The sequence below is a fragment of the Streptomyces sp. NPDC050856 genome, assembly GCF_040653855.1.
In the GTDB taxonomy this organism is placed as follows: Bacteria; Actinomycetota; Actinomycetes; order Streptomycetales; family Streptomycetaceae; genus Streptomyces.
In genome coordinates, this window is sequence record NZ_JBFAGV010000012.1 from 57213 (window position 1) to 113003 (window position 55791).

Sequence of the window (55791 nt, forward strand, 5' to 3'; positions counted from 1 at the left end):
AGCCACTCGCGGATCGACAGCCCCGTCCGGGCGGCGCCGTTGACGACCTCCATGGGTGAGAAGGCGTGCACATGCATGCCGGGCACCCGGGCCTTGACCGCCCGCGCGATGTCGAAGTACGCCGTGCCGGGGAGGTCCGGGTGGATGCCGCCCTGCATGCACACCTCCACCGCGCCCACGTCCCACGCCTGCTGGGCGCGGTCGGCGACCTGGTCCAGGGAGAGGGTGTAGGCGTCGGCGTCGGTACGGCGCTGGGCGAAGGCGCAGAAACGGCAGCCGGTGTAACAGACGTTGGTGAAGTTGATGTTGCGGGTGACGATGTAGGTGACGTCGTCACCGACCGCCGAGCGGCGTACGTCGTCGGCGACCCGGGCCAGCGCGTCCAGGGCCGGGCCGTCCGCGTGCAGCAGGGCCAGCGCCTGGCCGTCGGTCAGCCGCGTCGGGTCGTCGGCGGCCACGGCGAGCGCCTCGCGTACGTCCGTGTCGATGCGCTGCGCCACCATGCCGGGCACGGCGGCCTCGCGCAGCGCGTCCCAGTCGCCGTACACCTCGTCGAAGTCGTCCCGCCGGTCGCTGGTACGGCCCTCGGTGTCGATGGTGCGGTGCAGGTCCGTACGGCCGGCCGGGGCGAACCCCTCGCCGGGCTCCTGCCAGGGCAGGCCGCGCGCCTGGGCGCCGGGGTCGGCGAGCCCGGTCTCCGGGTCGGCCAGCGCCCGCACGTGCGGCAGCAGCCGGGGGTCCAGCCAGGGCTCGCCGCGCCGGACGAACTCCGGGTACACGCAGAGGCGTTCGCGCAGCTCGAACCCGGCGGCGGCCGACTGCTCGGCGAGCGCGTCGATCTGCGGCCAGGGCCGCTCGGGGTTGACGTGGTCGGGGGTGAGGGGTGAGACACCGCCCCAGTCGTCGATCCCGGCGCCGATCAGCCGCCCGTACTCGCCGTCCACCAGGTTCGGCGGTGCCTGGAGGCACGCCGAGGGGCCCATGATGTGCCGGGCGACGGCGACCGTGGCGACGAGGTCGTCCAGCTCGGCGTCCGGCATCCCGCGCATGGCCGTGTCCGGCTTGGCGCGGAAGTTCTGGATGATCAGTTCCTGGATGCCGTGGTAGGCGCGTGCGACGCGGCGCAGCGCGAACAGCGAGTCGGCGCGCTCCTCGTACGTCTCGCCGATGCCGATGAGCAGCCCGCTGGTGAACGGCACGGAGGAGCGCCCCGCGTCCTCCAGCACCCGGAGCCGTACGGCGGGTTCCTTGTCGGGCGAGCCGTGGTGCGGCCCGCCCGGCTCGCTCCACAGCCGGGTGGCCGTGGTCTCCAGCATCATCCCCATGGAGGGCGCGACCGGCTTGAGGCGCTGGAGGTCGGTCCACGACATCACCCCGGGGTTGAGGTGCGGGAGCAGCCCGGTCTCCTCCAGCACGCGGATGGCCATGGCCCGTACGTACGCCAGGGTGTCGTCGTACCCGTGCGCGTCCAGCCACTCGCGTGCCTCGGGCCACCGGTCCTCCGGCTTGTCGCCCAGCGTGATGAGCGCTTCCTTGCAGCCCAGTCCGGCGCCGCGGCGGGCGATGTCGAGGACCTCGTCGGGGGACATGAACATCCCGTGCCCGGCCCGGCGCAGCTTGCCGGGGACGGTGGCGAAGGTGCAGTAGTGGCACTTGTCGCGGCACAGCCGGGTGAGCGGGATGAACACGCTCTTGGAGTACGTGATGACCCCCGGCCGCCCCGCCGCCGCGAGCCCCGCGTCCCGCAGCCGCGCGGCCGACGCGCACAGCTCCACCAGGTCCCCGCCGCGCGCCCGGAGCAGCACGGCGGCCTCGGTGACGTCCAGCGCCACCCCGTCTCTGGCCCGCTTGAGCGCACGGCGCATGGCGTTCTCGGTGGGGCGTCCCGGCTCGTGAGGGGTCATGCAGCGAGCATACGAGCCGCTCGGAGGCCGGGTGGAAGGGAGCGGGGGGACCGTCGGGACTGAGTAGGAGTACTCATTCCCGCGCGCGGGCCGCTGCCTAGGATGACCACCGGCAGGATGATCAAGTCTTCGGGGGCACACGGGTGGCGCTCAACGCCAAGTGGGACGAACTTTTCGGGACGGACGGTTCCTCGGCGCGCATGACCCTGGCGTCGGCGAAGTCGCCCAGCGGTGGGGGCGGCGAGGGCGGGCCCGACCTGAAGGCCGACCAGGGGCCGTGGACCAAGGCGGCGGGCGTGGCCGGTGAGCTGCGGACCTCCACGGCGTCCTCGCTGACCGACCTGACGCAGGCGTCCGAGGGCGTGGCGGGCGGCACCGCGGGCTTCACCGCCACCGGCACCCTCAACGAGGTGCTGGAGTCCTGGAAGACCCGGCTGACCGCCGTGCGGGACGAGTGCGGACGCCTCGAAGGGGCGCTGCGGAGCGCCGGCAAGGAGTTCGGCGAGCGGGAGACCGCCACCAGGAACAAGATGGCCGCGGCCGGCCCCTCCCAGCCCGCGAGGGGGAACTGAACCGATGCCCACTTGGCAGCAACTGCGCGACGTGAAGCTCTCCGAGTACTCGGACGCGGCCGACGGCTGGGGCAAGGTCTCCAGCCGGGCCAACGCCGACAAGGACCGCGTCGACAACCGGATGCTCGCGAACATCCGCGCGACGCAGAAGGGCGACACGGCGGACACGGCCACGAAGAGCCTGGAGCAACTGTCCCGCAACTACCAGTACCTGCACACCGAGTGCGGCCTCATCCGTACCGCCCTGAACGGCCTGGCCACGGAGCTGGCGGGCCCGCAGAAGAAGCTGAAGCAGGCCCTGGAGGACGCGGAGAACCTCAAGTTCACCGTCAACCCCGACGGCTCGGTCGAGTACCCGCCGGGCGGTGAGAACCTTCTCGACAACAAGCCGATTCCGGGCGGCAGCACGTCCGGTGCCCAGTTCCCCCTCAGCCCGCCGCTGCTCCAGCCCCAGGGCCCTCTGCTGACCCCACCCGGCACACCGCCGGGGCTCACCGGTGGCAACCCGAATCAGGCCAAGGCCCAGGCCATCGCCAACACCATCGCCGCCGCCGTCCGCGAGGCCGCCGAGATCGACGGCCGGTACTCCGACGTGCTCGGCAGGCTGAAGATGACGACGCCCGGCCTCAAGGTGGCCGCCGAGCAGCTCGCCGACGCGGCCGCGGACACCAAGGCGCTGCAGAAGGCGGCCGGGAAGTACGCCGGCGAGAGCGAGATCCCCAAGGGTAAGAGCGCCGACGAGAACGCCGCCTGGTGGAAGGGCCTCAGCCAGGAGCAGCGCGACGAGTACGCCACCCTGTACCCGGCGTCCGTCGGCGCACTCGACGGCATTCCCTCCACCGTCCGGGACGACGCCAACCGCATGGTGTTCGCCGAGACGAGGGCCCAGTACGAACTGGAGCTCAAGGCGATCCCGCCGGAGCCGAAGCCCAAGCTCGTCAGCCACGGCGCGCGCGGCGGCATGGTGTACAGCAAGGAATGGCTCGACTGGCACAACAAGTACGAGGACCGGAAGGCCAAGCTGGAGGGCCTCAAGCCGGGCCTGGACGCCATCGAGAGCCGCCTCAACCGGCCGCCGAGCAGCGGTCTTCCCGAGGCGTACCTGCTGAAGTTCGACCCGGAGAAGGACGACGGCCGGGTCATCCTCGCCAATGGCAATCCGGACACGGCGGATCACACATCGGTGTACGTGCCGGGGACGAAGACGAAGCTGCCGGAGATCAAGGACGACCTGACGCGCAGCGACCTCCTGTGGTCGGCGGCCAAGGCCCAGGATCCGGGAGCCGCGTTCTCCACCATCACCTGGTTCGACTACAACGCGCCGAACCAGATCCCGAACGCGACGCGAAATCACTACGCGGAGGACGGCGCCCCCACCCTGCGCCAGTTCATGAACGGGCTGGAGAACGCCCAGGGCGGGCCGGACAAGTCGCACACCACCGTCATGGGCCACAGCTACGGTTCCACGCTTGTCGGCATGGCCAGCCAGCACGACCGGAACGCGGGGCCCATCGCCGACGACATCATCGCGGTCGGCAGCCCTGGTATGCAGGTGGGTCACGCGCGGGAGCTGGGGGTGGACCCCGAGCACGTCTGGGCGATGGGCGGCGGAGGCGATGACAACTTCGTCCGTTACGGCGGCATGCTCGCGGGCCTCGGCGACTGGTGGACCATCCCCACCTCGGAGGACTTCGGAGCGAACATCATGAAGAGCGACGCTCCGGATCACGGCGGCTTCTGGAACGAGAACTCCGTCAGCCTCAACAACCAAGCGGCCGTCATCGCCGGCAAGGACGACAAGGTATCTCGTGATTAAGCGACTCGCACTGGCACTGCCCGCCCTGCTGGCATGCACGCTACTGACAGGATGCTCGACCATGGAGAAGAAGACCGCCGAGGTGCGCGACAGCGCCGCGATGCGGGAGGGGACGAGCAAGACCTCCAGCCGCATCCTCGACATGACCGGGCTGCAGGGCAAGGTGACCAAGTCGGGACCGGGGCCCATGAGCTGTTCTGGCTATGAGCCGGAGAACCAGGTGGTCCAGATGATCCATACCTGGAGCATCTACGACCTGCCGTTCGAGGACCTGAAGAAGGCCTACGACGGGATGCGCACCACACTGCCCAGGAACAACTGGAAGATCACTTCGGACGGTCCGGACGACAGTCCCGCGAAGACGCCCACGATGCGTGCCGACGCGCCGGACGGAGACTTCTCCGCGGAGCTACGGCTGATGGACAACCGGCGCGACCCCCAGGCCAAGACGAAGGCACTGATCTACGTCACCGTGGTGTCCCGCTGCTTCCAGGACGGCCCCGCGCCCTCCGGAGCGTCCTGACCCGCTCGGCGCCCCCGCGTTGCACGACGGGACGAAGGTTATGAGGCGACTCGCACTCGCCCTGTCCGGGTTGTCGCTCGGCGCGCTGCTGACCGGGTGCTCGGCCGTGCACGAGTACAGGGCCCCCGCCGGGGTGCGCGACGGCGCGCGGATGCAGACGGCGACCGAGAGGGCCTCCAGCCGCGTTCTGGAGATGATCGGCCTCAAGGGGAAGGTCACCAGGGGAAGAGCGACGCCCCTGGACTGCTCGGGGTACGAGCCGGAGGGGCGGGTGCGGCAGAACCGTCATCCCTGGAGCGTCTACGGCGTTCCGTTCGCGGAGTTGGAGAAGGCGTACCGGGGCCTGCGGACGGCACTCCCCGCACATGGCTGGGAGATCGTCGAGGACGGCCCCGACAGCAGCAGGGCCAGGACCCCCACGCTGGTCGCGAACTCCCGCGACGGGGAGTTCTCGGTGAGGGTGAGCCTGATGGACCGCCGGGCCAAGAAGGACTCGGAGTCGCTGATCCACGTCACCGTGGTGTCCCGCTGCTACGAGGTCCCCCCCTCCGCCGCGCCCTGACCCCTCAGAGGTACTGCGCGTACTCGTCCAGCGCGCGCAGCACTTCCGGTTCCTCCGCCGGGGGCAGTTGCAGCACGACCTCGGTGATGCCCAGCTCCGCGTAGTGCGCCAGCTTGCCCGCCGAGGGCCTGACCGCGTAGGGGACGATCCACAGCGCCTCGGGGTCGCGGCCCGCCCGCCGCCAGGCCTCGCGCAGTACCGGGATCGTCTCGGTCAGGCCCCGGCCGCCGATGGGGAGCCAGCCGTCGGCGAACTCGGCGATGTGGGCGAACAGCTTCGGGCCCGCCGCGCCGCCGATGAGGGTCCGGGGGGCGCCACCGCGCGGCTTGGGGTACGCGTAGGAGGCCCGGACGGAGCCGAAGTCGCCGGCGTACGGGGTGGGTTCCGCCGCCCACAGCGCGCGCATCAGGGCCATCCGGTCGCGGGTGCGTTCGCGGCGGGTCGACCAGGTCACCCCGTGGTCGGCGGCCTCCTCGCGGTTCCAGCCGTAGCCGACGCCCAGGGTGAACCGGCCGCCGGACAGGTGGTCCAGGGTGGCGACCTGCTTGGCCAGGTCGATGGGGTCGTGCTGGGCGACGAGGGTGATGCCGGTGCCGAGGGTGAGCCGTTCGGTGACGGCGGCGGCCTGTCCCAGGGCGATGAAGGGGTCGAGCGTACGGCCGTACTCGGGCGGCAGGTCACCGCCGGCCGGGTACGGGCTGGTCCGTTCGATCGGGATGTGGGTGTGCTCGGGAAGGTAGAGCCCGGCGAATCCGCGCTGCTCCAGTTCGCGTGCGAGCCGCACCGGCGTGATCGTCCGGTCCGTGAGGAAGATGGTGGTCGCGATGCGCATACGGCCAACGTATGGCGTACGGCGGGGAATTCCGAGACCGTCGCCCTGAGGTGTCGGCGCGTTCACCGGGGACCGGGAGGGTGGTCGCATGAGCGGATCGATCGGCAGGCGCGGCTTCATGGCGGGTGCGGCGGCGGGCACGGCGGGGGCGTTCACGCTGCCGGGGGTGAGCTTCGCGGCCGGGCGCTCCACGGCCGTCGTGCGCGGCACGCTGCCGCCCGGGTCGCCCGACCACGTGTACCTGCCGGTCGAGGTGGGGCGGGGGGTGCGGGAGATCCGGGTGGCGTACGCGTACGAACGGCCCGCCGTGCCGCCCGGTACGCGGGGCAACGCCCTGGACATCGGCGTCTTCGACGAGCGGGGCTTCCGGGGCTGGTCGGGCGGGGCGCGCAGCGAGTTCTTCCTGCGCGCGGACGACGCCACGCCCGGCTACCTGCCCGGCCCGGTGCGCGCCGGGACGTGGCACATCGTGCTGGCGCCGTACACGGTCGCCCCGGGCGGGCTGCCGTACACGGTCACCGTCACCCTGGCGTACGGCCCGTCCGCCCCGTCGCCCGTGCCCGTGTACCCGCCCGGCCGTGCCCGGGGACGGGGGCGGGCCTGGTACCGGGGCGACTGCCACCTGCACTCGGTCCACTCGGACGGCGGGCGCACCCCCGCCGAGATCGCCGCCGCCGCCCGCGCCGCCGGGCTTGACTTCATCAACTCCTCCGAGCACAACACCCATGCCGCGCACGCCGCGTGGGACGGCCTGTGGGGGGACGACCTGCTGATTCTCGTCGGTGAGGAGGTCACCACGCGGAACGGCCACTTCCTGGCCGTCGGCACCGACCCGGGCACCTTCGTCGACTGGCGCTACCGGGCCGGGGACGGCCGGTTCGCCCGCCAGGCCCGGGAGGTCCGGCGCGCCGGCGGCCTGGTCGTACCGGCGCATCCGCACGCCACCTGCGTCGGCTGCGGCTGGCGGTTCGGCTACGGCGAGGCGGACGCGGTGGAGGTGTGGAACGGCCCGTACACCCCGGAGGACGAGATGGCGCTGGCCGACTGGGACAGCGCGCTGGCCGGCGGGCGCGGCTGGGTCCCGGCGATCGGTGGCAGCGACGCGCACCGCGTGCCGCAAGCGGTGGGCGAACCGCAGACGGTGGTGCTCGCCGACGACCTGACGCGGGAGGCGATCCTGGCCGGGCTGCGCGCGGGGCGGTCGTACGTGGCGGAGTCGTCGGCCGTCTCGCTGACGTTCTCGGCGACGGGCGGCCGGGGCGCTCGCGCGGGCATCGGGGAGCGGCTGCCCGTCCCGGCGGACGCGCCGGTGACGGTACGGCTGGAGGTCACGGGGGCGCCCGGCTGCGCGGCCAGGTTCGTGACCGACCGGGGCGCCCTGCACACGGTGGCCCTGCCCGCCTCGGGCACGGGCACGGTGGAGTGGCGGACCACGGCCTCGTACGCCGCGTACGTGCGGGCGGAGGTCAGGCGGCCGGCGACGGTGCCGGGTCTGCCGGGCGCCCTGGCCGCCTTCACCAACCCGGTGTTCCTGGGGACGTAGGGTCGAACGCATGAGCACATCCCCCCAGTCCGTCGACCGTGCGCTGGAGATCCTGGACACCGTGGCCGACGCGGCGGAGCCGGTCGGCGCCAAGGAGCTGGCCCGGCGGCTGGGGTGCTCGCTGTCGACGGTCTACCACCTGCTGGGGCCGCTCACCGCGCGCGGGCACCTGGTCAGGACGGCCGACGGGTACGCGCCCGGGCCGCGCGTGGCCGCCCTGCACCGGTCGTTCCAGCGCCGTCTGGGGTTCGGGCCCGGGGTCGCCGAGGTGCTGCCCCGGCTGCGGCGGGCCACCGGGGCCGAGGCGTACTTCACGGCGTACCGGGACGGCCGTATCACCGTGGTCGACACCACCGCGCCGGTCACCGACACCGCGCACCCCTTCACGCCCGGGCCCGAGCCACGGGCGCACGCCACCGCCCACGGCAAGGCGCTGCTGGCCGCGCTGCCCCGTGCGGTGCGCCGACGGTACCTGGCCGACCACGGGATGGCCCGGCTGACCGACCGGACGATCACCAGCGCCGAGCGCTTCGAGGCGGAGCTCGCCAGGGTGCGTGGCCGGGGCTTCGCGGTGTCGGTGGGCGAGGCCGACCCGGCGTACACCTGCCTGGCGGTGCCGCTGCCGGGCGCCGGCGCCGACTTCCGAGCCGATGGTGTGGTGCGGGCGCTGTCGGTGTCGCTGCCCACCGGGGACTTCCGGCGCCGCCACGGTGAGCTGCGCGCGGCACTGGCGCGGGCGGCGGCGGGCCTGGCCGCGCGCCCGTGACCTGCGGGAGGGGCCGCGCACCCGTGGCCGGCGGAAGGGGCCGCGCACCCGTGACCGGCGGGGCCGGCGCCCGGGCGGAGGGGCGGCGGGGGCCGGGTGCGGGCCGATTTTCCGGCGGTGCCGGAATCGGGTGTGTCCCCGCTGGTCCGGCGGGACCGGCCTGCCCCACCGTGGACGGCATGATCTTCATCGCCGTCAAGTTCACCGTCCGGCCCGAGCACGCCGACACCTGGCCCTCCCTGGTCGCCGACTTCACCCGGGCCACCCGGCAGGAGCCGGGCAACCTGTTCTTCGAGTGGTCGCGCGGGGTCGAGGCCCCCCACCAGTACGTACTCCTGGAGGCCTTCGCCGACGCGGAGGCGGGCGCGGCGCACGTGGCGTCCGACCACTTCAGGGCGGGTCTGGAGACCATGGCGGGCGCCATCGCCCGTACTCCGGAGATCGTCAACGTCGAGGTGCCGGGTCAGGGCTGGAGCGAGATGGCCGAGCTGAGCCCCCGCGCCTGACCCGGGGCGGGCCCGCGCGTCAGTCGTTGACCGCGGTGAGCAGGACGGCGGCGTCCGTCACCGCCGTCAGGCCGTGCCGCTCCGGCGGCAACAGGTACAGGGAGCCCGAGGTCAGCTCGGTCTCCCCGGACTGGGCGGTCACCTTCACCACGCCGCGCAGCACCTGGAGGGACGCTGCGGGCGGTGTGTTGTGCTCGTCGAGCGAGGTTCCGGCGGTGAGCGCGATGACCGTCTGCCGCAGCGGCTGGTCCCGCAGGATCAGGTTGGCGCTGCGGCCGTGCTCGTTCTGGTGGGCGGCGGCCAGGTGTTCGTCGGCGAGGGCGTTGAGGTCATACATACGGTCCACCTTGCCCCGCGCCGGGATCCTACGCACACGGAGACGTACGAAGGGGCGGGCGGCGTACGAAGGGGCGGGCACCGTTCCGTCCAGCGGTGCCCGCCCCTCCGCGTCCGAGTGGACGCGGTGCCGTCAGTCCTCGACGGCCAGGGCGGGGGTCTCCTTCGTCAGGATCTCGCCCCGGAAGAACGCCGGGCTGCGGCGCTGCATCACCAGCATGATCACCACACCGAGCAGCAGCAGCCCCACGCCGATCACGAACACCGAGCCGACGCCGAAGACCGCCGAGCCGCTGCCGTAGGCCGGGTCCCACATGTCGTACAGCGTCTTGCCGAACACCGCCGCGAGCAGGATGCCGCCCAGGCCCGGCATCAGCCCCTTGAAGAACAGGTCGCGGGCGGAGCCGCGCAGCTCGCGGCGGAAGTACCAGACGCAGGCGAAGGCGGTCAGCGCGTAGTAGAAGCAGATCATCAGCCCGAGGGCGTAGATGGTGTCGACCAGGACGTGCTCGCTGACCAGGGTCATCACGGCGTAGAAGACACCGGTGGCGACACCGGCGACGACCGTGGCCCTGCCGGGCGTCCGGAAGCGGGGGTGGACCCGGGCGTACGAGGCGGGCAGTGCCTGGTACGCGGACATCGCCAGGACGGTGCGGGCGACCGGGATGAACGTGGTCTGGAGGCTGGCCGCCGCGGACGCGACGACGGCGACGAAGAGCAGGATGCCGAGGGCGGGGCCCATGACGGGGCCGGCCAGGGCGGCGAAGACGTTGTCGGAGGTCTCGGGGTTGGCCAGGCCCAGGCCGGTGTCGCCGGAGCCGACGGCCATCTGGGCGGCGACGCCGGTGGCGAGGTAGGAGCCGACGAGGACAACCATCGCGATGAGGGCGGCCCGGCCAGGGGTCCTCTCGCTGCCGGTGGTCTCCTCGTTGGCGGTCAGGCAGGCGTCCCATCCCCAGTAGATGAAGATCGCCAGGGAGAGGCCGGCGGTGAAGGCGGAGAAGGACTGCACGGCGAACGGGTTCAGCCAGGACCAGGAGAAGTCGACCGAGCCCGCGAACTCGCCGGCCTTGCCGAACGCCATGGTCACGAAGACGGCCAGGACGAGGAGCTGGAGTCCCACCAGCGCGTACTGCACGCCCTTGGTGGCGGTCATCCCCCGGTAGCTGATCGCCGTGGCGACGGCGATCATCAGCAGGCAGGTGCCGATGTGGACGGCCTTGTTGTCGTCCAGCGCGGCGATGTCCGGATTGCCGGTGAGCTCACCGGCCAGGAGCCAGAAGTAGGAGGTGGCCACGCCGGCGAGATTGGACAGGACGATGATCGTGGCGATCACCAGGCCCCAGCCGCACATCCAGCCGACGCGCGGCCCGAACGCCTTCACCGTCCAGGTGAAGGAGGTGCCGCAGTCCGGCATGGCCCGGTTCAGCTCCCGGTACGCGAAGGCGACCAGGAGCATCGGCAGGAAGCCGGCCAGGAAGACCGCGGGCATCTGGAGCCCGACCTCGCCGGCCGTGGCGCCGAGCGTGGAGGTCAGGCAGTAGACGGGGGCGACCGTCGAGACGCCGATGACGGCACTGCCCATCAGCCCGACGGAGTTCCCGCCGAGTCCCTTGCTGCGTACGCCACCGGTGTCGCCCATCGCGGTGACGCCCCTTACCGTGTCTCCGGCCTCGGGCCGCGGTTCCACCTGAGTCATGACCAGGACGTTAGGTGCTGCGGTTTCCACATCCGGAAGATGGAACTCCGCGATCTTTTCCTTGCATTGGGCGGGATGAAACGGTCAGGCGGCAAGGAAAGAAAGATCGGAAGGCGACCGCGCCGACCGATTGGTAGGTGAAAACCACGGCGTCCGATATGCGGGAACCGCAGCCGTGTCCGATTTGCCCGTTTCTAAATTTTCCCGCGCGATTTCCGTCCCGGCCAGACGAGCGCCCGCCCCTGGCCGTACACGTCCCGGGACGGGCGGGGCCGGACGCCGGGGTCAGCCGCCGTCGACGTAGGCGCGGGCGGCGACCATGACGTCCTTGAACCGCCCCTCGGCAATGCACTGCGCCGGCGCCTCGTCCTCCAGCTGGGGGTTCATACCGATCATCCAGGCGCGGGCGGTGTAGAGACTCTCGGCGTCCTGGATGAGCTGGAACACCTGCAGGGCGGCGCGCAGCCGCTCCTCCGACTCGTGCCGCGGGGTGATGTCGCCCGCGGCCCACTTGCCCACCTGCTTGGCATCGCTGATCTTCGCGATGCGCGCGGTGAGGCGCTGGCCCAGGTTGTCCTGGAGGAAGCGCGCGATCTCCGCGATGGGCATGCGCACCGTGGCGATGTGGGCCCGCTCGGCACTGGCGGCGCTGCGGGAGGTGACGGCGGGGTACAGGATGGTCGACGGCATGAGTGGTCTCCCTCGTGTCGCGTACTGCGCGCCTGATGGGGGCGGTCGCGTGTCGGACGACGGGTGATCGTGGGTGGAAGGCGCGCGGGGCCGGCTGTGGCACGCGGGTGCCGGGCCGCTGCGAGCCGTGCGCCCGCCGCGGGTGGTGAAGACGCTTCTGTGTCCTGCGCACTCGCGGGGAAGCGCGACCTCTGCGAGTGGTGGGGCTGCTGGGACGCCCGCGCTCAGTTCCGGTGCGTACCGGTCCCGGGGGATCCGGTGCACGGATGACTGCGGAGGCGTTGCCGGGGAGCCGACCCGGTGGACCATCTGTGGGGTGGTGGCACTGGAGGGGGAGGTACGGCGAAAGCAGCCCGTAACGCGGTGGAGTGCGTGTCCATCACCCTGATGCCCCCTCGGTTGGCCGATGTATTGAGCGTACCCATTTCCTATGCCCAACTCCACCTGTTTGCAGACAGGTTTACCGCCCCCGGAGGACCTCGGGAGTGGCACCGGGCCACGGAAACGGCTCTCATCTGCGGGTTCGGCGGGAACGGAGCGCGCGGTGAGGGGGATGGCACCCTGGGGAGACCGACGAGATTTCGCTCTTTGGGGCTAGACGAACGGGTGGGTTTTCCGGTGGACTTCACAGGGGCCCCGAGGGAGGCGGTGGGCGGGCGGCACCTTCGGTGAGGGTTGGTGGAGCGGGTGGGGCCGGTGGAGCGGATGGCGCCGGTGGGTCCGGTGGAGCGGGTGGGACCCGTCGGACCCGTGCGGAGGTCACCGCATGGTCAGGCGGTACTCGTCCGCGACCGTTCGCAGCGCCTCGTCCTCGGGGAAGATGAGGCTGGATTCGAGGGCGTCGACGGGCACGTCGCTGTAGACGGCCCAGCACTGCCTCATCCCGAACCGCGAGCGGTAGGCGATGCCGTGGATGAGGCGTCCCTGTTCGGGTGTCCGCTGGGCGATGGCCCAGGCCGAGATGCGGCGGGTGAGCCTGCGGTTGAAGCCCTGTATGTGCTCGGTGGTCAGCTTGTCCACGCCGAGTTCAGCGGAGAGGACCTCCAGGGTTCGCTCGTCGTCCACGTCCAGGAACCGGGCCTCCTTGGGCAGTTGTAACCGGACCAGTGTGTGGCGGGTGGTCCAGTCGGGCGGGAGCAGTCCGGGCGCGTTGGGACCCCGCCAGTCGTCGGCGACGACGTCCAGCATGTCGGGGTGGACCCGGAAGGGTGCCAGGGCCTCGGCGAAACAGCCGTCCCGCTCGGAGGCGCAGTACAGGGTGCCGTAGCCGACCAGGCTCCAGCGGTTTCCGGCGGAGCTGGTCGCGTCGTCCCGGCTGATCTGCTCGTACTTCAGCGGGTTGCTGAGTTTGCCCAGTCGCCACACGCCGCGCTCAGGAGCCGGGATGAGCCTGACGTCCGGCTGCTGTGCTGCTCTGGTCATGCGTGCGGCTCCTCCTCGCGGTGCGCTGCCGGGTGCGGCCCTGGCACATGCCGAACGATCATTTTTGTGTGTGCGACATGCACCGGGCGAGCCACTTGTGTGATGAACGAGGGGGCGCACAAGGGCTTTGAGGGGGCGCACATGGCTCTTCCACCGGCGAACACGGTCACATGTCGGTCAGATCCAGCTCCGTGACGACGACTCCCGCGTCCCCGGCCATGGTGAGCACCACGGCGGGACCGCCCCCGGACGCGGCCGGGTGGGCCGACAGGGTGTGCACGGGCGCGGCGGTGGCCAGTTGCAGGGCGCAACGCCCGCTCACCGCCTCCCAGACGCGGACGGTGCCGTCGCGCGAGGCGCTGGCGACGAAGGAGCCGAGCCCCTCGGTGGACCAGGCCGCGACGGCGTCGACGGACGCCGTGTGACCCGTGAGGGGCGCTCCCAGGGGCCGGCCGGTCAGCAGGTCCCAGAGTCGTACCGTCCCGTCGTCACCCGCGCTGGCCAGGTGCGGGGGCAGCCCGTCGGCGGGGCGGGCGTTGACGGCGATGGCGTTGACCAGCCCCTGGCGGCAGCGGATCGGCCGGCCGGCCGGGCCGCCCTCGATGTCCCAGAGGCGGACCGTACCGTCCGAACCGGCGGACGCCAGCCAGTCCCGCCGGTGGCCCGCCGCGGCCGCCACGGCGCGGATGCGCAGGTCGTGACCCCGCCAGTCGCGCAGCAGCGCCGGTTCGTCCAGGTCCCAGAGCCTGACCCGGTAGTCGTCCCCGCCGCTCAGGGCGACGGAACGGCCCTGGTGGGTGGTGCAGGCGGCGAGGGCGCGCACGGGCAGGTGGTGGCCTTCGAGGACGGCGGGCAGGTGCGTGCCGGTGGTGGCGTCCCAGCAGCGGATGGTGTGGTCGGGCCCGGCCCACAGCAGGAGGCGCCCCCGGCCCCGGGTGGCCCACGCCAGCGCGGTCACGGCATGGCCGTCGGTGGGCAGCGAGCCGGCGTGGCCGCCGCCGTCGATGTCGCGCAGTTCCAGGCCGGTGTCCGCGGTGCCCACGGCGAGCAGCGGCGGCCCGCCGTCACCGGTGGCGAGGGCGGCGGCGGTGACGGCCGCCACCGCCCCGGGCCCCGCCCCGGCGCGAGGGCGCGCCCGAGCGGCGGCGGGGTCCGCCTCGGGGTGCGGGTCCGCCCCGGTGCCGGTGTCCGTCGCGGGGGCGGGGGCCGTCGGCGGAGGGGTGGGGCGGGGCGCGGGCGGGTGGCCGGGCCCGGGCAGAGCCGCCGTCAGGGCCCGGTGGTCCCAGAGGCGTACGGTGTTGTCGGCTCCGGCCGACACCAGGGCGTCCCGGCCACCGGCCGGCACGCTCGTGAGGGCGGTGACGGTGCCGGTGTGGCCGGTGAGCCACCGGGCGGGCGCCTCCCGGTCCTCGACGTCCCACAGCGCGATCGCCCGGCCGGCGGCCGCCGCGAGTGCCGGGCGGCCGGCGATCGTGAGCGCCGCCAGGCACGTCACGGGCTCCGGGAGCCGGTGGGCGGCCCGCGGTCCTCCGGTGGTGTCCCAGACGGTGACCGTGCCGTCGTCGTGGCCCGAGGCGAACGTCCCGGCCGGGGCCAGGGCCGTCAGCGCCCGCACCGTCGTGGTCAGCGGCCAGCTCCGGTGGACCGCGCCGGTTTCCGGGTCCCGCACGCTCAGCGTGGTGGCGGCGGTCACCAGCAGGTGCTCGCCGTCCCGGCCCGTGACGGTGGTGACCGCCGCCTTGCTGACCGGCTCCAGGGCGGGCAGCGCCCGGGCGCCGCCGGAGTCGGTCCAATGGGTCAGCGCCCCCTCGCCGTTGACGCTCACCACCGTCAGGGAGCCGTCGTCGGCCAGGTGGCCGGTCACGTCGTCGGTCCAGACGGTGCCCGGCCGGGCGATCCGGTCGACACAGCTCCCCGTGGCGGTGTCCCAGATCCGTACCGTCCCGTCGGTGCTGCCGGAGACGAGCCGGCTGCCGCCCGCCGGGCGGTGCACCCCGGTCAGGCAGCGGACCGTGCCCTCGTGGGCGGCGATGCGGTCGCCCACCGGGGTTCCGGTGGAGACGTCGATCAGCTCGATGCCGCCCTCCTCGTCACCGGTGGCCAGCAGCGTGCCGCCGGGCCCGGTGCGGACGGCCGCCAGGGAGGTGACCCGGTGCGCGACGGTGGCCAGCACGTTGGCCGGTGGCCGCCACCACGACCACAGGACGGTCAGCCGGGACCCGGGCGGTGTCGCGTCCGCCGGGACGCGCGCCGCGGGCACCCGGGGGTACGTCAGGGCCGCGTGGGTCAGGTGCAGGCTGGACAGCCGGGACCGGGCGTCGGCCCCGCGCACGTACGGCTCTATCACCGCCCAGGCGTCCAGCCACGCGCGCGGCCCGTGACCGTCCTGGGCGGCCAGCAGGCCCCGGACGCCGCCGCTGGTGTCCCAGGGCAGCAGACCGCGCGGCACGTGGTCGTCGTCCAGTACCCCGCCGAGCCGGGCGTGCTGGGCGAGGTGCCGCCGTACGTAGGGGGGCGGCGGAGTGTCCGGGGTCGCCCCGGCCAGCCCCGCCAGCGCGGCGGTGACGGCCGCGTGCACGGCCCGCTCCTCCTCACGGGAGCCGTCGCACTCCCCGTACGGCTCCCCGTACGGGTCCCGGTACGGCTCCGCTCCCGTGGACGGGCCGGGCGTGCCGGATCCCCCGGGCGTGCCGGGCGTTTCCGTGCCGGTCATGTGGTCCCCCCGCGCGAGACGCCGGCCCCTGGCCAGCACCGCAGAACTCTTCCCAGTCGGTCATGAGCGGGCCGGTAGACGACCCGGTCGTCCTCGCTGTCGTGGGTGAGGTACCCCGACAGCGGTCCGGTCAGCAGCAGTTCGATCTTCTCGTCGGCGCGGTCGATCGGCGACCGGTGCACCGCGGCGGCCACCGCCGGCCAGACCTCCCCCCAGGGCATTCCGCGCCCCAGCGCGAACGCCGTCGCGCGCAGCAGCGCCAGCGCCTCGTCGGCGGGCAGACCCGTGCGCGCGCCGCGTTCCAGGTCCGTCTGGAGCAGCCCCACCGTTCCCCGGTCGAGCTGGGCGCTCCACGCCGGGTCGGCCGGCAGGCCGGGTCCGCCGGCCCGCAACTGCTCGGCGGCGAGCCGCGCGTCGAGGAAGGACCGGTCGACCCGGGCCGCGACGTCGGTGGCGACCCGCGACACCTCCTGCTCGCTCCACCCGTCCGCGCCCTCCAGCAGCGCGCGCACGTACCCGGCGATGTCCTCCCGCACGCCCGGGCCGTCCGTGCGGACCTCGCGGGCGCCGGGGAACGCGGCACGGAGGAGGGCCGGCAGGTCCCGGTGCGCCACGCCGGCGGACACCGTGCCCACCCCGGCCCCACTGGCCGCCCTGGCCGCCCTGGCCGCAGTGGCCGTGGCCGCCGTCGCCCCCGCGTCCGTCCCGTCCGTCGCGTCCGTCGGGGGCGCCGGGTCGGTCGTGGACGAGGGCGTGGCACTGCGGACACCCAGCAGGAGCCGCAGTCCGCGTCCGCGCAGCTCCGCCTCCGGGTGGCTGGTGTGGACCGCCAGCGGCGCGAGGACGTCCGTCACACAGCGGGCCGGGTCCGTGGCCTCGTCCAGCGCGTCGACCACGACCGTGACCATGGGGCCCGGGACCTCGAAGAAGGCCCGCAGGGCCGCCTGCCGGCCGCGCACGTCGTCCTCGGCGGACGGGTCGGGTGCCGCGCCCAGGCCGCCACCCAGGGCCCGCAGCAGGTCGAGCGAGTCACGGTTGCGCGCGGTGACCGCCACGGTCACCGCGCCCTCGGCGGGGACGGTGGCCGGCGGGGAGTGCCGCACCGCCGCGGCGTAGCGCTCCGACGTCCGGAAGGCCGGGTCGCTCAGGGTGACCGCCCGCCCGAGCACGGCGGACTTCCCGCTCGCCGCGCCACCGGTGACGATCAGCGCGCCGCACGGCCCGTGCAGGAATCCGGTCACCTCCTGGTTCAGGGCCTGCCGGCCGGAGAAGTACCAGCCGGGGTCGTCGGGGCCGGTCCGCCCGCTCGCCTTGTCGAGCCAGTACTCCAGCTCCTCGTAGGTGGCGGCGACCTCCTGGCGGCTGCGGGCGACGACCGGCGGCCGGGGCCGGTAGCCCGGATTGGGCAGGGTGGTGGTCGGCTCGTGCAGCTTCCCGGTCAGCACCGGCCGGGGGCCCTCCAGCCGCCGTCGGTGGCGCTCGTTGAGCGTTCTGGTCGCGTGGTCGAGCGCTTCGACGAACTCCGCCATCGTCAGGTACGGCCGGGTGATGCCGCCGGCCGACCGCAGCCAGGCGTGCGCCTCCTGGAGGATCAGCGCGAACTCCCGCCCCAGTACGGCGGTACGGTCGCCGGTGGTGGCCAGCACGTTCAGCGTGGCGGCGGTCAGCCGGCTGTGGGCCAGGTCGCGTTGCAGGTCCCACAGCTCCCGGCCCACGCTGGCGGCCTCGCACATGTTGACGACGACCAGGACGTCCTGGGCGCAGGAGTCGAGTGCCGCCGTGACGATCTCGCTGGTGGGCAGCGCGGTGGCCAGCAACCTGTCCCGCTCGGTGTCCGGCAGCAGGAGGTAGTGCCGGGCGCCGGCCAGGCCGTGGCCGGTGAGGAAGAGCACCAGCGGGACGTCGGGTTCGACGTCCCGCAACTGCGCCTGGTCGAGGAAGCGTTCCACGTCGTGCCGGTTGCGCGGGGCGCGGGTGTGCACCTGGACGAAGCCGGGCCCGTGCGGCGCCTTGGCGTGCCACCAGGCGGTGACGGCCTCCAGTTGCTCGTCGATGGCCTCGCTGAACGGGGTGGTGCCGTCCTCGACGGCCAGGGTGACCAGCAGGCCCGGCTGGGGGTCCGCCGCCCCGGACCACGGGCCGGCGGCGGGTGGTGGTTCGGCGGTGGTGTCCGGATGACGGTCGTCCACCTCGATGTGTGCCCAATCCCCGTTCATCTTCCCTATTGTTCACAGCCATGGACCCGCAGCCACGACGTTCGCGAACCCCGCAGCCCGCCCCGCCCGGACCGCTGCCCGCCCATGTCACCCAGGACGCCGTCGTGGTCGTCCCGGGCATCATGGGCAGCGAGTTGAAGGACACGACCACCGGCAGGCACCTGTGGGGCCTGCACCGGGCGTCGTGGTACGTCAACGCCTGGACCCGTCCCGGCGGGCTCGACGCGTTACGCCTGACCGAGGACGAACTGGAGGGCAGGACCGGCCGGATCGTGGCCACCGGGCTGCTCTCGCACTCCGCCTGGACGCCCTACCTGCGCGGTGTGGAGCCGTACACCGATCTGCTGGCGCTCGTGCGGAGCTGTGTGGCCGACGACGCCGCGATCCTGCCCTTCGCCTACGACTGGCGGCTCCCCGTCGCCACCAACGCCCGGCTCCTGGCCGACCGGGCCCGCCGGCACCTGACCACCTGGCGGCGGCACCCCGCCCAGCACCTGGCCCGGGAGCACCGGGTCGACCAGCGGCCCGCGCGGCTGGTGTTCGTGGCCCACTCCATGGGCGGACTGGTCGCCCGCGCCGCCCTGGACGGCGGCTACGACAGCGAGCTGGCCACGGACACCCGGGGTGTCATCACCCTGGGCACGCCCTTCCACGGCGCGGTCAAGGCCGCCGTCATCCTCAACACGGGCCGGGGGGCGCCCGTGCCGCTGCCCCACCGCAAGCTGCGCGCGATCTGCGCGACCATGCCCGGACTGCACGACCTGCTGCCCCAGTACCGCAGCGTCCGCGACGGCGGGTCCGTCCGCCACCTCACGCCCGGGGACGTGGCCGCGCTCGGCGGGGACGCGGACCTGGCACGGGAGTCGGCGGCCTTCCACCTGGCCCAGCGCCAGGTGAAGCTGCCCGACCACCGGGCCGTCGTCGGCACCAACCAGCCCACCTGGCAGAGCCTGACCCTGCGCGACGGGCGGGTCGAGGCGCACCTGGACGGGGCCCGGCAGAACACCGACGGCACCTTCGTCAGCGACCGCCGGGGCCGGGTGCGGTACTTCCAGGTCCATGGCGACGGGACCGTCTACAAGGAGTCGGCCGCGCTCGGCCCGGCGGTGACCACGCTGCCGCTCCAGCACGGGGCCGTGGCCAAGGACCGCTCGGCGCTGGAGGCGGTCGCCGAGATCCTGCGGGAGGACGTCCACCTCGGGCCGCCGCAGGGCGACCCCGGCTGTGGGCTGTCCACCCCCGACCTGGTGGAGGCCGGCCGGCCCTGGACCCTGTCGCTGCACCAGGTGGACTCGCTGGCCGGCCTGACCTGCCGGATCACCGATGTGGAGGACTCCCGCGAGGTGCCGGCGCCGCTGCTGGGCTGGCTGGACGGCGGCATCGGCGCCCGGGTCACCCTGGACAGGCCGGGTCTGTACCGGGTGGGCGTGCGCACCCTGGACGGCTTCACGGTCACCCAGCTCGTGCTGGCCACCGAGCCGGGGCAGCGCCTGGAGGAGAGCGCCTAGGCGCCGGGGGCGGGCCCCGCCCGCCGCCCGGCCCCGCGGCCCGCCCGGCCCCGCGCGCCGGACCCGCGGCGCGCCCGGTCATGCCACCCGGTAGCCGAGCGCCGTCGCCAGGACCGCCGCCTGCTCCAGGTCGATCCTCGCGCCGGCCGCGTCGACCGTCCGGGGGTCCAGTGACGACAGGTCGCTGCCCCGCAGGTCGGCACCGGTCAGCCGGGCGCTGTGGAGCGCCGCGCCCGCCAGGTCGCAGCCGCTCAGGGTCGCGCCCTCCAGGCGGGCGCCGGTGAGGTCGGCCTCCCGCATCCGCACGCCGTCGAAGACCGCCTTGCGCAGGTCGGCGCCGGGCAGGCCGGTGAAGGACCAGTCCCCGCCGGTCACCCGCAGCAGCCCGAACGTCGACCCCTGGAACCGGCTGCCGACGACCTTGCACCGCTCGAAGCGCGCGTCGAAGAAGCCGCACGCGCGGAAGACGCAGTTGGTGAAGGCGGCGTCCGTGTGCCGGGACGCGTTGAACCGGACGCCGGCGAAGACGCACTCGTCGAAGCGGGCGCCCTCGTTGAGCACCTCGGTCCAGTCGGTGTCGTAGAAGGTGAGGCGCTGGTGGGTCCGCCCGGCGCCGAGCTTCCGGCCGTACCAGTCCTCGCCCCGTACGACGGGCTCCCGGCCGGGCGTGGGGGCGTGTTCCGGTGTGTTCTCCATGCGGCCGATTGAACAGGCCGCCACCGACAGCGGCGGCCTCAGGCCGTGGCGTACCGCTGGAGTCCGGTCCTCACGTCCTCCGCGGTCATCACCGGGAACATCTCGATGCGGGCGCCGACTCTCGTCCGGGAGGGGCGGCTCCAGTCTTGGAGGAGGCCCCGCGGCGCGCACCCAGGGCCGCGCCGTTCGGGGGACGGATACGCGCCGGTAGCCCTTGCTGCCGGCGCGGGCCGCGAGGAGACTCGAATGAGGGTGGGAGCGCGGAGCGGACGCCGGGACCCGACCGCGCGCGTGCGAGGAGGCCGCCGCATGATCACCCATCGACTCGGACGTGATGTCACCGTCCTCAACGACCACCTGCCCGTGCCGGGGATGGGTTTCCTGACGGTGAACGCGTTCGTGCTGCACGCCGCGGAGCCCGTCGTCGTGGACACCGGGCTGAGCCTGCCCGACCGGGGTTTCATGGACGCGCTCGGTTCGGCCGTCGATGTCGCGGACGTGCGGTGGATCTGGCTGACGCACCCGGACCGGGACCACACCGGGGCGCTCTTCGAGCTGCTGGCCGCCGCCCCCAAGGCGCGGGTGGTGACCACCTTCCTGGGCGCGGGGATCATGTCGACGGAGCGCCCGCTGCCGATGGACCGGGTGTACCTGCTCAACCCCGGGCAGAGCCTGGACGTCGGCGACCGGACGCTGGTCGGGTTCCGGCCGCCGCTCTTCGACAACCCCGCCACCGTGGGGTTCGTCGACACCGGCTCACGGACCTGCTTCAGCTCCGACTGCTTCGGGGCGCCGCTGTCCAGCGAGGACCTGGCCTCCTGCGGTGACGTGGCGGAGGTCCCGTCGGACGAGCTGCGGGCCGGTCAGCTCCTGTGGGCGACCGTGGACAGCCCATGGGTGCACCTGGTGGACCCGGTGGCGTACCTGAGCACGGCCAGGCCGCTGCGGGCGATGGAGCCCGAGCTCATCCTCAGCACCCACCTGCCGCCGTCGGCGGGCCGGCTGCCGGAGTTCCTGGACATGCTGGCCGCCGCGCCCGGGGCCGACCCGTTCGTCGGCCCGGACCAGCGCGGCCTGGAGGAGATGCTCGCCGGCTTCGAGCCCGCCCGACCGGTCGGCCGCCCCGTCGGCCGGCCCACCGTGGGGCCCACCGTGACGTGACGGTTCCCCACCGCGCGTCGCTGACTGCCCGTCAGGTGTGCTGATCGCAGATCCTGTCACGACCTTGTGCAGGGCGTCGTCCAGTGCTGACGCGTACGTTGTTGACAAGGCAGACTGTCGGGGGCGGAACCAGCGGTACGGGCAGGGGGAGCTATGGACCGTGTAGACGGGCCACGAGTGCCGGAGCAGCGCGCTCCGCGGCCTGGTCGCGAGGGCGGCCTGCGCTTCGGTGTGCTCGGCCCGGTACGCGCGTGGCTCGGGGGCGACCCGCTGCCGTCGGGGTCGCCGCAGCAGCGGGCGCTGCTGGCCGCGCTGCTGCTGCGGGACGGGCGGACGGCCACGGCGGCCGAGCTGATCGACGCCATCTGGGGCGACGAGCCGCCCTCGCAGGCGCTCGCCGCGGTACGGACGTACGCCTCCCGGCTGCGCAAGGTGCTGCCGCCGGGCGTGCTCGTCAGCGAGTCGGGCGGGTACGCGATCCGTGGCCGCCCCGAGGCGCTGGACCTCAGCGTCGCCCAGGAGCTGGCCGCCGCGGCGGAGAAGGCGCGGGCCGCCGGCGACCGGGCCCAGGCGCGCGCGCTGCTCGGCAGGTCGCTGGGCCTGTGGGACGGCGAGGCGCTCGCCTCCGTACCCGGCCCGTACGCCGAGGCGCAGCGCGTCCGCCTGGAGGAGTGGCGGCTCCAGCTCGTCGAGACCCGGCTCGACCTGGATCTGGAGGTGGGCTGCCACGCGGAGGCGGTCTCCGAGCTGACCGCCCTGACCGCCGCCCACCCGCTGCGGGAACGGCTGCGGGAGCTGCTGATGCTGGCGCTGTACCGCAGCGGACGGCAGGCCGAGGCGCTGGCGGTGTACGCCGACACCCGCCGGCTGCTCGCCGACGAGCTGGGCGTGGACCCGCGCCCGGAGCTGTCCCGGCTCCAGGAGCGCATCCTGCGGGCCGACGCCGAGCTGGCCCGCCCGGTGGAGGAGGCGGCGCCGGCGCCCGCGGTGTCGCGGCCCGCGCAACTGCCGGCGACGGTTCCGGACTTCACCGGCCGGGGCCCCTTCGTACGGGAGCTGAGCGACCGGCTCGCCGGCGCCGAGGGGTCGGTCATGGCCGTCTCGGCGCTCGCCGGCATCGGCGGGGTGGGCAAGACGACGCTCGCCGTCCATGTCGCGCACGCCGCCCGGCCGTACTTCCCGGACGGGCAGCTCTACGTCGACCTCCAGGGCGCGGGCGCCCGCGCCGCCGAGCCGGAGACGGTGCTCGGCGCGTTCCTGCGGGCGCTGGGCACGCCCGACTCGGCCATCCCCGACACCCTCGACGAGCGGGCCGCGCTGTACCGCTCCACGCTGGCCGGGCGCCGGGTGCTGCTCCTGCTGGACAACGCCCGGGACGCCGCCCAGGTCCGGCCGCTGCTGCCGGGCACGGAGGGCTGCGCGGCCCTGGTGACCAGCCGGGTCCGCATGGTGGACCTGGCGGGCGCGCACCTGGTGGACCTGGACGTGATGTCGCCCGAGGAGGCGCTCCAGCTCTTCACCAAGATCGTCGGGGCGGAGCGGGTGTCCGCCGAGCGGGAAGCGGCGCTCGACGTGGTCGCCTCGTGCGGCTTCCTGCCGCTGGCCATCCGTATCGCCGCCTCCCGGCTGGCCTCCCGCCGCACCTGGACGGTGTCGGTGCTGGCGGCCAAGCTCGCCGACGAGCGGCGCCGGCTGGACGAGCTCCAGGCGGGCGACCTCGCGGTGAAGGCCACCTTCGAGCTGGGCTACGGCCAGTTGGAGCCGGCCCAGGCGCGGGCGTTCCGCCTGCTGGGCCTGGCCGACGGCCCGGACATCTCGCTGGCCGCCGCCGCGGCCGTGCTGGACCTGCCGACGCACGAGGCGGAGGATCTGCTGGAGTCCCTGGTCGACACCTCCCTCCTGGAGTCGGCGGCCCCCGGCCGCTACCGCTTCCACGACCTGGTCCGCCTCTACGCGCGTGCGTGCGCCGAGCGCGACGAACAGCCGCCGGCGGAGCGGGAGTCGGCCATGTCCCGGCTGCTGGACTTCTACCTGGCGACGGCGGCGCGGGTGTACGCGATAGAGCGCCCGGGCGACCGGACCGTCCACCACCTGGAGCCCACCGGCTACCCGGGCAAGGTGTTCACCGACGACGAGGAGGCGCTGGACTGGCTGCACGCGGAGGCCGGCTGCATCCTGGCCTGCGTGCAGCAGTCGCTCGGCCCCGGCACCCTGCGGCGCGCCGTCGACCTGCTCCTGAGCTCCAAGGACCTGGCGGAGTCCGGCTCCAGCTCGCGCCGCTACAAGGCGGCCACGCTCGCCGCGCGGGACGCCGCGGCGCGGGCGGCCGACACCCACGCCGAGGCCCGGGCGCGGGTGACGCTCGCCCAGGTGCACAGCACCGCCGGACTGTTCGACCAGGCGGCCGTCGAGGCCGAGCGGGCGGCGGAGCTCGGGGAGCGCACCAACGACCCCTGGACGCTCAGCAACGCCCCGAACGAGCTGGGCATCATCGCCAACTGCACCAACCGGTACGCCGACGGCGAGACCTACCTGCTGCGGGCGGTGACGGCCTTCCGCGAGGACGGCAACCGGCCGGGTGAGGCGAGCGCGCTGTGCAACCTCTCCCGGGTGGTGGCCTCCATGGGCCGGACGGCCGACGCCGTGGACCTGGCCCGGCAGGGCGTCGCCGTCTACGACGAACTGGGCCTGACCCTCCGACTCGCCAACGCGCGCTACGCCCTGGGTATCGTGCTCACCCAGGCGGGTCGGTTCGTGGACGCCCTGGGCGAGCTGTCCCAGGCGCTGTCCATCTTCCAGGAGAACCGGCAGCGCCTGTGGGAGGGCACCACGCACTTCCGCATCGCGCAGGTCCACCTGGCCTCCCGGCGCCCGGCCAACGCCGCGCAGCACGCCGAGCAGGCGCTCGCGACCGGCTGCATCGGCGGTGACTGGATGCAGGCCAACGCGTTGACGCTGCTCGGCAGGGCGCTGCACAGTCTCGGCCAGGCGGGACGCGCGCAGGCCTGCTGGCGGGAGGCGCTGGCCGTGTACGAGCAGTCCGGCGCCGAGGAGGCCGTCGAGGTACGGCGCCTGCTCTCCCCGCTCCAGGCGGCCTGACCAGCGGTTTCGGGGGCGTTCATCGAACGTTTATGACGGTCTGGGACCTTCATTACGTCGGTTCGTCGCGTCGGGGGGCAGACGAGTCGCCGCGGACCTCACCGTTAAGGTGAGCGTCCCTGGAACGCCCGTTCGGCGGCCCTCGGGGGAGTTGCCGAGCGGGCGTTCACCACTCACTACGCCATCACTCAGGGGAGAAGACGATGAGCGACATCACGAAGAACGAGGACCTGGTGACGTTGGACAGCCACTCGCCCGTCCCGCCGGCCCTCAAGGACCCGGAGATCACCACACTGGACAGCCACTCGCCCGTGCCGCCGGCCCTCAAGGAGCCGGAGCTGAAGCCGCTGGACAGCCACTCGCCGGCGCCGGCACCCAAGTAGACCAGCACCGACGGGGGTGCGGTCGCGGCGGTGGCCGGGGGGAGCCGCCGCGCCGCGGCACACGGGGGACAGGGGCCCGGACCGTACTGGTCCGGGCCCCTGCTTCGGTCTGCCTCAGGCCATGTCGCGGAAGACGTTGATGACGGCGCACCTGGTGTACTCGGAGCCGTCGCCGCTGCCGGTGTACGGGGTGCTGGCCGTGGCCGTCCGCGAGCCCGAGCCGCGGACGAGGAGGTCGTCCACCTCGGCGACCGCCCGGTGGACGTTCGGGTCGCCGGTGGCGCCCTTGAACTGGAGGGTGACGTCGTACGTGTAGTCCAGCGAGCCGCTGTTGGTGACGGTGATCCGCGCGGTGAGGTTCCTGCCCGAGGCGTCCATCCGGCACTCGTCGATCTTGACGTCCCGCATGGCCCGGTGGGAGCTGGAGCTGCCCGGGACGGTTACGCCGGACGAGCCGCCGGAGCCGGAGCTGTCGCTGTGCGACCCGCTGGTCCCGCCGCTGGAGGTCGAGCCGTCGTAACCGCCGCTGGTGCCGGAGCCGGAGGAGCTGTCGTACCCCCCGGTGCTGGAGCTGCCGCCGCTCGTGCCGCCGCTGTCGCCGCTGCCGCTGTGGCTGCTGCCGCCGCCACAACCGCCACCCCCGGAGCCACGGGCGCCGGTGAGCGCGATCATTACGACGCCGAGGACGGCAACCGAGCGGACATGGCGAAGCTTCACGTTCAACCCCCGTTGACATGTGGATGCGGGCCCAAAATTGACGGGCGCACGTCACCCTAGCAGCGCTCCCGAGGCCCTCCGGCAACGCTTCGGGCGGCTCCCGTGCCCGGTCCGCGCCACCGCCGGCGCCACCGTTCAGGGTCCCCAACCACCGCGTTCCCGGCGTCCGTCCTGTGGCAGCCCGTCCCCACCGGGCGTAGCGTCGTGATCGAGAGCCGCACCCCAGGGAGGCCCATGATGATCCGCAACGTCATCGGAGCCGTCCTCGCTCTCGTGGGAGCGGCGGCCGCCGTCCTCAGTCCCTTCCGTGCCTGGTACGACGGCCGTCACGGCCGCGACTACCGCGTCGCCGACCTGTTCGGCGGCATCACCGCCTGGCGGGCCGACCTGACCACCTCGCTCCTGCTGCCGTTCGCGTTCGCCGCGCTGCTGACACTGGTCGGGCTGCTGCTGCTCTCCCGGCCGCTGGTCGCGCTGGCCGCCCTCGTCGTCCTGGGCTTCACCGTCCTGTGGATGATCCGGCAGGGGCAGGCGGCGGACGGGCTCACCGTGGACCCCGACGGTTCGGGGCTCGGCTGGGGAGTGGCCCTGGCCGGAGCCGGCGGGTTGCTCCTGGTGCTGGCCGCCCTCCTGATGCGCGGCCGGACGCGCCGCCACGGACGGGTGAACGGTGATCGCGGGCGCGGCGACGGTCACGGGCGCGGCCCGTTCCGCCGCGGCCGCCGGGTGGACCGGGAACCGGAGGACCGGGCGTACGGGCGTGACGACGGCTACGACGCCGGGTACGGGCCCGGACCGGGCCACGGGCACGACCCGGACGGGCGGCGGGCCGGTGGCTTCGGCCACGGCGGCGGGGCGGACCCCTACCCCGCCCAGGACCAGCACGACCCCTACCCGTCGCGGGACCAGCACGACCCGTACCCGCCCCGGGACGCGCACGACCCGCGCCGGCACCCGGACGCCTAGCGCGCCGGCGCGCTCCTTCCGGTGGCCGTGCCCTTCACCGCGTCCAGCGCGTACACGCAGCGGTCCTTGCTGCACGCGTACACCACGCCGGCCCGCGCCACCAGCGAACCGGTGATCTCACCGCCCGTCGTCAGCTTCCAGCGGAGCTGGCCGCCGCTCGCGTCCAGGGTGTACAGCACATGGTCCGCCGAGCCGAAGTGCAGGCGGCCGTCCGCGACCACCGGGGAGCCGATGATCCCGCCGCCCGCCGCGAACCGCCACTTCGGGGTGCCCGTGACGGCGTCCAGCGTGTACACGGCGCTGCCGCTGCCGACGTGGACGTTGCCGTCCGCGACGAGCACCGGATCGGTGGACTGGCGGGACTCGGTGGCGATCCGCCAGCGGTCCTTGCCGGTCGCCGCGTCCAGCGCGTACACCGTGCCCAGGTAGTCCGCCAGGTAGATCCCGCCGCCGGTCACCGCGGGCCCGGGCGCGAAGGCGGGCGGCGAGAGGAAGACCGCCGGGGCCTCGAAGTGCCACCGCACCCGGCCGGACAGGATGTCGAACGACAGCACCCGGGTGCCGGCGGCGACGTACACATGGCCGTCCTCGGCCGGGGTGACCCGCACCGGCACCCCGCCGCAGGAAGCCGCGTCGCCGATGGGGTACGACCAGCGCTCGGTGCCGGTACGGGCGTCCAGCGCGCGCAGCCGGGCGTCCTGCCACACGTACACCGTGTCGCCGTGGACGGCCGGTCCGGCCTCCGGGGTCTCGAAGTCGGTCTGGGCGCCGGTGATCTCCCAGAGCTTGGCGCCGTTGGCGGCCTCCCAGCCCTGGACGCCGCCGCCGCGCGTACCGGTGACCACGGTGCCGCGGTCCACCTGGAGGGAGTACACCCAGGCGTCGGTCCGCAGCCGCCACCGCTCGCTGCCGTCCACCGCGTCGAGGGCGTACAGCGACGGCCCGTCCGAGGCGTGGATACGTCCCCCCGCGACCGCCATGGACCAGGCCACGTCCCGGGTCTTGAACTGGCGCCGGCCACTGGCCACGTCCAGGGCGTGCACCTCGAAGGACGTGACGTACAGCAGGTCGCCGTCGACCACGGGGGTGCCCCACACGTCGTTGGACATCCGGAACCGCCAAGGGCGCCAGTGTCCGGGCGCCGCCGCGCCCTCCGGCGGGGCCGGGGGCGCCGACAGCGGCGGTCCGGTGGGCGGCGGCGGAACCGGCGCCGCCGGGCGGGCGGCGGGGCCCGCGCCGTGCGGCGCGCCGCCGTCCAGGCCGGCGGGGGCCGGGCCGGTGGCACCGGCCGGCGGGCGGATCCAGCCGGTCGTGGGCCCGGCGTCGGCCGTGAAGACGCCCCGGGTGTCCGCGACCCGGGGGCCGGGGCCGATCGGCACCTTGGCGCCGGGCAGCCGTACCGGGTCCCCCGCCGGCGCGGGGCCGTGGGCCTGTCCGGTACGGGGGTCGCCGCCGCGCCGGACCGGCTCCCAGTCCCGGCCGGGCCCGGCGGCCGGGGCGCCGGCGTGCGCTCCGGCGGATCCCGCGGCCGACGGGCCCGGGCGGGGCGGGGCGGGCGGCGCCGGGGGCACGGGCGGGGCCGAGGGCGGCGGCGGGGCGGGGCGACCGCCCCGGCGCTCCTCGATCATCGCCGTGGCCCGCGCGGGCAGCCACGCCGAGGCGGTACCGCTGTCGTCGCTGCCCGCGCCGAACAGGTGCGGGGCGAGCATGGCCTGGAGGTCGGCGGGTGAGGGCCGCAGGCCGGCCTCCATCTGCATGCAGGACTCGATCAGCGGTCGCAGCTCGTCCGGCAGCCCTGTCACGTCGGGGCCCTCGCGCAGCAGCATGAAGACGGTCTCCACCGGGTTCGCCCCGTGGAAGGGCGGGTGCCCGGTCGCCGCGAAGACCAGGGTGGAGCCGAGCGAGAAGACGTCACTGGCGCCGGTCACGCTGCGCGAGTCGCGCGCCTGCTCGGGCGACATGTAGGCGGGGGTGCCCACGGCGACGTTGGTCATGGTCAGCCGGGTGTTGGAGACGCCGGAGGCGATACCGAAGTCGATGACGCGCGGCCCGTCCTCCACCACCAGCACGTTGGACGGTTTGAGGTCGCGGTGGACCAGGCCGGCTCCGTGGATGGACTGGAGGGCCTCGGCGATACCGGCGGCGAGCCAGCGCACCGCGGGGGCGGGCAGCGGCCCGCACTCATTCACTATCTCTTCGAGGGAGGGGGCCGGGACGTACGCGGTGGCCAGCCACGGCACCGCGGCCCTGGGGTCGGCGTCCACCACCGCCGCCGTGTAGAAGCCGGACACCGCCCGGGCGGCCTCCACCTCACGCGTGAAGCGGACGCGGAACAGCTGGTCCTCGGCGAGTTCGGTCCGCACCGTCTTGATCGCCACGCGCCTGCCCGACGCGGACCGCGCGAGATAGACCAGCCCCATGCCGCCGGCACCGAGCCGGCCCAGTACCTCGAACGGGCCGATCCGCCGCGGGTCGTGCTGCGTCAGCTGCTCCACCTTGCCTGCCACCTCCCCGTCGGGGCCATGAGGGTACGGCCCCGTGCCCCCTGATTCTTCCTGTCCTGGGCGGTGGTTGCGAACCCGGGGGCGGATCGGGGTGTCTCACCCTGATCCGGACACCTCCGGCGGTGGCCCGGCCGGCCGTGCCCGTCAGGCCGCCATCGGTTCCGCGAGGACCGCGAACACCGCGCCCTGGTTGTCGGCGATCACCGCGATCCTGCCGTACGGGGTGTCGAACGGCGGCTCGGTGACCCTGCCGCCCAGGCGGGTGGCCAGGGCGGCGGTGTCGTCGCAGTCCGCCACCGCGAAGTAGCTGAGGAAGTGCGCGGGCATCTCGGCCGGGAAGGTGTTCGTGATGACACCTCGGCCACCGATCGCCGTCTCGTCACCGGCCCGGGTACCGGCCGGGGACCACACCCGGAAGTCCATCGAGGCGTCGTCCAGGTCCCGCACCTGGAAGCCGAACACCGACTCGTAGAAGGCGTCGACGGCGTCCTTCTTCCTGGTGTAGACCTCGGTCCAGCAGAAGGACCCCGGCTCGCCCTGCTTCTCGAACCCGGTGTGGTCACCGGCCTCCCACAGCCCGAAGACGGCCCCGTCCGGGTCGGCGGCGAGGGCCGTGACGGCGAAGCCGTCCAGCGGCAGGGGCTCGGTCACCATCCGGCCGCCGGCGTCCCTGATCCGCGCGCCGAGGGCGACGATGCCGGGGGTGGCGAAGTAGACGCCCCACACGGTGGGCATGCGGCCGTCCCGTTTGGGCGCGAGCGCGGCGACCCGGAGCCCTTCGCTGTACGCGTGGGTGTACTCGGCGCCGCCGTCGAACGTCCACCCGAACAGCTCCCCGTAGAAGCGCTTGCCCGCTTCGACGTCCGGGAGCAGCGCGTCCACCCAGCACGGCGTGCCCTCTGTCAATGCGGCCATGGGCCTGGTTCCTTCCTGGGTACGGGTGTGTGGTGCCCGTCACAGTCACGCTACTGGGGTGGCGCGCGACCCGCAGCCAAAGAAACCGAACACGCATACGACCTGACCGCCCGGATGGCTTGTCCACCGAGTTTGTCCACAGGCTGTTGATAAGTTTTCCGGATGAGCCGACCGGCGCGACGGGCCGCAGCGGCACACCGCCCCGGACCGGTTCCCGACGTGGCTGAAAACCGCCCACCGGCACGACCCCGGCAGGAACCCCGGAAACCGTCCGGCAACAGGTCCGGGACGGGCGCGCGACCGGCCCTGGAGCGGGGCGCACCCCATTTGCAGTCGGCCGAATCGCGCCCCGATCACCCCTCGGTAAGCTGACGACATGACAGGACAAGTACGCACCGTCGACGGCCGTGTGGCCGGCCGACGCGGGCAGGCGACGCGGCAGAAGCTGCTCGATTGCCTCAGCGAGATGCTCAGCTCCTCGCCGTACCGGGACGTCAAAGTCATCGACGTGGCCCGGAAGGCGGGCACTTCACCCGCGACTTTCTACCAGTACTTTCCGGACGTCGAGGGCGCGGTCCTCGAAATCGCGGAGGAAATGGCCAAGGAGGGCGCCGGGCTGACCGAACTGGTCTCCGGCCGTAGCTGGGTCGGCAAGGCCGGCTGGCAGGCGTCGGAGGAACTGGTCGAGGGATTCCTCGACTTCTGGCGCAGGAACGACGCCATCCTGCGCGTGGTCGACCTGGGCGCCGCCGAGGGCGACAAACGGTTCTACAAGATCCGCATGAAGGTCCTCAACTCGGTCACCAACTCCCTCACGGACGCGGTGAAGGAGCTCCAGGGCAAGGGCAAGGTCGACAAGGACGTCAGCCCGGCGGCCGTCGCCGGCGCGCTCGTCACCATGCTGTCGGCGGTCGCCTCGCACCAGAAGGGCTTCACCGCCTGGGGCGTCAAGCAGGCCGAACTCCGCCCCAATCTGGCCCTGTTGGTCCACCTCGGCATCACGGGCAAGAGGCCGTCCAGGTAACCGGCCCGCCCTCTTCCTCTCCCCCGGTACGTCCTGTCGCGCCGGCGGTGGTCAGTTCCGGCCACCGCCGGCGTTTTCCGTTCCCCCGGGCGGCCCAAGCCCCGCACGGCGGCCGGAACCGGGGACCGGGCCGCGGGGGCAGGATGGGGCCATGACTCAGGACCGCTTCCGTGAGACCCTCCGCTCGCTGCGGGTGTGGGACACCGCCCTGCCCGGTTTCGACCCGCGCACCGCGCCCGACGCTCCCCTGCCGCTGTTTTGGAGCTGGTTCGTCGACGCCGCCGGTGCCGGGCAGAGCGAGCCGCACACCATGTCGCTGGCCACCGTCGACGCCGACGGCCGCCCCGACGTGCGTACGGTGATGCTGCACGACGCCGACGAGCGCGGCTGGCACTTCGCCTCCCACGCCACCAGCGCCAAGGGCCGCCAACTGGCCGCCCGGCCGGACGCGGCGCTCGGCTTCTACTGGCCGGCGCGGGGCCGCCAGGTGCGCGTGCGGGGGCGGGTGGTGACCGGTACGCCCGAGGAGGCGTACGACGACCTGCACGCCCGGTCGGCCGGCGCCCTCGCCTCGGCGCTGGTGGGGCGCCAGAGCGAGGTCCTGGACTCGCCGGAATCCCTGGCGCGGGCGAGCGAGGCGGCCTGGGAGCGGGCCACCGCGGAGCCGGACGCGCACGCCGAGACGTGGACGCTGTACGTCCTCGACCCGTACGAGGCCGAGTTCTTCCAGGGTGACGAGCGGCGCCGGCACGTACGCCTGCGCTACCGCCGCACCGGCGGGAGCACCGGCGGCGGGGAGTGGGAGCGGGAGCTGTTGTGGCCGTAGGCCCCCCGCCGGCCCCGGATGGCGGGGGCGGCGGAGGGCCGGGGCGGTGCTCCGGGGCCGGTCAGGCGCCGATGCGGACCGGGGCGGTCTGGCGGGCGGCGCCGTGCACGTAGGCGCCAAGGGTCCCGTTCGCGTTCAGGACGACCATCGCGTTGCCCTCCTGCACCAGCAGGGACTTGCCCTTGGCGTAGTACGTGGTCGGGCCCCAGGTGCCCTTGGGGGTGGTCACGCGGATGCCGTAGAGGCCGTTGTCCCTGGTCAGCTTGATGAGCGTGCCGTTGGACAGCTTGTAGCGGCCGGGCGTGGCGCTCGTGGTGGTGGTGCCGGTCCAGGTCAGGCTGTAGCCCATGCGGTCCAGCGTGACGTAGCGGTTTCCGACGCGCCGGACGTCCTCGTAGCTGCCGGCGGCGGGGCGGAGGTGGCCGACCAGGTACGCGCCCTGGAAGAGACGGGCCTGGTAGTCGTGCTTGGCGACCTTGTACGTCTTCTGCGTCAGCCCGCCCGGCAGGGAGGTGGTGCCGACCAGGGTGCCGCTGACGTTGCAGGCGGCGGGCAGCTTCGGGAACGCCGTCGGCGTCCAGGGCATGTCGCCGCCCTGGCTGCGCTGGTGGAAGACCGGCGCGGAGGAGATCACGCCGGTGACCTTCAGGCCGACCGAGGTGTCCACCGTCCGGTACTGGTCCACCTTCGCGACGGACCGGCCCTTCTCGTCCCTGAGCTGTGCCGTGGCACCGGTGTGCGCGCTGTTGGTGAGCGTGACCTTCCAGCCGCCGAAGACCGAGGGCACGGTCTGGCTCACCACGCAGTTCTCCGCGATCACCACCCGCGCGGGAGTGGCGTTCCCCGTGGTGGTGGCGGAGGCGCCGGTGGCCGACGCGGTGACACCGACGAGGGCGGCGGCGGAGACGACGGTGGCACGGAGGGCGGTGGCGCGAAGGGCGGTACGCATGACGGCTCCTGAACGGATGGCGTGGGACGAGGAGGAGCAGCCGCCTGTCCGCTTGTTCGGTGATGTCCGTCGAGCCTGGCGGGCTGCACGGACAACGTTATGGATCTTGTGTTCTGGAGCCATCCGCTCCATGTCACAGCCGCGTGACGAGGACCTGGACCTTCGCGCACGACTCCAGGAACGCGCCCCAGGCGCCCGGGGTGACGGCGAGGGCGGGACCGTCGGGGACCTTGGAGTCACGGACGTGCACGGAGTGCGGGCAGGCGGCGACCTCGACGCACGCGTCGCCCTCGTTGGCGCTGTAGCTGGACTTGCGCCAGTCGTAGGCGACTTCGACGCACTCGCCGCCCGTGTTACCGCTGTAACTGCTCTTGAACCAGACCAGGCCGGGGTTCATAGCTTCGCCGCCATCCTCTCGATCAGTTCCACGGACTCCCAGGGCGTGAGCGCCTGGGCCCGCAGCGCGCCGAAGAGGTCGATGAGCTGGTTGACCTCTTCGGGTTTCGAGATCAACGTATCCCCGCCCTGGCCCTCCGTGTACCCCAGATTCCGCCCTTCCCGGGTACTCAGCAGTTTCAACGACCCCATGAGCCCCGCGTGCACCGACCGCTGCGTCGGCATGACCTGCACCGTCAGGTGGTTCCTGGCCCTGACCGACTCCAGCACATACAGGAGCTGTTCCTTGAGCACCGGCTCACCGCCGATCGGTCGCTGAAACGCCGACTCCTCGACCACGTAACTCACGATCGGCTTCGGCCTGCGGTCCAGCACCTCCTGTCGTTCGAGCCGCGCCTGCACATGCCGCTCGGTCTCGTCCGGCTCACACATCGGCACCCGGGTCTCGTACAGCGCCCGCACGTAGGCCGGGGTCTGCAGCAACCCCGGCACGACCATGCACTCGTACGCGCTGATGCTCGCCGCGTCCGCCTCCGTGCGCTTCCAGTTCAGGAACTTCGGCGAGTACTTCTCCTCCTCCATCAGCTCCACGCACGACCGCAGCACCCCCTGCGCGCCCAGCGCCGCGTCCGCGTCGACGAGGAACGCCGTCGTCGGGATGCGTTCCGCCCGCTCGTACGCGCCCACCAGCGACTCCGACATCAGCAGCCGGTCCGCGAGGTCCTTCTGCGTCAGGTCCGCCAGCGTGCGGAACTTCTTGACCAGCTCGCCCACGTGCCTGCGCGCCGGCGAGGGCTCACCACTCGATCCCACCACCGCCACCGTCCTTCCCACACCGCCCCGAAGTGGATCGTGTCCCTCTGGTGACGCTACGCATCCGGCCCGATCCTCGTAGCCATGACGAACGAAAGACTCCCCGATTGGGTACCGGCCAACGGTCTGCAACTCCGCCTCGCCGGCATCCACTTCGACGCCATCCGGGTACGCGGCGTCCGGGGCGAGGCCGTGCTGCACCACCTCGCCGACGCCACGGACGGGCGGCCGGGCCCCGTCGTGCGCGAGGTGGCCGGCGGGCGCTGGACGTACTTCCTGATTCCGCCCGGCAGCAGCAAGGAGCACACCTGGCCGCCCGGGGCGAGGTGCTTCGGACCGTGCGCGCGGGACCAGTACGTCGGCATCCCGGCCGCGCACGGCAACACCTATCCGCTGTCGTGGCGCTGCGGACCGCCCGTGGAGGGCGAGTTCGTGGACCCCGGACTGCTGCACGCGGTGGTCACCGCGCAGCTCTGCCGGCCTCCGGAGGAGTGAGGGGCGGACCGGGCGACGGGGTGTCGTGACCGATTCGCAACCGATTCCCTCCTTGACCGCGACCCATTAAGTGAGCATGTCATTACGCTCAGCACTCATGCCCGCATTCAGTGCTGACACCCCCCGCGAACCGGTTCTCCCCGTCTACGTCATCGGCGGCGGCCCCGGTGGTCTCGCCGTCGCCGCCGCCCTGCGCGAGCGTGGCGTGCGGACCGTCGTCCTGGAGAGGTCCGCCGCCGTCGGGGCCTCCTGGCGCGGCCACTACGACCGGCTCCACCTGCACACCACCCGGCGGCTGTCCGCGCTGCCGGGCCTCAGGATGCCGCGCTCCTTCGGGCGGTGGGTGGCGCGCGACGACGTCGTGCGGTACCTGGAGAAGTACGCCGAGGTGCACGACCTGGACGTCGTCACGGGCGTCGAGGTCACCCGGGTCGACGCGGTGGACGGCGGCGGCTGGCTGCTGCACGGCACGGGCGGGCGGCGGCTGACCGGGCGGGCGGTGGTCGTGGCCACGGGGCACAACCACACGCCGTACATACCCGACTGGCCGGGCCTCGCCGCGTACGGCGCCGCGTACGGCGGCGAGGTGCGGCACGCCGCCGAGTACCGGGACGCCGCCCCCTACGCGGGCAAGGACGTCCTGGTCGTGGGCACCGGCAACACGGGCGCCGAGATCGCGGTGGACCTGGCCGAGGGCGGTGCCGCCCGGGTGCGGCTGGCCGTCCGCACGGTGCCGCACATCGTGCGCCGCTCGACGGCGGGCTGGCCCGCGCAGGCCACCGGCATCCTGGTGCGCCGGCTGCCGGTGCGCCTGGTGGACGCCGTCGCCGCGGTGATGTGCCGGCTGTCGGTGCCCGACCTGTCGGCCCACGGCCTGCCGCGCCCGGACACCGGCCTGTACTCGCGGGTGCGCCAGGGCGCGATCCCGGTGCAGGACGTCGGACTGATCGACGCGGTCCGGCGCGGCCGGGTCGAGCCGGTGGCCGCGGTCGAGTCCTTCGAGGACGGCAAGGTCGTCCTGGCGGACGGCACCAGGCTCGCGCCGGACGCGGTGATCGCCGCGACGGGGTACCGGCGTGCGCTGGAGGGTCTGGTGGGGCACTTGGGCGTGCTGGACGACGCGGGCCGCCCGGTGGCCCACGGGCCCCGCACCCACGCGTGTGCGCCGGGTCTGTACTTCACCGGCTTCACCACCCCGATCAGCGGCACGCTCCGCGAACTAGCCATCGACGCCAGGAAGATCGCCAAGGCCGTGGCCTCCCGGCACCCTTCCTGACCCGCCTTCCGCTCGGTAACCTGACGCCGCGTCAATCTTGTTGGCGACGGGCAGGAGCGGCGGAACGATGCTTGGATCTACCCACGGCACCTTCACCACCGGTCCCGGCGCCCGGGTGGTGGCCTGCGGGCGGGCCCCCGGGAGCACCGTCCACGGCGTCACCGCGGCCGAGGGCGACCTCGACGTCAGCGGTCGCCCGCTGTACGCCCCCGTGCCCGAGCTGGACCGGCTCTTCCGGCCCGGGTCCGTCGCCGTGGTGGGGGCGTCCGACACCGAGGGCCACCCCGACGCGGCGCTCACCCGGTCGCTGCTGCGGTGGGCCGAGCGGGTCGGCGCCCGCCCGTACCCCGTGGGCCCGGCCCGCCCGTCGGTGTTCGGGGTGCCCTGCGTCCCCACCGTGGCGGACCTGCCCGAGCCGGTCGACGTGGCCGTGATCCTGGGTGGCGATCCGCTCACCGTCATCGGCGAACTGGCCGCCGCCAAGGCCGGTTTCGCCGTCGCCCTCGCGTCCGGGGCCACCGGGCCGGGCGAGGCGGGCGCCGCCGCCCGCGACGGGTCCGCGGCGGCCGCCGGGCGGCCCGGACCGCGACTGCTCGGCCCCGGTGGCGGCCTCGGCGTCTTCGCGGAGATCCGGGACGACCTCGACGGCCCCGCCATCGCGCTGATCACCCGCACGGCGCTCCAGGGCCGGTCCGTGCACACCCTCCAGGAGCTGGGCGTGCGCCTCTCCCACTGGGCGTGCACCGGCGACGGGGCCGACCTGGGGGCCGCCGACCTCATCGCGTACTTCACCGAGCGCCCCGAGGTCGGGGCCATCGCCTGCTACCTGGAGGGGATCGGGGACGGCCGCTCCTTCCTGCTGGCGGCCGACCGCGCGGCCCGCCGGGGCGTGCCGGTCGTCGCCGTGCGGGCCGGCCGCACCGCGACCGGGACCGGCCCCGCCACCGCCGGCGGTCCGGCCGGCGCGGACCAGGTGGTGGACGCGGCCATGCGGCAGTACGGCGTCGTCCAGGTGACCGCGCTCGACCAGCTCGGCGACACCGCCGCCCTGCTGGCCCGGGCACGCGGGCCGGTCGCCGAGGGCGTGGCGGTGTACGCGCCGGCGGGCGGCACGGGCGCGCACGTCGCGGACCTGGCGGCCGCGGCCGGGCTGGCGCTGCCGGCGCTGGCGCGGTCCCGGCAGGACGAGCTGCGCCGGTGGATACCCGGACACCTGGGGGTGGCCAACCCGGTCGACGGCGGTGCCGGGCCGGACGGCGACCGGCACCACCGGCGGATCATCGACACGATCCTGGCCGACCCCGCCGTCGGGGTGCTGATCTGCCCGGTCGGCGGGGCCTCTCCGGCCGGGGGCGAGGGACCGGCCCGGGACCTGGTGGCGGCCGCCCGGACCACGGACAAGCTGGTGTGCGCGGTGTGGGAATCGCCGCTCGGCACGGAACCGGCCTACCGCGAGACGCTGCTGGGCTCGTCGCGGGTGGCCACCTTCCGCACGGCCGGCAACTGCGTCACCGCCGTCCGGGCGTACCTGGACCACCACCGGTTCACCGCCGCCTACCGCTCCCCCTTCGACGAGGCGCCCCGCACGCCGTCCCCCTCGTACCGCAAGGCGCGGGCCCTGCTCCACCCGGGCCATCGCCTGAGCGAGCACGCGGCGAAGCAGCTGCTGCGGGCGTACGGCATCCGCGTACCGCGCGAGCAGTTGGTGACCAGCGCGGCGGCGGCCGTCCGGGCCGCGGGGCTGGTCGGGTATCCGGTCGTGATGAAGGTGTCCGCCCCGCAGCCGCCCCACAAGACCGAACTGGGCCTGGTGAAGGTCGGGCTCACGTCGGCGGGCCAGGTCAGGGACACCTACCGGGAGCTGATCGAGATCGCCCGCTACGAGGGCATCGGCCTGGAGGGCGTACTGGTCTGCCAGATGGTCGAGCGGGGTGTCGAGACCGCCGTGGGCGTCAGGCACGATCCGCTGTTCGGTCCCACGGTGACGGTGGGGCTGGGTGGCGCGCTCGCCGAGGTCCTGCCCGACACGGCGGTGCGGGTGCCGCCGTTCGGTGCGGAGCAGGCGCGGGCGATGCTCGGCGAACTGCCCGCGCGGACCCTGCTGGACGGGGTACGGGGCGCGCGCCCCAAGGATGTGGACGCGCTGGTCGAAGTGGTGCTGCGGGTGCAGCGGATGGCGCTGGAACTGGGCGGCGAGCTGGCGGAGCTGGCCATCGACCCACTGATGGTGCTGGAGCGCGGGCAGGGCGCGATGGCCCTGGACGCGCTGGCCGTCTGCCGCTGAACCCGCCGACGCGCTCACCCGCCTGGATCCGGGCGCGCTCGCCGTCCCGTCGGCGCCGGTGGGGCTGCGGCCCTGCCGCGTCCCGGGACGCGGCGCCGGGCGGCTGCCCGGGCCCGCCGCCCGGCGTGGCCGCCCGGCGCGGAGACCGCTGTTCACGGGTGGCGGTGCGCGCATGCGCGCATGCGCGCCCCGAGCCCGGCACGGCGACCGCCACCCGGCTCCGGCGCCCCTGTGGTGCTTCCCGCGCCCCGAAGGGCCGGCAAGCCTCCGCCGGCCGCGACCCGCACTCGCCGAGGGCCCCGGGCCCTCGGCGTCCCCTCGCCGCGAATCGCTCATCCCAGGGTCATCAGCCGGGCACCACCCGTCAACGACTCCCGGGAATTCCACTCGTCAAGCGGTATGAGTGACTGTGCGTGACGGATCGTCCAGGACGCGGGGCCTCAGGCCCATCGCTCCCGGGTCACGCATCCCGCCCACGGCCGGCGCGCCCCGGTCCACCTCGCACCAGATCCGCTTGCCGGCGCCTTCGGCCTGCCAGCCCCACCGGTCGGCGAGCCCGTCCACCAGCTCCAGGCCCCGGCCGTGGGTGTCGTCGCCGTCGGCGTGCCGCTGCCGCGGTGGCCGGGCGCTGACATCCGCCACCTCCACCCGTACCGTCCCGGCCTCCGCCGCGCCCGCCCCGAAGAGCATGCGCAGCACGGCCGGACAGCCGGTGTGCACCACGGCGTTGGTGACGAGTTCGGAGATGAGCAGCACCAGCGTCTCGGCCAGCGGCTCGTCCTCCCCTATCCCGGACCCGGCGAGGCGCGACCGCGCCCATCTCCGCGCCCTTCCGACCTCGGCCGGGTCGGGGTCGATCTCCAACTGAACCTGAAGCACCTGCACCGCTCACACCATCCATACCGGCGGACACATCGCCTCGCGCCTCACAGTGACAACAGTCGCAACAGCCGTCACTGAACGTGATTTCCTTGTGGGCCAGCATGGTTGACGTACAGTCACCGCAACAAGCGCTTCGGGCATATTCCAGCGCGAAGGAGTACGCGTCCTGCATACTGTGCGACGCGCACCGCGGGTAGTCGAACAGAGACGAACAGCCGTACCGCTCCGCCCGGCACCCGCGCGCGTCCCACGGGGCGCGGGCGCTACTCGCCGGGGTGGGTCTCGCGGGTGACGAAGTACCGGGCGAGAGCGCCCACCGCCTCCTCCTCGCCCACCCGGCCGGTCCGGTCGACGTCCAGCGCGTCGGCCGCGAGCGACGCGCTGTCCGCGTCGACGCCCAGGGCCACCAGCGCCCGTTCCAGCTCGGCGGTGCCGACCCGGCCCGCGCCCTCCTGGTCGGCGACGGCGAGCGCGGCGCGCACGAAGGGGCGGGCGATCTCGGCGAACCGGTCCGGGCTGTCACGCAGCCGCTTCACCGCGCCGTTGGCGAACTCGGCCCGGCTGACCCGCTGGTCGCCGTCCACGTCCGCGATGCCCGCGAGGCCCTGCCAGAACGCCTCGGCGCCGCCGGCCAGCGCCTGGCCCCGGTCCGAGCGGAACGGCGTGCCGAACTCCTCCAGCAGCCGGCCGGCCGCGGTCGTGAAGTCTTCCCGGGAGATGTAGCCGTTGCCGTCCTGGTCGAAGGCGGCGAACCGGGAGGTGACCCTGTGCTGGTACAACTGTTGTGCGTCCATGCCCGGGAGGGTACGACGTGGACCGGGCGCGGTCATCACGCGGACAGCGGCTCGGCCCGCTCAGCGGTCGCCGACTCGACGTCCGCGTACACCTCGAAGAGCCGGCGCACGCCCAGCGCGGCCAGCACCCGGTTGACGTGCGAGCCCTCCTCGGACCCCCGGGCCGGCAGGACCAGCCGCAGCCGGCCCCGGCAGGAGTGCAGCAGCCGGCGGGAGGCGATCAGCACCCCCACCCCGCTGGAGTCGCAGAAGAACACCTCCGACAGGTCGAGCACCACGTCGTGGCGGCCCTCGGCCACCGCGTCGTGGACGCGCCGCCGGACGACGGACGAGGAGACCAGGTCCAGTTCACCCCGGACCCGCAGCACCGTCCAGGTGCCGTGCTCGACTTCGTCCACCGTGAGCGTCACGCGCCGCACCCTTCGTCGACCGATACAACCGGAGGCAGTCGTTCCTGTCGCAGCTGCCCCACCCCTCACCCCATGAAACACGATGGGGCCCCGGCCGGCTCCCCCCTTTACCACCCCCGGCGTGCGGGGGGCGCACTTGCGACAAAGGGGAGTGCGTCGCCGGTGCCGACCACTACATTCGAAAGAAGTCGGGTCGGGAGGACTTGTCGTATGGCGAAGGACACACCACCGCGCTGGGACCGCCGGATGCAGCAGCGGCTGGCCCGCGGCGAGGCGGCCGCGCTCGGCGAGCTCTACGACCGGTTCGCCTCGCTGGTGCACAACACGGCCCACCGGGTGCTGGAGGACGAGGAGGCCGCCGACCGGATCACCCGCGAGGTGTTCGGCTACGTGTGGGAGAACCCGGACGCCTACGACCCCCGGCGCGAGGGCTCCATGCGGTCCTGGATCGCCAGGCTCGCCCGCAGCCAGGCCGTGCACCGGCTGCGCCAGCTCGAGACGGCGGCGCACGCGGAGCGCGGCGGGGGCAGCGCGGAGGAACTGGAGCAGAAGGTGCGCCGGGCGGCGGTGGCCGCGCGGGCGGACTACATCGTGACCTCCATGCCCGCGCCGCTGCGGGCCGCGCTGGAACTGGCCTACTTCCAGCGCCGGGACTACCGCCAGACCGCGGCCGACCTGGGAGTGACCGAGGACGAGGCGCGCCGGCGGCTGCGGCTCGGGCTGCAACTGCTGTCCACCGCCCACTCAAGGCCGCTGGAGGGCTCGCCGCCGCCCGGACCCGGGAACGCGCCGTGACCGGGCCGCTGGACGGGAACGGCCGGGACGACTGGTGGGGCGGCGGACGGGACGACGGGCGGGACGGGGACGAGGTGCGCGGCGTACCGCGCATACCGGGACCCAGACGAGCCGCCGACGACTACGACCCGCCGCCGCAGCTACCCGCGGCGCCCGAACCGGAGCTGCCGCCCGTGCCGTTGTCGTTGCCCCACAGCGTCCTGAAGTCCCTGCTCGGGGCGTGGGCCCTGGCCGCCTGCTCCACCGAGGAGACGGCCGCCGTCGAGGATCACCTGACCGAGTGCGCGCCCTGCGCGGAGGAGGCCCTGCGGTTGCGCGACGCGGTCGGGCTGCTGCACCACGAGCGGGACCTGGACCTCGACCCGCTGCTGCGCTCGCGGGTGCTGGAGAACTGCCTGGGCCGCCGCCCGGCCCGGGTCCCGGTGCCCGACTGGGCCGGCCCCTACGACGCGGAGACGGCCCGGCTCGACGCGCTGCTGCGGGACATCGGCGCGGCGGAGTGGCACGCCCCGGTCCGGCTGAAGTGGTTCGACGGCGAGCGGCCGGCGACCCGGCGGACCACGGTGGCCGGGGTCATCGGCCACCTGCTGGCGGTGGACGGCCTGGTCGCCTCCTCCCTCGGCCTGGACGACCCGGTGGGCGGGCCCGCGCCCGTCGCGCCGGCCGACCGCACCGAGGCGTACTGGCGGGAGGCGCAGCATCCGCCCACCCGGACGGTGCGCGGGCCCTGGCGCGATCAGAGCCACACCCTGATCCGCACGGTGTCCTTCGCCGGGCGCGGCGTGGCCGAGCTGTCCGTCTCGTACGGCGACTTCGCCCTGCCCCTGCGCGACTCACTGCTGGAGCGGGCCTTCGAGTGCTGGGTGCACGCCGACGACATCGCCAACGCGGTGGCCTACCCGTACGAGCCGCCCAGCGGCGCCCATCTGCACGGCATGGTCGACCTGGCCGCCCGGCTGCTGCCCGCCGCGCTCGCCCAGCGCCGCCGCGCCGGGCTCGCCGGTCCGGCCCGCCACCTGGTCACGGCCGGCTCCCCGGGCCGGTCGCTCCACCTGGAGGTCGAGGGCTCGGGCGGTGGCGACTGGTACATCCCGCTGGACTCCCCGGCCGCCCTCGGCTCGCCCGACCGGAGGGTCGCCCAAGTGGCGATGGACGGGGTCGAGTTCTGCCAGCTCGTGGCGGGGCACATCGCTCCGGAGGAAGCGGCGGCGGGCCAGGACGGCGACCGCGAGGCCATCAAGGACGTCCTCTTCGCGGCGGCCTCCCTCAGCCGCCTCTAGCCGCCCCACACGCGGGGCGGGCGGTGGCCCCGAGGGCGCGCGGGGCGCCCGGGGCCGGGCGCTACGGGAAGACGATCGTGCGCGTGCCGTTCAGCAGGATGCGGCGTTCCGCGTGCCACTTCACCGCGCGGGCCAGGGCCCGGCACTCCACGTCGCGGCCGACCGCCACCAACTGCTCCGGGGTGACGCCGTGGCCCACCCGCTCGACCTCCTGCTCGATGATGGGGCCCTCGTCGAGGTCCGCCGTCACATAGTGAGCGGTCGCGCCGATCAGCTTCACCCCGCGCGCGTGCGCCTGGTGGTACGGCTTGGCGCCCTTGAAGCTCGGCAGGAAGGAGTGGTGGATGTTGATGATCCGGCCGCTCAACTGCTTGCACAGGTCGTCCGAGAGCACCTGCATGTACCGCGCCAGCACCACCAGCTCGACGTTCTCCGCGCTCACCAGCTCCAGCAGCTCCGCCTCGGCCGCCGCCTTGGTGTCCTTGGTGACCGGGATGTGGTGGAAGGGGACGTCGTACGACGCGACGAGCTCGGCGAAGTCGGTGTGGTTGGAGACGACCGCCACGATGTCGACGGGCAGGGCGCCGATCCGGGTCCGGAAGAGCAGGTCGTTCAGGCAGTGCCCGAACTTGGACACCATCAGCACGACCCGCATGCGCTCGTCGGCGCGGTGGATCTGCCAGTCCATGCCGAAGGAGTCCCCGACGGCGGCGAAACCGGCCCGCAGCTTGTCCACGGTCACCGGTGCCTCGGCCGAGAAGTGCACCCGCATGAAGAACAGGCCGGTGTCCCGGTCCCCGAATTGCTGACTGTCCTCGATGTTGCAGCCGGTGATGAAGAGGTAGCTCGACACGGCGTGCACGATGCCCTGTTTGTCCGGGCAGGAGAGCGTGAGGACGTACTGGTCAGTCATCCTCGCAGGATGCCATATTCCGCCCGGTCCGCCCGCCGGCGGTCCGTCAGGCGGACCGGGTCATGATCCGCAGGACGTCCAGCGGGCGCGGCGGCGTGTCCGGGTCCTCGCCGTCGTTGACGGCCAGCCGGACATGGGCGTCACGGGCCGCCCGTACGGCCTCCGGCCATCCGTGGTGGCCCAGGTAGGCGGAGACGGGAGCGTCCGGTCCGACCTGGTGCATGATCCGCAGGACGCGCAGCACGGCGACGTCGACCAGCGCCGCCTCGCCCGAGTCGCGGAATATCGTCCCGACGTACTTCTCGGCGGACCAGTTGTCCAGCCAGGTGTCCTCGACCAGCCGGTAGACGGCGTCGGTGACGTCCCCGTACCCCTCCCGGCCGGCCAGCCAGCACTCCTGGTGGAACCCGGGGTCGGAGAGCATGTGCAGCGCCGAGCGCACATTGCAGCGCCAGCGCCGCCAGGGCATGTCATTGAGCGGCATGCCGCCCATGGTGGAGGAGCGGCGGCCGCGACGGGAAGAGTTCACGGAACTGGACACGTTTCGATCGTACGTTCCCCCACAGCGCGGCCCGGCCGCCCCCCGCAATTCACCTCGGGGTCACCGAGCGTTGAACCGTGCCCACCGCCGCGTTACCCATGAGGCGGAATTGTGCGGGAGCATGACCGGTAACGGCAGGCGACGTTCCCCTTACTCCCTCCTCCGCAGGGCCGCGACGGCTCTCGTCCCGGCCTGCCTCCTCGTCGGCTGCGGCGTGATCCCTGGTGCCACGGGGGGCGCCAGGGATCCCCTGACGGTGATGACCTGGGCGCCCGACGACACCCGGGCGACCAACATGCCCGGCATGCCGGCCATGGCGCAGGCGTACGCCCGCTGGGTCAACGCCGATGGCGGCATCGACGGCCACCCATTGCGCGTGCTGACCTGCAACGAGCGCAACACACCGGCCGGGGCCGCCGCCTGCGCCCGGCGCGCGGTCGCCGAGGGCGCGGTCGCCGTCGTCGGCTCGTACAGCCAGAACGGCCGCGCCTTCATGGCGCCGCTGGAGGCCGCCGGCATCCCCTACATCGGCGGGTACGGCGTCTCGGCCGACGAGTTCACCAGTTACCTCTCCTACCCGGTCAACGGCGGCCAGCCGGTGCTGCTGGCGGGCAACGGCATGCAACTGGCGGCCGTCTGCCGGCAGGTCTCCCTGGTGCGGCCGGACACGGTGACCGGCGACGACCTGCCGCACCTGCTCAACGCCGGACTGGCCGGCCGGGGCCGGCGCCCCGCCGCCGACATCAAGGCCGTCGAGGACGCCGGGCAGTACACCGAGGAGGCCCGGCAGGCCCGCCGGCGGGCCGGGGAGGAGGGCGGCTGCGTCTCCGCCGCGCTCGGCGAGCGCACCGCGAACTTCTTCGACTCCTTCCGCCGGCTGCCCGACGACGGCCGGAGCGTCAAGGTCTCCTCGGTGCTCGGCAGCGTGGACCAGCCGCTCGTGGACCGTACCGGCGGGCCGAACAGCCCCTTCGAGGGCGCGTACATCACCGGCTGGTACCCGGTCGCGGACGACGCCCGCTGGGACACCATGAAGAAGGTGATCCGCGAGCACGCCTTCGGCGACAACCGCATCGACCCGGCCGACGCGGGCGTCCAGACCACCTGGATCGCGTACACCGTCCTGCGCCGGGCCGTGGAGTCGCTCCACCGGGACGACATCACCGCCATCCGGGTGTCGCACGCCCTCGACCGGGGCGTGCGGGTCGACACCGGCGGCCTCACTCCCCCACTGCGCTGGCGCTACGAGGACATGCTCGGCACGCCGAGCTTCCCCCGCATAGTGAACCGGAACGTGACGTTCCAAGTCGTCCGCGAGGGGCGGCTGCTGTCCCAGCGGGACGGTTTCGTCGACACCGGACCGGCGCTGCACGCCGCTCCGGTCCGGTGAGCCGCCCGGCTCCGCCGGCGCGGCCCGGGCCGGCCCGGCGCCGACGCCGCCCCGGTCAGAGCTGCGTCGGCTGGCGCGGCGTCAGGCCGTAGGTGGTGGCGATGCGGTTCCACAGGCCGGCCGCCTGCTGCTTGGCCGCCGTCGCCTCGCCGCTGGCCCGGTTGGCCTGGGCGGTGTGCCCGGTGTTACGGGCGTGCCCGTCCTTGCAGCCCTTCTTGCCCTTCACCTGGGTCGCCCACACCGCGTAGTGGTCGTCCGCCGAAGCGGACGCCTGCCACGCCCTGGTGAGCGCGGCGCTCAGCGCGCTGTTGTCCGGCAGCTTGTCCACGGACAGCCCCTGAAGCTTCGTCACCAGTCCGCGCCGCTGTGCCGCCGCGCCGCGCAGATCGGCGGCGGCCTGGTCGAGGTTCTGGCACGCCTTGATGCTCTCGACGGACCTGATGACCGCGTCACGGCTGTTGTTGCTCTCGGCGAGCAGCCTGTCCAGCGCCTCGGCCTGGGTCCTGGCCGGGTCGGCGGCGGTCTGGGTGGAGGCGTCCGGGGCGGGCGAGGAGGCGGCGGCGACACTCGTGTTCTCGCTCCTGGCGTCGGTGTCCTCACCGCCACCGGCGCTGAGCAGCGCGCCGGCGCCAAGACCGACGACGGCGCAGCCGACCACGACGCCGGCGATGAGCGGCAGCTTCGAGGAGCGGCGCGCGGGCCGCTGCTCGTACTGCGGCTGCTCGGGCCGCGGCGGGGACGGCGCCGGGTCGGCGTACCGGGGCAGGTGCTGCGTGGCGCCGCCCGACTCCGCGCGGAACAGGCTGTCGAACTCGGCCGGAGGCTGCCGCTCGTCGGGCGTGCCGGGCCGGACGCCGTAGCCCTGCTGTGCCGCGACGGGCGGTATGTACTGTGTCGCGTCCGCGTCGGAGCCGGCGGCCGGCCGGGTGCCGAGGTACTGCGTGGACTCGGCCGGGTGCTCCGCCGGGAGCGGGCCGGCGCCCGGTGCGACGGGCGGCAGGTACCGCGTGGCGTCCGCGTCGCCCGCCCCGCGGGGCGCCTCCGGCGGCAGCGGCTGGGCGGCGGGCGCCCCGTACGGCTGCTGCTGGTAGGGGCCCGGCTGGGGCGCGGCCTGGTGCTGCGGGTAGGGGCCCGGCTGGGGCGCGGCCTGGTGCTGCGGGTAGGGGCCCGGCTGGGGCGCGGCCTGGTGCTGCGGGTACACCCCTTGCCCCTGGGGCGGCTGCTGCGGGTACCCGCCCGGCTGGGGCGGCTGCTGCGGGGAGTACTCGCCCGGCTGCTGCGGCTGCGGGTACTGCTCGCCCCGCGGGGCCCACTGGCCGTCCCAGGGGCGGCCACCGGCCGGTCCGGCGCCCTGCGCGCTCCAGGTCTCGCCGCCCTCGGCGGGCAGCACGACACCCTCGTGCGCGGGCCGCGCCGCGGGATGGTGCGGCTCCTGGCCCTGTCCGCTCTGCGTCACCGGGACTCCCACGTCTATACCTACGGAATCGTCGGCTCACGCTACCGGGTGCACCGAGCCCGGCGCACACATGTGTGGGCGCAGTAACAAGAACCCTTCCGTGGACGCTGTTCTACGGCCGGTGAACACCCTTGCCGTTAATCGGTTGTTCACCCCGGACACCGTCGCCGGGGCGGCCGCTGCGACCAGGTCCACGAGGCCGCCGCCGGTCGCCCGGGGGCTGCCTCCGCTTGGGGTGAAGTCCCTGCTCGGACCGCGCGGTCACCGGTTCGCGGGCTCCTCGCGGAGGCCGTGTCCGGGCCGGCTCCGCCCGGCGCGCGACGGGGTGCCCGCGTACCCCATGGCACGTGCAGAACCGATTAAAGACCTGGATCAACCACCCAAATGCCGCAACGGCATCACCCGATTGCCGCGCACCGGGACGAACCCTCACGGCGTTGGAGGGAATATGACAACAGCACGCGTTCCCGCCCCCTGTCCACGGCGCGCTCCCGGCGCCGACGCCCGTGCCGGCGACCGGGCGGTCCGGATGGGAGGGTGGATCTTCACCCCCGGCTCCGCCTATGTAGCGCCCGGTGCGAGCGCCACGCTGGACCGCGGAGGCCGACGCGTCGACCTGCGGTACTCCTCCTCGGTCCTGGAGGAGTTCCTGGCGGCGATGAGCGAGATCCAGGCCGACTTCGACAGACTGTCCCACACCGGGGACCCCGTCGGCGCGCACCGGGCCGGGCGGACCGGGCAGAGCTGTCATGCATGAGGGACGCGGCCGTCACAGCCGCGGTGGCCCCCGCCCGCCCGCCGCCTGGCCGGAACCGGAGCCGGTGACCGAGTACGGGACGTACGGGGAGTACGGAAGCCACGGGGACTACGGGACGTACGGGGAGTACGGGGAGTACGGCGCCTACGGGATGCTCCATCCCTCGGCCACACCGCGCCCCTTCCCCCCGCTCGACCCCCTGGACGTCACCTGGGACCCGGCGGAGGAACTGGCCCACCTCCTTGCCGAGACGTTTCCGCCGGCCGAGAGCACCGACACCCCGCCCGTCGACGACTCCCTGGCCGGGCTCGCCCAGATCACCGCCGAACTGCCGCCGGTGCGCAGCGCGGGCCCCGGGCACCGCCGCGCACCGGCTCGCAAACCCGTACTGAACCTGCTGCAGACGACCAGTTTCCTGATCGCGGCGGTCGCCGCCGTCATCGTGTCCATGGTCAGTGTCTTCGGCGGCATGGTGACCTACGACCCGCTGCGGCACATCGCCGAGCCCCGCACCCCCTACGACGCGGCCCGCTGGTGGCCCCTGCTGGTCTACGGGCCGTGGATGGTCGCCTCCCTGTCCATCCTGCGCGCGGCCCTGCACCAGCGCCGGGCGGTGCACTCCTGGGCCGTGGTCCTGCTCTTCTCCACCGTCGCCATGCTGCTGTGCGTGGCCGAGGCGCCCCGGACCTTCACCGACGCGGCGGCGGCGGCCCTGCCCTCGCTCGCGGCCCTGGCCTGCTTCCAGCAGCTCGTCCGGCAGATCACCCTGACCAGGCCGCCGCGCCAGTCCAACCCCCGGCACCGCAACCCCGCGCCACCGGCCGGCGGGCTGCGGCCGGCGAAGACGGCCGCCGGGGGCACCGCTCCACCGGCCGCCGAGAACGGCTCCGGTCCTCATGGCTCCACTTACCGCGGAGCCCCGTAACCCGGCATATGCCACTGCGTTGTGCGGGTGTCATGGGGGGCCGGTCCGCCGGCCCCTCGCCTCCGCCGACCAGCAAGAAAGGAGAACTGTTGTGGCAGACACGCTGCTGTGGATTTCCCTGGTCGTCGCCACGCTCTGCACCGCACTGGCCGCTCTGGCCCCACCGCCCACCAGCCGGATGCGGCGCACCGACCACCTCGAACTGCGGCGCCACCGGCACTTCAAGGACGTGCTGGCGGCACACTCGGCCGCGGCCGCGCAGCGCGCCGGGTACGACGGCTGCGCCGGGTACGACAGGTACGACAGGTACGACGGGTATGACGGGTACGGGGCCACGGCCGGCCACACGTGCGACTGCTCCCTCCCCCGCCCGCCCCGGGAGAGCCCCGCGCCGGCCGGCCTGTAGCGGCCGCTAGGCGGCCTGCAGTTCGAGGCGCGCGCCGAACTCGCGCACCGCCGCCTCGCTCGCGTAGGGCTCCAGACGCTGTTGCAGGTCCTCCAGGTACTCCGCGCCGCGCGACGAGCGCAGGGTGCCCAGGAGCTCCATCGCCCGTGTGCCGGTGTGGCAGGCCTGCTCCACCTCTCGCTGCTGGACCTGCGCGGTCGCCAGCAGGACCAGGCCGATCGCCCGGCGCCGCGCCCGCGACTCGGGGTGGCCGTCGACCGAGTCGGTGGCCGCCCGCGCCGCCGCGTCCGCCTGTCCCAGGTCCCGGTGGCAGTGGGCGAGTTCGTCGGCGAGGTAGGCGTGGTCGAAGTGGGCGATCCACGCCGGGTCGTCACCCGAGTCCGCGTCGGCCCGGTCCAGCGCGGCCACCGCGCGGCCCGCCACCTCCTGGCACACGCGCGCGTCCCCGAGCAGCGCGTGCCCCCGCGCCTCGGCCGCCAGGAACATCGCCTCCGTCCTCGGGGTGACGTGTCCCCGCGTGCCTTCCTGCGCCGCCCTGGCCAACTGGGCGATCTCCCGGGGGTTGCCGAGCTGGGCCGCCAAGTGGCTCATGGACGCGGCCAGGACGTACCCGCCGTAGCCGCGGTCACCCGCCGCCTGCGCGAGCCGCAGCGCCTGGATGTAGTACCGCTGCGCCAGGCCGGGCTGGCCGGTGTCCACCGCCATGTACCCGGCGAGTTCGGTCAGCCGGGCGACGGCGGCGAACAGTTGCCGCCCCACCGCCTCGCGGTAGGAACCGGACAGCAGCCCGGACACCACGCTGTTGAGGTAGTGCACCACCACGGGCCGTACGTGCCCGCTGCCGAACCGGTGGTCCAGGTCCACCAGGGCGGCGGTCATCGCCCGTACCGCCTCGACGTCGGAGGCGCCGACCCGGGCCCCGGCCTGCCGCGCCACCTGCGGGTCCGCGCCGGTGATCAGCCAGTCCCGGCTGGGCTCCACGAGCGCGGAGGCGGCCACCGTGGAACCGGACAGGAAGTCCCGGCGGCCCACGTCGCTGCGCCACAGCTCGCAGACCTGCTCGATGGCGCCCAGCACCGTCGGCGAGAACTGCAACCCGACGCCGGACGCCAGGTTCTTGCCGTTGGCCATGCCGATCTCGTCGATGGTGACGGTCCGTCCGAGCTTGCGGCCCAGCGCCTCGGCGATGATCCCGGGCGCCCGGCCGCGCGGTTGCTGGCCGCGCAGCCAGCGCGCCACCGACGTCTTGTCGTACCGCAGGTCGAGACCGCGCTCGGCGCCGACCATGTTGACGCGGCGGGCGAGCCCGGCGTTGGAGCAACCTGCTTCCTGGATGAGAGCCTGCAGCCGTTCGTTCGGCTGACGGGCCACGAGTGGCCTCGCTGCCATGACTACCCCCTGGTGCCGCGGTGATCAGTCCGCTGATCACTGCCCGGCGACTATGCGGACAATGCCGAATGTGAGGTTGGAATACCGAGGAAGAGCGAGGTAGAGCGGAAAATGCTGATACGTCGTGCCAACGTGGGAGACTGCCGTATTGGTGTGACTCCCGACTGTGGCTACCCACCCATCGCTCCCCCTCCCCACGCGCGCCCCCGCCGGTGCATCCATGCGCCCCGCATGGCGAATCGATGCTCCTCGGCCTCCCCTCCCGCGCCCCGTAACCCCGGATGCCACCCGTAGTTGAGCCTTTCCGTGGAAGAGACCCTCGGAGTCACCGAAGCCGCACAGATCCCCAAACAGCGAGGTGAGCAACTGCTGGACAGTGCCGTGCGGTATGCGGAAGAGCGGCACTGGGACGTGTTCCCCGGTACGTGGTTGGAGGCGGTCGGCGGCACCGAGCGGTGCAGCTGCGGCGACGCCAACTGCCCGGCGCCCGGCGCGCACCCGGCCCGGCCGGACTGGGCGACACAGGCCACGGGCAGTGCCGTGGCCGCGCGCCGGATGTGGGCCAAGCAGCCAACGGCGTCCATCCTGTTGCCGACCGGCCGTACCTTCGACGCGCTGGACGTGCCGGAGTCGGCGGGCTTCCTCGCGCTGGCGCGGATGGAGCGGATGGACCTGACGCTCGGCCCGGTCACCTGCACCCCGGACCGCCGGATGCTGTTCTTCGTGCTGCCCGGCGGCGCGGCCAAGGCGCCCGACCTGGTGCGGAAGCTGGGCTGGTCGGCGAGCGCCGTCGACCTGGTCGGACACGGCGAGGGGCAGTACGTCGCCGCCCCGCCGACCAGGGTCGGCGGGCACGGGGCGGTGCAGTGGGCACGCCGGCCCACCCCCGCCAACCGGTGGCTGCCGGACGTCGAGGAGCTGATCAGCCCGCTGGCGTACGCCTGCGGCCGGGACGCCGCGGCGGTGCGTGCCCGGCAAGGCTGACCAGCGGGAACTGCCGGTCTCCGACCCTCCCCCGCGCGATGGCCGCGTACATAGGGTGGGCCCCGTACCGGACGGGGACTACGGAGGGCAGTGACCATGCCGGACCAGACGACGACGGTGGACGCGGCGGGTGGGACGCCGGGTACGGCGCCGCCCGCCGTACGTGTCGAGGGGCTGTGGAAGCGGTTCGGTGAACAGGTGGCCGTCGCGGGAGTCGATCTGACGTTCCCGGCGGGCCGGTTCATCGGCCTGGTAGGGCCCAACGGCGCCGGCAAGACCACCACGCTGTCGATGGTGACGGGCCTGCTGCGCCCCGACGGCGGCCGGGTCGAGGTGGCCGGGCGCGACGTGTGGCGCGACCCGGTCGAGGTGAAGGCCAGGATCGGGGTACTGCCGGAGGGGCTGCGGCTGTTCGAGCGGCTGTCGGGACGGGAGCTCCTCGCGTACACCGGGCGGCTGCGGGGGCTGCCGGGTGCCGAGGTCGACAAGCGGGCGGCGCAGCTTCTGGAGGTGCTGGACCTCGCGGGGGCGCAGCACAAGCTGGTGGTCGACTACTCGACCGGGATGCGCAAGAAGATAGGCCTGGCCGCGGCGCTGCTGCACAACCCCGAAGTCCTGTTCCTGGACGAGCCGTTCGAGGGCGTGGACCCGGTGTCGGCGCAGACGATCCGGGGGGTGCTGGAGCGGTACACCGGGTCGGGGGCGACGGTGGTGTTCTCCAGCCATGTGATGGAGCTGGTGGAGTCGCTGTGCGACTGGGTCGCCGTGATGGCGGCGGGCCGGATCCGGGCGCAGGGCCCGCTGGCGGAGGTACGGGGCCAGGCGCCCTCGTTGCAGGCCGCGTTCCTCGAACTGGTCGGGGCCACGGGCCGGGACACGGGCGAGTCGCTGGACTGGCTGGGCGGTGGCCGGTGACGCTCACGGGGGTTTTCGTACGGCTGAAGCTGTCGCTGCTGCGCAGCGGGCTGCGGCGGTCGACGGGGCGCACCGCCGCGTATGTCACCTCGGCCGTCCTGGCGCTGCTGTTCGCGGCGGCCTTGCTGCTGGGGCTGGTGGCGCTGCGGGGCGAGGCGCACGCGGGCGCGCTGGTGGTGCTGCTGACCGGGATGCTGGCGCTGAGCTGGGCGGTGATGCCGCTGTTCTTCCCCGGCGGTGACGAGACGCTGGACCCGACCAGGCTGGTGATGCTGCCGCTGCGGCCGTCGCCGCTGGTGCGCGCGCTGCTGGTGTCCTCGCTGGTGGGCATCGGGCCGCTGTTCACGCTGTGTGTGGCGGTCGGTTCGGCCGTCGCGCTGGCGCACGGGGCGGCGGCGGTGGCGGTGGCGGTGTTCGCCGTGCCGCTGGTGCTGCTGGTGTGCGTGGCACTGGCCCGGGCGGTCGCGGCGGCCAACATCCGGCTGCTGACCTCCCGCAAGGGGCGGGACCTGGCGGTGCTGAGCGGTCTGGTGATCGCGGTGGGCGCGCAGTTCGTCAACTTCGGGGTGCAGCGGCTCGGCCGGGCCGGCGGCCTGTCGGCCCTGGAGCCGGCCGCCGAGGTGGTGCGGTGGATCCCGCCCGCGTCGGCACTCGGCGCGGTGGAGGCGGCGGGCGAGGGCGCGTACGGCATCGCCGCCGCACGCCTGTTGCTGAGCGTGGCGGCGCTGGCCGCGCTGCTGTTCGCGTGGCGGCGCAGTCTGGTGAAGCTGATGACGGCGCCGGACGGCTCGACCCTGGCGGCGGCCGGACCGTCCCGCCGCGACGGCCGGGCGTCGGCCTCCGGGCCAGGCAAGCTGTGGCCCCAGGGGCGCACGGGCGCGGTGATGCAGCGCACCCTGCGGTACGTGTGGCGTGATCCCAAGACCAAGGCGGCGTGGGTGACCTCGCTGGCGGTCGGCCTGATCGTGCCGCTATTCAACGCCCTGCAGGGCTCCGGGTCGGTCTACCTGGCGTGCTTCGCGGCGGTGATGCTCGGCGCGCAGACCTACAACCAGTTCGGCCAGGACACCTCGGCCTTCTGGATGGTCGCCATGACGATCTCCTCGGCACGGGACGCCTACCTCGAACTGCGGGCGCGCACCCTGGCCCTGCTGGTGATCACCCTGCCGTACATGGTGCTGGTCACCGTGGCGACGGCGGCGGTCCTGGGCGACTGGCGCGGTCTGCCGGACGCGCTGGGGGTGTCCCTGGCGGTGCTGGGCGCGATGCTCGGCACCGGCGCGGTCGCCTCCTCGCGCTTCCCGTACTCGATCCCGCAGGACAGCGCCTACAAGAACGTGGCGCCCGGGCAGGCGGGCCTGGCGTGGCTGTCCGTCCTGGGCGGCATGGTCGCGGCGGCCCTGCTGTCCGCCCCGGTGATCGCGCTGACGATCTGGCTGCACATGGCGGGCGCGGAGTCCTGGCTCTGGCTGCCGCTCCCGCTGGGCGCGGCCTGGGCGGTGCTGCTCACCTGGGCGGGCCTGCGGCTGGCCGCCCCGAGGACGGCGCGGCGCCTGCCGGAGATCCTGGCGGCGGTGAGCAGAGCCTGACGCCCCGGCCGCCGGTGGGGCGGGTGACCGGGGGACGCGTCAGCGGGCGGGGGCGGGATGGTGGTGACCGGTGGTCTCCTCCAGGAACGGCTCCACCGCCGCCCGCCAGCCGTCCGGCTGGTCGTAGTGGACGAGGTGGCCGGCGTCCGGCACCTCGGCGTACTGGCCGTGGGGCAGGACCCGGACCATCTCCTGGGCCTCGGCGCGGCCCAGTTCGCCGTCGAGACCGCGCACGACGAGGGTGGGGCAGCGGACCTGGGCGAGGGACTCCCAGTGGGCGTCGTGCACCCAGGTCTCGCGCGAGACGAGCATCTGGCGCCGGGAGAAGACGGGGCGCCAGCCGTCGGCGCGCTCGGCCATCACCTCGGCGAAGAAGTCACCCCGCGCGGGGTTGGGCCGCTCGGTCCAGGGGTCGTCCTCGCCGAACCACGTGCGCACCTCGGCGAGCGTGGCGAAGGGCAGGGGCCAGGAGTGGAACCAGTCCTCCCACTCCCGCTGGGACGCGGCGCCCAGGGCGGAGGCCCGCATGTCGCAGATGACCAGGGCACGGACCAGGTCGGGACGCTGGGCGGCCAGTTGCCACGCGGTCAGCGCGCCCATGGAGTGGCCGACGAGGGTGACGGGGGCCAGTCCGAGCTGCTGTATCGCGGCGGCGGCGTCGGCCACATAGGCCTCGCGGGTGAAGGGTCCTTCGGCCGGTTTGTCGCTGCGGCCGTGACCGCGCTGGTCGAGGGCGACGGCCCGGTACCGCTCGGTGAGCCAGCGGGCGGTGGAGGCCCAGTGCGCCGCACGGCCCATCAGACCGTGCAGCAGCAGCACCCCGGGCGCCCGGTCCGGCGCCCGGCCGGCGCCACCGGGCTCCGGGCCCTTGGGCGGGTCGGCGAAGTCCCACGCGGCGAGGCGTAAGCCATCGGCTCCGGTCAGGTCGATACGTCGCGCCATCCGGCCTGGCACCCCCTTCTGTCGGTCGTACGAGCCCGGTCAGACTATCGAACCTATATTCGAAAACGGGGGTCCGGGCCACAACACCGCTCGTTCGAGTGACACCGCTCAAGGGTTGACGGGCGCCGCCGAGGGGAGATCTTCAACGGGAGGCGGGCCACTCGGGGAAAAGGGCCCGACGGGAACGACCCTGGGAGCTCGGGGCTCCGGGTCGACACAGGGGAGGTGACGCCCCGGCGCCGCGATCGGGCGCCGGGGCGCTCCATGTGCCGGGGGTACGCGCGACGGCGAACGGCCGAGGCCATGGCACCCGCTCCCTCCCCGGTGCGGCGGCGGCCGTGGCCGGCGGCCCACACCCTCAGGTCATATGCCTGCACCCAGACTGGCACGCGAGGCCCCCGGGCGCTGCCGTTCCGTACGAAAGCGCGTTCCCCGACCGGACGGACCGGAGAAAAGGGCGCGGGGGGCCGGAAGGCGAAACCGGGGCGGGGAGCCGGGCCGGTGGCTACCGCTTGGCGACGAAGACGTGCGACGCGACATCGGCGCCGAGCTCGGCCGCCTCACCGCTGCTGCCGACCAGCACACCGCCGGGCGACTCGGTCACGCTCACCACCGAGCCGGGCTGCACACCCGCCCGCCGCAGCGTGTACATCAACTGGGCGTCGGTCTGGATCGGCTCGCCGATCCGGCGCACCACCACGGTCTTGCCGTCCGGGCCCGCGTCCAGGTCGGCCAGCGACACCATCCCCTCGTCGAGGAAGGCCTCGGACCCGGCCTGCTCGCCCAGCTCCTCCAGGCCCGGGATGGGATTGCCGTAGGGCGACTCGGTCGGGTGGCGCAGCAGCTCCAGCACCCGGCGCTCCACCGCCTCGCTCATCACGTGCTCCCAGCGGCACGCCTCGGCGTGGACCTGCTCCCACTCCAGGCCGATCACGTCCACCAGCAGGCACTCGGCCAGCCGGTGCTTGCGCATGACCCGGGTCGCCAGGCGGCGGCCCTCGTCGGTCAGCTCCAGGTGACGGTCGCCGGCGACCGTCACCAGACCGTCGCGCTCCATCCGCGCGACCGTCTGGCTGACGGTGGGACCGCTCTGGTCCAGCCGCTCGGCGATACGGGCGCGCATGGGCACCACGCCTTCCTCTTCCAGTTCGAGGATGGTGCGGAGATACATCTCCGTGGTGTCGATCAGTCCGGACATACGTGCCCCTCGGTGCTGTGGCATTCAAAGAATGGTGCGCTGGCCCTGTCTCAATTCTTGCGCATACCGCCGACAACCGTGCCGCGAGCGGTGCGGGACCGGCCATCGGACGG

At 73.8% G+C, this 55791-nt stretch carries 49 protein-coding genes and 1 pseudogene (1 of these 50 cut by a window edge); 26 read left to right on the forward strand and 24 right to left on the reverse strand.

Features of this window, described 5'->3' with window-relative positions:
* Positions 1-1904: the 5' portion of a bifunctional FO biosynthesis protein CofGH gene (locus AB0H53_RS13820; RefSeq protein ID WP_362111275.1), read on the reverse strand. The gene continues 676 nt to the left of window position 1, outside the view; 1904 of the gene's 2580 nt are visible here — the first part of the coding sequence; the start codon lies at positions 1902-1904; the stop codon falls past the left edge of the window.
* Between the two features lie 143 nt (positions 1905-2047).
* Between AB0H53_RS13820 and AB0H53_RS13825 the strand changes: the two genes are divergently transcribed.
* From AB0H53_RS13825 to AB0H53_RS13840, 4 genes are all read left to right on the forward strand, one after another.
* Positions 2048-2476 (forward strand): hypothetical protein, encoded by a 429-nt coding sequence (locus AB0H53_RS13825; RefSeq protein WP_362111278.1) that lies wholly within the window; start codon positions 2048-2050, stop codon positions 2474-2476.
* A 4-nt stretch (positions 2477-2480) separates the two neighbouring features.
* A complete protein-coding gene (locus AB0H53_RS13830; protein ID WP_362111281.1) occupies positions 2481-4292 on the forward strand; it encodes an alpha/beta hydrolase in 1812 nt (603 codons plus the stop codon).
* A 61-nt stretch (positions 4293-4353) separates the two neighbouring features.
* A complete protein-coding gene (locus AB0H53_RS13835) occupies positions 4354-4815 on the forward strand; it encodes a hypothetical protein (RefSeq protein ID WP_362111284.1) in 462 nt (153 codons plus the stop codon).
* Between the two features lie 40 nt (positions 4816-4855).
* On the forward strand, positions 4856-5377 hold the full coding sequence (locus tag AB0H53_RS13840) for a hypothetical protein (RefSeq protein WP_362111287.1): 522 nt from the start codon (positions 4856-4858) through the stop codon (positions 5375-5377).
* A 4-nt stretch (positions 5378-5381) separates the two neighbouring features.
* On the opposite strand, the gene AB0H53_RS13845 is transcribed toward AB0H53_RS13840, so the two are convergent.
* Positions 5382-6209: an LLM class F420-dependent oxidoreductase gene (locus tag AB0H53_RS13845; RefSeq protein ID WP_362111290.1), complete on the reverse strand. Its 828-nt coding sequence runs from the start codon at positions 6207-6209 to the stop codon at positions 5382-5384.
* Positions 6210-6297: 88 nt separating this feature from the next.
* Between AB0H53_RS13845 and AB0H53_RS13850 the strand changes: the two genes are divergently transcribed.
* From AB0H53_RS13850 to AB0H53_RS13860, 3 genes are all read left to right on the forward strand, one after another.
* Complete coding sequence (locus tag AB0H53_RS13850; RefSeq protein ID WP_362111293.1) at positions 6298-7752, forward strand: CehA/McbA family metallohydrolase; 1455 nt, start codon at positions 6298-6300, stop codon at positions 7750-7752.
* A 10-nt stretch (positions 7753-7762) separates the two neighbouring features.
* The gene (locus AB0H53_RS13855) at positions 7763-8518 is read left to right on the forward strand and encodes an IclR family transcriptional regulator (RefSeq protein WP_362111296.1); all 756 of its coding nucleotides are present in this window, start codon (positions 7763-7765) and stop codon (positions 8516-8518) included.
* 179 nt (positions 8519-8697) lie between these two features.
* On the forward strand, positions 8698-9024 hold the full coding sequence (locus AB0H53_RS13860) for a putative quinol monooxygenase (RefSeq protein ID WP_362111299.1): 327 nt from the start codon (positions 8698-8700) through the stop codon (positions 9022-9024).
* Positions 9025-9043: 19 nt separating this feature from the next.
* Here AB0H53_RS13860 and AB0H53_RS13865 read toward each other — a convergent pair whose 3' ends face one another.
* The 6 genes from AB0H53_RS13865 to AB0H53_RS13890 form a co-directional block, all read right to left on the reverse strand.
* Positions 9044-9361: a cupin gene (locus AB0H53_RS13865; RefSeq protein WP_362111302.1), complete on the reverse strand. Its 318-nt coding sequence runs from the start codon at positions 9359-9361 to the stop codon at positions 9044-9046.
* Between the two features lie 132 nt (positions 9362-9493).
* Positions 9494-11059 carry an APC family permease gene (locus AB0H53_RS13870; protein ID WP_362111305.1) on the reverse strand — a complete coding sequence of 522 codons (1566 nt, stop codon included), beginning with the start codon at positions 11057-11059 and terminating at the stop codon, positions 9494-9496.
* Between the two features lie 285 nt (positions 11060-11344).
* Complete coding sequence (locus tag AB0H53_RS13875) at positions 11345-11749, reverse strand: XRE family transcriptional regulator (RefSeq protein WP_362111308.1); 405 nt, start codon at positions 11747-11749, stop codon at positions 11345-11347.
* Between the two features lie 759 nt (positions 11750-12508).
* Positions 12509-13171, reverse strand: a complete 663-nt coding sequence (locus tag AB0H53_RS13880) for an RES family NAD+ phosphorylase (RefSeq protein WP_362111311.1) — start codon at positions 13169-13171, stop codon at positions 12509-12511.
* Positions 13172-13337: 166 nt separating this feature from the next.
* Positions 13338-15884, reverse strand: coding sequence for a WD40 repeat domain-containing protein (locus AB0H53_RS13885; protein WP_362111314.1), 2547 nt, complete (start codon positions 15882-15884; stop codon positions 13338-13340).
* A complete protein-coding gene (locus tag AB0H53_RS13890) occupies positions 15881-18100 on the reverse strand; it encodes a hypothetical protein (protein ID WP_362111317.1) in 2220 nt (739 codons plus the stop codon). Before AB0H53_RS13890 ends, AB0H53_RS13885 begins: the two co-directional genes overlap by 4 nt.
* 20 nt (positions 18101-18120) lie before the next feature.
* Here AB0H53_RS13890 and AB0H53_RS13895 point away from each other — a divergent pair, with 20 nt between their 5' ends.
* Entirely contained in the window at positions 18121-19608 is a 1488-nt protein-coding gene (locus AB0H53_RS13895) for a hypothetical protein (RefSeq protein ID WP_362111319.1), read from the forward strand.
* 78 nt (positions 19609-19686) lie between these two features.
* On the opposite strand, the gene AB0H53_RS13900 is transcribed toward AB0H53_RS13895, so the two are convergent.
* Complete coding sequence (locus tag AB0H53_RS13900) at positions 19687-20304, reverse strand: pentapeptide repeat-containing protein (protein WP_362111322.1); 618 nt, start codon at positions 20302-20304, stop codon at positions 19687-19689.
* Between the two features lie 309 nt (positions 20305-20613).
* Here AB0H53_RS13900 and AB0H53_RS13905 point away from each other — a divergent pair, with 309 nt between their 5' ends.
* From AB0H53_RS13905 to AB0H53_RS13915, 3 genes are all read left to right on the forward strand, one after another.
* Entirely contained in the window at positions 20614-21465 is an 852-nt protein-coding gene (locus tag AB0H53_RS13905; RefSeq protein ID WP_362111325.1) for an MBL fold metallo-hydrolase, read from the forward strand.
* A 153-nt stretch (positions 21466-21618) separates the two neighbouring features.
* Positions 21619-24564, forward strand: a complete 2946-nt coding sequence (locus AB0H53_RS13910) for a BTAD domain-containing putative transcriptional regulator (RefSeq protein ID WP_362111328.1) — start codon at positions 21619-21621, stop codon at positions 24562-24564.
* Positions 24565-24767: 203 nt separating this feature from the next.
* Positions 24768-24947 (forward strand): sigma-like protein, encoded by a 180-nt coding sequence (locus AB0H53_RS13915; protein WP_362111331.1) that lies wholly within the window; start codon positions 24768-24770, stop codon positions 24945-24947.
* A gap of 114 nt (positions 24948-25061) precedes the next feature.
* Here AB0H53_RS13915 and AB0H53_RS13920 read toward each other — a convergent pair whose 3' ends face one another.
* On the reverse strand, positions 25062-25664 hold the full coding sequence (locus AB0H53_RS13920) for a hypothetical protein (RefSeq protein WP_362111334.1): 603 nt from the start codon (positions 25662-25664) through the stop codon (positions 25062-25064).
* A gap of 237 nt (positions 25665-25901) precedes the next feature.
* On the opposite strand from AB0H53_RS13920, the gene AB0H53_RS13925 reads away from it, so the two are divergent.
* Positions 25902-26630 carry a hypothetical protein gene (locus tag AB0H53_RS13925; protein WP_362111570.1) on the forward strand — a complete coding sequence of 243 codons (729 nt, stop codon included), beginning with the start codon at positions 25902-25904 and terminating at the stop codon, positions 26628-26630.
* Here the strand turns inward: AB0H53_RS13925 and AB0H53_RS13930 are convergent.
* Both AB0H53_RS13930 and AB0H53_RS13935 read right to left on the reverse strand, forming a co-directional pair.
* Positions 26627-29125 carry a PQQ-binding-like beta-propeller repeat protein gene (locus AB0H53_RS13930; RefSeq protein WP_362111337.1) on the reverse strand — a complete coding sequence of 833 codons (2499 nt, stop codon included), beginning with the start codon at positions 29123-29125 and terminating at the stop codon, positions 26627-26629. The two genes, AB0H53_RS13925 and AB0H53_RS13930, sit on opposite strands and share 4 nt — an antisense overlap.
* Before the next feature lie 153 nt (positions 29126-29278).
* A complete protein-coding gene (locus AB0H53_RS13935) occupies positions 29279-30049 on the reverse strand; it encodes a VOC family protein (protein WP_362111340.1) in 771 nt (256 codons plus the stop codon).
* A gap of 376 nt (positions 30050-30425) precedes the next feature.
* Between AB0H53_RS13935 and AB0H53_RS13940 the strand changes: the two genes are divergently transcribed.
* Both AB0H53_RS13940 and AB0H53_RS13945 read left to right on the forward strand, forming a co-directional pair.
* Entirely contained in the window at positions 30426-31073 is a 648-nt protein-coding gene (locus AB0H53_RS13940) for a TetR family transcriptional regulator (RefSeq protein ID WP_362111343.1), read from the forward strand.
* Between the two features lie 151 nt (positions 31074-31224).
* Positions 31225-31899 carry a pyridoxal 5'-phosphate synthase gene (locus tag AB0H53_RS13945; protein ID WP_362111346.1) on the forward strand — a complete coding sequence of 225 codons (675 nt, stop codon included), beginning with the start codon at positions 31225-31227 and terminating at the stop codon, positions 31897-31899.
* Positions 31900-31960: 61 nt separating this feature from the next.
* Here AB0H53_RS13945 and AB0H53_RS13950 read toward each other — a convergent pair whose 3' ends face one another.
* From AB0H53_RS13950 to AB0H53_RS13960, 3 genes are all read right to left on the reverse strand, one after another.
* On the reverse strand, positions 31961-32848 hold the full coding sequence (locus tag AB0H53_RS13950) for a hypothetical protein (protein WP_362111349.1): 888 nt from the start codon (positions 32846-32848) through the stop codon (positions 31961-31963).
* A 133-nt stretch (positions 32849-32981) separates the two neighbouring features.
* Positions 32982-33245, reverse strand: a complete 264-nt coding sequence (locus tag AB0H53_RS13955; protein WP_362111352.1) for a DUF397 domain-containing protein — start codon at positions 33243-33245, stop codon at positions 32982-32984.
* The gene (locus tag AB0H53_RS13960; RefSeq protein WP_362111355.1) at positions 33242-34060 is read right to left on the reverse strand and encodes a helix-turn-helix transcriptional regulator; all 819 of its coding nucleotides are present in this window, start codon (positions 34058-34060) and stop codon (positions 33242-33244) included. Before AB0H53_RS13960 ends, AB0H53_RS13955 begins: the two co-directional genes overlap by 4 nt.
* Before the next feature lie 81 nt (positions 34061-34141).
* Between AB0H53_RS13960 and AB0H53_RS13965 the strand changes: the two genes are divergently transcribed.
* The 3 genes from AB0H53_RS13965 (at position 34142) to AB0H53_RS13975 (ending at position 38112) form a co-directional block, all read left to right on the forward strand.
* Positions 34142-34552 (forward strand): hypothetical protein, encoded by a 411-nt coding sequence (locus AB0H53_RS13965; protein ID WP_362111358.1) that lies wholly within the window; start codon positions 34142-34144, stop codon positions 34550-34552.
* A gap of 97 nt (positions 34553-34649) precedes the next feature.
* Positions 34650-35828 carry an NAD(P)/FAD-dependent oxidoreductase gene (locus tag AB0H53_RS13970; RefSeq protein ID WP_362111361.1) on the forward strand — a complete coding sequence of 393 codons (1179 nt, stop codon included), beginning with the start codon at positions 34650-34652 and terminating at the stop codon, positions 35826-35828.
* A 67-nt stretch (positions 35829-35895) separates the two neighbouring features.
* Positions 35896-38112 (forward strand): acetate--CoA ligase family protein, encoded by a 2217-nt coding sequence (locus AB0H53_RS13975; protein WP_362111364.1) that lies wholly within the window; start codon positions 35896-35898, stop codon positions 38110-38112.
* A gap of 390 nt (positions 38113-38502) precedes the next feature.
* Here AB0H53_RS13975 and AB0H53_RS13980 read toward each other — a convergent pair whose 3' ends face one another.
* The 3 genes from AB0H53_RS13980 to AB0H53_RS13990 form a co-directional block, all read right to left on the reverse strand.
* Positions 38503-38997, reverse strand: a complete 495-nt coding sequence (locus tag AB0H53_RS13980; RefSeq protein WP_362111367.1) for an ATP-binding protein — start codon at positions 38995-38997, stop codon at positions 38503-38505.
* Between the two features lie 260 nt (positions 38998-39257).
* Complete coding sequence (locus tag AB0H53_RS13985) at positions 39258-39788, reverse strand: EF-hand domain-containing protein (protein WP_362111370.1); 531 nt, start codon at positions 39786-39788, stop codon at positions 39258-39260.
* A 35-nt stretch (positions 39789-39823) separates the two neighbouring features.
* Positions 39824-40198 carry an STAS domain-containing protein gene (locus tag AB0H53_RS13990; protein WP_362111373.1) on the reverse strand — a complete coding sequence of 125 codons (375 nt, stop codon included), beginning with the start codon at positions 40196-40198 and terminating at the stop codon, positions 39824-39826.
* Between the two features lie 210 nt (positions 40199-40408).
* Here AB0H53_RS13990 and AB0H53_RS13995 point away from each other — a divergent pair, with 210 nt between their 5' ends.
* Both AB0H53_RS13995 and AB0H53_RS14000 read left to right on the forward strand, forming a co-directional pair.
* Positions 40409-40993, forward strand: a complete 585-nt coding sequence (locus AB0H53_RS13995) for a sigma-70 family RNA polymerase sigma factor (RefSeq protein ID WP_362111376.1) — start codon at positions 40409-40411, stop codon at positions 40991-40993.
* 92 nt (positions 40994-41085) lie between these two features.
* The gene (locus AB0H53_RS14000) at positions 41086-42273 is read left to right on the forward strand and encodes a zf-HC2 domain-containing protein (RefSeq protein ID WP_362111573.1); all 1188 of its coding nucleotides are present in this window, start codon (positions 41086-41088) and stop codon (positions 42271-42273) included.
* A 61-nt stretch (positions 42274-42334) separates the two neighbouring features.
* Here the strand turns inward: AB0H53_RS14000 and purU are convergent, their stop codons facing one another.
* Both purU and AB0H53_RS14010 read right to left on the reverse strand, forming a co-directional pair.
* On the reverse strand, positions 42335-43186 hold the full coding sequence (purU, locus tag AB0H53_RS14005; RefSeq protein WP_362111379.1) for a formyltetrahydrofolate deformylase: 852 nt from the start codon (positions 43184-43186) through the stop codon (positions 42335-42337).
* Between the two features lie 46 nt (positions 43187-43232).
* Positions 43233-43679 (reverse strand): hypothetical protein, encoded by a 447-nt coding sequence (locus tag AB0H53_RS14010; protein WP_362111576.1) that lies wholly within the window; start codon positions 43677-43679, stop codon positions 43233-43235.
* A 169-nt stretch (positions 43680-43848) separates the two neighbouring features.
* Between AB0H53_RS14010 and AB0H53_RS14015 the strand changes: the two genes are divergently transcribed.
* Entirely contained in the window at positions 43849-45117 is a 1269-nt protein-coding gene (locus tag AB0H53_RS14015; protein ID WP_362111382.1) for an ABC transporter substrate-binding protein, read from the forward strand.
* Between the two features lie 55 nt (positions 45118-45172).
* On the opposite strand, the gene AB0H53_RS14020 is transcribed toward AB0H53_RS14015, so the two are convergent.
* Positions 45173-46573: a hypothetical protein gene (locus tag AB0H53_RS14020; protein WP_362111385.1), complete on the reverse strand. Its 1401-nt coding sequence runs from the start codon at positions 46571-46573 to the stop codon at positions 45173-45175.
* Between the two features lie 529 nt (positions 46574-47102).
* Between AB0H53_RS14020 and AB0H53_RS14025 the strand changes: the two genes are divergently transcribed.
* The 3 genes from AB0H53_RS14025 (at position 47103) to AB0H53_RS14035 (ending at position 48661) form a co-directional block, all read left to right on the forward strand.
* Positions 47103-47330, forward strand: a complete 228-nt coding sequence (locus AB0H53_RS14025) for a hypothetical protein (RefSeq protein ID WP_362111388.1) — start codon at positions 47103-47105, stop codon at positions 47328-47330.
* Between the two features lie 151 nt (positions 47331-47481).
* Positions 47482-48255 (forward strand): DUF2637 domain-containing protein, encoded by a 774-nt coding sequence (locus AB0H53_RS14030; RefSeq protein WP_362111579.1) that lies wholly within the window; start codon positions 47482-47484, stop codon positions 48253-48255.
* 91 nt (positions 48256-48346) lie between these two features.
* Positions 48347-48661: a hypothetical protein gene (locus AB0H53_RS14035; protein ID WP_362111391.1), complete on the forward strand. Its 315-nt coding sequence runs from the start codon at positions 48347-48349 to the stop codon at positions 48659-48661.
* A gap of 587 nt (positions 48662-49248) precedes the next feature.
* Here AB0H53_RS14035 and AB0H53_RS14040 read toward each other — a convergent pair.
* A pseudogene (locus AB0H53_RS14040) lies at positions 49249-49353 on the reverse strand (hypothetical protein); the annotation flags it as partial.
* A 1003-nt stretch (positions 49354-50356) separates the two neighbouring features.
* Here AB0H53_RS14040 and AB0H53_RS14045 point away from each other — a divergent pair.
* From AB0H53_RS14045 to AB0H53_RS14055, 3 genes are all read left to right on the forward strand, one after another.
* Entirely contained in the window at positions 50357-51034 is a 678-nt protein-coding gene (locus AB0H53_RS14045; RefSeq protein WP_362111394.1) for a bifunctional DNA primase/polymerase, read from the forward strand.
* Positions 51035-51130: 96 nt separating this feature from the next.
* Positions 51131-51949 (forward strand): ABC transporter ATP-binding protein, encoded by an 819-nt coding sequence (locus AB0H53_RS14050; RefSeq protein WP_362111397.1) that lies wholly within the window; start codon positions 51131-51133, stop codon positions 51947-51949.
* Positions 51946-53538: a transporter gene (locus tag AB0H53_RS14055; RefSeq protein ID WP_362111400.1), complete on the forward strand. Its 1593-nt coding sequence runs from the start codon at positions 51946-51948 to the stop codon at positions 53536-53538. Before AB0H53_RS14050 ends, AB0H53_RS14055 begins: the two co-directional genes overlap by 4 nt.
* Positions 53539-53577: 39 nt before the next feature.
* Here AB0H53_RS14055 and AB0H53_RS14060 read toward each other — a convergent pair whose 3' ends face one another.
* On the reverse strand, positions 53578-54480 hold the full coding sequence (locus AB0H53_RS14060; RefSeq protein ID WP_362111403.1) for an alpha/beta hydrolase: 903 nt from the start codon (positions 54478-54480) through the stop codon (positions 53578-53580).
* A gap of 505 nt (positions 54481-54985) precedes the next feature.
* The gene (locus AB0H53_RS14065; RefSeq protein ID WP_362111406.1) at positions 54986-55678 is read right to left on the reverse strand and encodes a metal-dependent transcriptional regulator; all 693 of its coding nucleotides are present in this window, start codon (positions 55676-55678) and stop codon (positions 54986-54988) included.
* Positions 55679-55791 lie beyond the last annotated feature (113 nt).

What these genes read in the sequence shown, in the direction of transcription:
- AB0H53_RS13830 (WP_362111281.1), top strand. Translation starts at nt 2,481, where the DNA reads ATGCCCACTTGGCAGCAACTGCGCGACGTGAAGCTCTCCGAGTACTCG.
- AB0H53_RS13835 (WP_362111284.1), top strand. Translation starts at nt 4,354, where the DNA reads ATGGAGAAGAAGACCGCCGAGGTGCGCGACAGCGCCGCGATGCGGGAG.
- AB0H53_RS13840 (WP_362111287.1), top strand. Translation starts at nt 4,856, where the DNA reads ATGAGGCGACTCGCACTCGCCCTGTCCGGGTTGTCGCTCGGCGCGCTG.
- AB0H53_RS13845 (WP_362111290.1), bottom strand. Translation starts at nt 6,209, where the DNA reads ATGCGCATCGCGACCACCATCTTCCTCACGGACCGGACGATCACGCCG.
- AB0H53_RS13850 (WP_362111293.1), top strand. Translation starts at nt 6,298, where the DNA reads ATGAGCGGATCGATCGGCAGGCGCGGCTTCATGGCGGGTGCGGCGGCG.
- AB0H53_RS13855 (WP_362111296.1), top strand. Translation starts at nt 7,763, where the DNA reads ATGAGCACATCCCCCCAGTCCGTCGACCGTGCGCTGGAGATCCTGGAC.
- AB0H53_RS13860 (WP_362111299.1), top strand. Translation starts at nt 8,698, where the DNA reads ATGATCTTCATCGCCGTCAAGTTCACCGTCCGGCCCGAGCACGCCGAC.
- AB0H53_RS13865 (WP_362111302.1), bottom strand. Translation starts at nt 9,361, where the DNA reads ATGTATGACCTCAACGCCCTCGCCGACGAACACCTGGCCGCCGCCCAC.
- AB0H53_RS13870 (WP_362111305.1), bottom strand. Translation starts at nt 11,059, where the DNA reads ATGACTCAGGTGGAACCGCGGCCCGAGGCCGGAGACACGGTAAGGGGC.
- AB0H53_RS13875 (WP_362111308.1), bottom strand. Translation starts at nt 11,749, where the DNA reads ATGCCGTCGACCATCCTGTACCCCGCCGTCACCTCCCGCAGCGCCGCC.
- AB0H53_RS13880 (WP_362111311.1), bottom strand. Translation starts at nt 13,171, where the DNA reads ATGACCAGAGCAGCACAGCAGCCGGACGTCAGGCTCATCCCGGCTCCT.
- AB0H53_RS13885 (WP_362111314.1), bottom strand. Translation starts at nt 15,884, where the DNA reads ATGACCGGCACGGAAACGCCCGGCACGCCCGGGGGATCCGGCACGCCC.
- AB0H53_RS13890 (WP_362111317.1), bottom strand. Translation starts at nt 18,100, where the DNA reads ATGAACGGGGATTGGGCACACATCGAGGTGGACGACCGTCATCCGGAC.
- AB0H53_RS13895 (WP_362111319.1), top strand. Translation starts at nt 18,121, where the DNA reads ATGGACCCGCAGCCACGACGTTCGCGAACCCCGCAGCCCGCCCCGCCC.
- AB0H53_RS13900 (WP_362111322.1), bottom strand. Translation starts at nt 20,304, where the DNA reads ATGGAGAACACACCGGAACACGCCCCCACGCCCGGCCGGGAGCCCGTC.
- AB0H53_RS13905 (WP_362111325.1), top strand. Translation starts at nt 20,614, where the DNA reads ATGATCACCCATCGACTCGGACGTGATGTCACCGTCCTCAACGACCAC.
- AB0H53_RS13910 (WP_362111328.1), top strand. Translation starts at nt 21,619, where the DNA reads ATGGACCGTGTAGACGGGCCACGAGTGCCGGAGCAGCGCGCTCCGCGG.
- AB0H53_RS13915 (WP_362111331.1), top strand. Translation starts at nt 24,768, where the DNA reads ATGAGCGACATCACGAAGAACGAGGACCTGGTGACGTTGGACAGCCAC.
- AB0H53_RS13925 (WP_362111570.1), top strand. Translation starts at nt 25,902, where the DNA reads ATGATCCGCAACGTCATCGGAGCCGTCCTCGCTCTCGTGGGAGCGGCG.
- AB0H53_RS13935 (WP_362111340.1), bottom strand. Translation starts at nt 30,049, where the DNA reads ATGGCCGCATTGACAGAGGGCACGCCGTGCTGGGTGGACGCGCTGCTC.
- AB0H53_RS13940 (WP_362111343.1), top strand. Translation starts at nt 30,426, where the DNA reads ATGACAGGACAAGTACGCACCGTCGACGGCCGTGTGGCCGGCCGACGC.
- AB0H53_RS13945 (WP_362111346.1), top strand. Translation starts at nt 31,225, where the DNA reads ATGACTCAGGACCGCTTCCGTGAGACCCTCCGCTCGCTGCGGGTGTGG.
- AB0H53_RS13950 (WP_362111349.1), bottom strand. Translation starts at nt 32,848, where the DNA reads ATGCGTACCGCCCTTCGCGCCACCGCCCTCCGTGCCACCGTCGTCTCC.
- AB0H53_RS13955 (WP_362111352.1), bottom strand. Translation starts at nt 33,245, where the DNA reads ATGAACCCCGGCCTGGTCTGGTTCAAGAGCAGTTACAGCGGTAACACG.
- AB0H53_RS13965 (WP_362111358.1), top strand. Translation starts at nt 34,142, where the DNA reads ATGACGAACGAAAGACTCCCCGATTGGGTACCGGCCAACGGTCTGCAA.
- AB0H53_RS13970 (WP_362111361.1), top strand. Translation starts at nt 34,650, where the DNA reads ATGCCCGCATTCAGTGCTGACACCCCCCGCGAACCGGTTCTCCCCGTC.
- AB0H53_RS13975 (WP_362111364.1), top strand. Translation starts at nt 35,896, where the DNA reads ATGCTTGGATCTACCCACGGCACCTTCACCACCGGTCCCGGCGCCCGG.
- AB0H53_RS13985 (WP_362111370.1), bottom strand. Translation starts at nt 39,788, where the DNA reads ATGGACGCACAACAGTTGTACCAGCACAGGGTCACCTCCCGGTTCGCC.
- AB0H53_RS13995 (WP_362111376.1), top strand. Translation starts at nt 40,409, where the DNA reads ATGGCGAAGGACACACCACCGCGCTGGGACCGCCGGATGCAGCAGCGG.
- purU (WP_362111379.1), bottom strand. Translation starts at nt 43,186, where the DNA reads ATGACTGACCAGTACGTCCTCACGCTCTCCTGCCCGGACAAACAGGGC.
- AB0H53_RS14010 (WP_362111576.1), bottom strand. Translation starts at nt 43,679, where the DNA reads ATGGGCGGCATGCCGCTCAATGACATGCCCTGGCGGCGCTGGCGCTGC.
- AB0H53_RS14015 (WP_362111382.1), top strand. Translation starts at nt 43,849, where the DNA reads ATGACCGGTAACGGCAGGCGACGTTCCCCTTACTCCCTCCTCCGCAGG.
- AB0H53_RS14025 (WP_362111388.1), top strand. Translation starts at nt 47,103, where the DNA reads ATGGGAGGGTGGATCTTCACCCCCGGCTCCGCCTATGTAGCGCCCGGT.
- AB0H53_RS14030 (WP_362111579.1), top strand. Translation starts at nt 47,482, where the DNA reads ATGCTCCATCCCTCGGCCACACCGCGCCCCTTCCCCCCGCTCGACCCC.
- AB0H53_RS14050 (WP_362111397.1), top strand. Translation starts at nt 51,131, where the DNA reads ATGCCGGACCAGACGACGACGGTGGACGCGGCGGGTGGGACGCCGGGT.
- AB0H53_RS14060 (WP_362111403.1), bottom strand. Translation starts at nt 54,480, where the DNA reads ATGGCGCGACGTATCGACCTGACCGGAGCCGATGGCTTACGCCTCGCC.
- AB0H53_RS14065 (WP_362111406.1), bottom strand. Translation starts at nt 55,678, where the DNA reads ATGTCCGGACTGATCGACACCACGGAGATGTATCTCCGCACCATCCTC.